This is a genomic window from Bradyrhizobium stylosanthis (genome assembly GCF_001641335.1).
GTDB classification, from domain to species: domain Bacteria; phylum Pseudomonadota; class Alphaproteobacteria; order Rhizobiales; family Xanthobacteraceae; genus Bradyrhizobium; species Bradyrhizobium stylosanthis.
Map to the genome: position 1 here is coordinate 612,285 of NZ_LVEM01000001.1, position 57,671 is coordinate 669,955.

General features: G+C 61.9%; 48 protein-coding genes, 2 tRNA genes and 1 pseudogene (2 of these 51 cut by a window edge). 28 read left to right on the plus strand and 23 right to left on the minus strand.

Annotated elements, in window-relative coordinates; genetic code table 11:
* Positions 1–767, minus strand: partial view of a HAMP domain-containing sensor histidine kinase gene (locus A7X65_RS03095; RefSeq protein WP_063682862.1) — the 5' portion only. It extends 619 nt beyond the left edge of the window; only the first 767 of its 1,386 coding nucleotides appear in the window; its start codon is at positions 765–767; its stop codon lies off the left edge, out of view.
* 189 nt (positions 768–956) lie between these two features.
* On the opposite strand from A7X65_RS03095, the gene A7X65_RS03100 reads away from it, so the two are divergent.
* Positions 957–1,811, plus strand: a complete 855-nt coding sequence (locus A7X65_RS03100) for a DUF3280 domain-containing protein (protein WP_063682863.1) — start codon at positions 957–959, stop codon at positions 1,809–1,811.
* Positions 1,812–1,873: 62 nt separating this feature from the next.
* Here the strand turns inward: A7X65_RS03100 and A7X65_RS03105 are convergent, their stop codons facing one another.
* The 3 genes from A7X65_RS03105 to A7X65_RS03115 are packed head-to-tail and all read right to left on the minus strand — an operon-like array spanning position 1,874 to position 4,912.
* Positions 1,874–2,905 (minus strand): L-idonate 5-dehydrogenase, encoded by a 1,032-nt coding sequence (locus A7X65_RS03105; protein ID WP_063682864.1) that lies wholly within the window; start codon positions 2,903–2,905, stop codon positions 1,874–1,876.
* Positions 2,906–2,932: 27 nt separating this feature from the next.
* On the minus strand, positions 2,933–3,700 hold the full coding sequence (locus tag A7X65_RS03110; protein WP_063682865.1) for a glucose 1-dehydrogenase: 768 nt from the start codon (positions 3,698–3,700) through the stop codon (positions 2,933–2,935).
* Between the two features lie 12 nt (positions 3,701–3,712).
* Entirely contained in the window at positions 3,713–4,912 is a 1,200-nt protein-coding gene (locus tag A7X65_RS03115) for a mandelate racemase/muconate lactonizing enzyme family protein (RefSeq protein WP_063682866.1), read from the minus strand.
* Positions 4,913–5,090: 178 nt separating this feature from the next.
* On the opposite strand from A7X65_RS03115, the gene A7X65_RS03120 reads away from it, so the two are divergent.
* Both A7X65_RS03120 and A7X65_RS03125 read left to right on the plus strand, forming a co-directional pair.
* Complete coding sequence (locus A7X65_RS03120) at positions 5,091–5,858, plus strand: GntR family transcriptional regulator (RefSeq protein WP_063682867.1); 768 nt, start codon at positions 5,091–5,093, stop codon at positions 5,856–5,858.
* Between the two features lie 25 nt (positions 5,859–5,883).
* A complete protein-coding gene (locus A7X65_RS03125; RefSeq protein ID WP_063682868.1) occupies positions 5,884–7,248 on the plus strand; it encodes an MFS transporter in 1,365 nt (454 codons plus the stop codon).
* Positions 7,249–7,357: 109 nt separating this feature from the next.
* On the opposite strand, the gene A7X65_RS03130 is transcribed toward A7X65_RS03125, so the two are convergent.
* From A7X65_RS03130 to A7X65_RS03150, 5 genes are all read right to left on the minus strand, one after another.
* A complete protein-coding gene (locus tag A7X65_RS03130; RefSeq protein WP_063682869.1) occupies positions 7,358–7,594 on the minus strand; it encodes a hypothetical protein in 237 nt (78 codons plus the stop codon).
* 128 nt (positions 7,595–7,722) lie between these two features.
* The gene (locus tag A7X65_RS03135) at positions 7,723–8,973 is read right to left on the minus strand and encodes an arsenic transporter (protein WP_063682870.1); all 1,251 of its coding nucleotides are present in this window, start codon (positions 8,971–8,973) and stop codon (positions 7,723–7,725) included.
* A gap of 25 nt (positions 8,974–8,998) precedes the next feature.
* Entirely contained in the window at positions 8,999–10,273 is a 1,275-nt protein-coding gene (locus tag A7X65_RS03140; protein WP_063682871.1) for an MFS transporter, read from the minus strand.
* Between the two features lie 66 nt (positions 10,274–10,339).
* Entirely contained in the window at positions 10,340–10,780 is a 441-nt protein-coding gene (locus A7X65_RS03145) for an EamA family transporter (RefSeq protein WP_063682872.1), read from the minus strand.
* A gap of 175 nt (positions 10,781–10,955) precedes the next feature.
* On the minus strand, positions 10,956–13,433 hold the full coding sequence (locus A7X65_RS03150) for a hybrid sensor histidine kinase/response regulator (RefSeq protein ID WP_063682873.1): 2,478 nt from the start codon (positions 13,431–13,433) through the stop codon (positions 10,956–10,958).
* A gap of 214 nt (positions 13,434–13,647) precedes the next feature.
* Here A7X65_RS03150 and A7X65_RS03155 point away from each other — a divergent pair, with 214 nt between their 5' ends.
* The 4 genes from A7X65_RS03155 to A7X65_RS03170 all read left to right on the plus strand — a co-directional run bounded on the left by A7X65_RS03155 (position 13,648) and on the right by A7X65_RS03170 (position 18,265).
* The gene (locus A7X65_RS03155) at positions 13,648–14,754 is read left to right on the plus strand and encodes a zinc-binding metallopeptidase family protein (protein ID WP_063682874.1); all 1,107 of its coding nucleotides are present in this window, start codon (positions 13,648–13,650) and stop codon (positions 14,752–14,754) included.
* Between the two features lie 174 nt (positions 14,755–14,928).
* Complete coding sequence (locus tag A7X65_RS03160; RefSeq protein WP_063682875.1) at positions 14,929–16,944, plus strand: acetyl-CoA carboxylase biotin carboxylase subunit; 2,016 nt, start codon at positions 14,929–14,931, stop codon at positions 16,942–16,944.
* A 158-nt stretch (positions 16,945–17,102) separates the two neighbouring features.
* Positions 17,103–17,969: an isocitrate lyase/PEP mutase family protein gene (locus tag A7X65_RS03165; protein ID WP_063682876.1), complete on the plus strand. Its 867-nt coding sequence runs from the start codon at positions 17,103–17,105 to the stop codon at positions 17,967–17,969.
* Positions 17,966–18,265, plus strand: a complete 300-nt coding sequence (locus A7X65_RS03170; RefSeq protein WP_063682877.1) for an acylphosphatase — start codon at positions 17,966–17,968, stop codon at positions 18,263–18,265. Before A7X65_RS03165 ends, A7X65_RS03170 begins: the two co-directional genes overlap by 4 nt.
* A 122-nt stretch (positions 18,266–18,387) precedes the next feature.
* Here A7X65_RS03170 and A7X65_RS03175 read toward each other — a convergent pair whose 3' ends face one another.
* The gene (locus A7X65_RS03175; RefSeq protein WP_063682878.1) at positions 18,388–19,908 is read right to left on the minus strand and encodes a PAS domain-containing sensor histidine kinase; all 1,521 of its coding nucleotides are present in this window, start codon (positions 19,906–19,908) and stop codon (positions 18,388–18,390) included.
* Positions 19,909–20,060: 152 nt separating this feature from the next.
* On the opposite strand from A7X65_RS03175, the gene A7X65_RS03180 reads away from it, so the two are divergent.
* Genes A7X65_RS03180 through A7X65_RS03195 form a run of 4 tightly spaced genes read left to right on the plus strand, consistent with a single transcriptional unit; the run spans position 20,061 to position 23,156 of the window.
* Positions 20,061–20,618: a GbsR/MarR family transcriptional regulator gene (locus A7X65_RS03180; RefSeq protein ID WP_063682879.1), complete on the plus strand. Its 558-nt coding sequence runs from the start codon at positions 20,061–20,063 to the stop codon at positions 20,616–20,618.
* 16 nt (positions 20,619–20,634) lie between these two features.
* Positions 20,635–21,300, plus strand: a complete 666-nt coding sequence (locus A7X65_RS03185; protein WP_063682880.1) for a DUF4166 domain-containing protein — start codon at positions 20,635–20,637, stop codon at positions 21,298–21,300.
* Positions 21,297–22,733 (plus strand): TIGR01777 family oxidoreductase, encoded by a 1,437-nt coding sequence (locus A7X65_RS03190; protein ID WP_063682881.1) that lies wholly within the window; start codon positions 21,297–21,299, stop codon positions 22,731–22,733. The genes A7X65_RS03185 and A7X65_RS03190 overlap by 4 nt, the downstream gene beginning before the upstream one ends.
* A gap of 9 nt (positions 22,734–22,742) precedes the next feature.
* Complete coding sequence (locus A7X65_RS03195) at positions 22,743–23,156, plus strand: hypothetical protein (protein WP_063682882.1); 414 nt, start codon at positions 22,743–22,745, stop codon at positions 23,154–23,156.
* Between the two features lie 17 nt (positions 23,157–23,173).
* Here A7X65_RS03195 and A7X65_RS03200 read toward each other — a convergent pair whose 3' ends face one another.
* A complete protein-coding gene (locus A7X65_RS03200) occupies positions 23,174–24,025 on the minus strand; it encodes a LysR family transcriptional regulator (RefSeq protein WP_063682883.1) in 852 nt (283 codons plus the stop codon).
* Between the two features lie 111 nt (positions 24,026–24,136).
* On the opposite strand from A7X65_RS03200, the gene A7X65_RS03205 reads away from it, so the two are divergent.
* Positions 24,137–24,559, plus strand: a complete 423-nt coding sequence (locus A7X65_RS03205; RefSeq protein WP_063682884.1) for a tautomerase family protein — start codon at positions 24,137–24,139, stop codon at positions 24,557–24,559.
* A gap of 45 nt (positions 24,560–24,604) precedes the next feature.
* Here A7X65_RS03205 and A7X65_RS03210 read toward each other — a convergent pair whose 3' ends face one another.
* The gene (locus A7X65_RS03210; RefSeq protein ID WP_063682885.1) at positions 24,605–25,318 is read right to left on the minus strand and encodes a DNA helicase; all 714 of its coding nucleotides are present in this window, start codon (positions 25,316–25,318) and stop codon (positions 24,605–24,607) included.
* Between the two features lie 196 nt (positions 25,319–25,514).
* Positions 25,515–26,252, minus strand: coding sequence for a lipoyl(octanoyl) transferase LipB (lipB, locus tag A7X65_RS03215; RefSeq protein WP_063682886.1), 738 nt, complete (start codon positions 26,250–26,252; stop codon positions 25,515–25,517).
* A gap of 81 nt (positions 26,253–26,333) precedes the next feature.
* Between lipB and A7X65_RS03220 the strand changes: the two genes are divergently transcribed.
* Positions 26,334–26,576 carry a FliM/FliN family flagellar motor switch protein gene (locus A7X65_RS03220; RefSeq protein WP_008141759.1) on the plus strand — a complete coding sequence of 81 codons (243 nt, stop codon included), beginning with the start codon at positions 26,334–26,336 and terminating at the stop codon, positions 26,574–26,576.
* A gap of 190 nt (positions 26,577–26,766) precedes the next feature.
* Positions 26,767–26,851, plus strand: a tRNA-Leu gene (locus A7X65_RS03225).
* Positions 26,852–26,877: 26 nt separating this feature from the next.
* On the opposite strand, the gene A7X65_RS03230 is transcribed toward A7X65_RS03225, so the two are convergent.
* Both A7X65_RS03230 and A7X65_RS03235 read right to left on the minus strand, forming a co-directional pair.
* On the minus strand, positions 26,878–28,338 hold the full coding sequence (locus A7X65_RS03230) for a site-specific integrase (RefSeq protein WP_063682887.1): 1,461 nt from the start codon (positions 28,336–28,338) through the stop codon (positions 26,878–26,880).
* A 119-nt stretch (positions 28,339–28,457) separates the two neighbouring features.
* The gene (locus A7X65_RS03235; protein WP_156527608.1) at positions 28,458–28,703 is read right to left on the minus strand and encodes a hypothetical protein; all 246 of its coding nucleotides are present in this window, start codon (positions 28,701–28,703) and stop codon (positions 28,458–28,460) included.
* 267 nt (positions 28,704–28,970) lie between these two features.
* Between A7X65_RS03235 and A7X65_RS41435 the strand changes: the two genes are divergently transcribed.
* Positions 28,971–29,039 (plus strand) — tRNA-Glu (locus A7X65_RS41435).
* 513 nt (positions 29,040–29,552) lie between these two features.
* On the opposite strand, the gene A7X65_RS03240 is transcribed toward A7X65_RS41435, so the two are convergent.
* Both A7X65_RS03240 and A7X65_RS03245 read right to left on the minus strand, forming a co-directional pair.
* On the minus strand, positions 29,553–34,112 hold the full coding sequence (locus tag A7X65_RS03240; protein WP_156527609.1) for a hypothetical protein: 4,560 nt from the start codon (positions 34,110–34,112) through the stop codon (positions 29,553–29,555).
* 497 nt (positions 34,113–34,609) lie between these two features.
* The gene (locus A7X65_RS03245) at positions 34,610–34,888 is read right to left on the minus strand and encodes a hypothetical protein (RefSeq protein WP_156527610.1); all 279 of its coding nucleotides are present in this window, start codon (positions 34,886–34,888) and stop codon (positions 34,610–34,612) included.
* 291 nt (positions 34,889–35,179) lie between these two features.
* Between A7X65_RS03245 and A7X65_RS03250 the strand changes: the two genes are divergently transcribed.
* The 5 genes from A7X65_RS03250 to A7X65_RS03270 all read left to right on the plus strand — a co-directional run bounded on the left by A7X65_RS03250 (position 35,180) and on the right by A7X65_RS03270 (position 43,254).
* Entirely contained in the window at positions 35,180–38,749 is a 3,570-nt protein-coding gene (locus A7X65_RS03250) for an AAA domain-containing protein (protein WP_245323408.1), read from the plus strand.
* A complete protein-coding gene (locus tag A7X65_RS03255) occupies positions 38,746–40,215 on the plus strand; it encodes a phospholipase D-like domain-containing protein (RefSeq protein WP_156527611.1) in 1,470 nt (489 codons plus the stop codon). The genes A7X65_RS03250 and A7X65_RS03255 overlap by 4 nt, the downstream gene beginning before the upstream one ends.
* 51 nt (positions 40,216–40,266) lie before the next feature.
* Positions 40,267–41,052: a hypothetical protein gene (locus tag A7X65_RS03260; RefSeq protein WP_156527612.1), complete on the plus strand. Its 786-nt coding sequence runs from the start codon at positions 40,267–40,269 to the stop codon at positions 41,050–41,052.
* Between the two features lie 294 nt (positions 41,053–41,346).
* Entirely contained in the window at positions 41,347–41,526 is a 180-nt protein-coding gene (locus A7X65_RS43000; protein WP_208608597.1) for a hypothetical protein, read from the plus strand.
* Between the two features lie 372 nt (positions 41,527–41,898).
* A complete protein-coding gene (locus A7X65_RS03270; protein ID WP_063682895.1) occupies positions 41,899–43,254 on the plus strand; it encodes a hypothetical protein in 1,356 nt (451 codons plus the stop codon).
* A gap of 198 nt (positions 43,255–43,452) precedes the next feature.
* On the opposite strand, the gene A7X65_RS41440 is transcribed toward A7X65_RS03270, so the two are convergent.
* The 3 genes from A7X65_RS41440 to A7X65_RS03280 form a co-directional block, all read right to left on the minus strand.
* A complete protein-coding gene (locus tag A7X65_RS41440; protein WP_156527613.1) occupies positions 43,453–43,665 on the minus strand; it encodes a hypothetical protein in 213 nt (70 codons plus the stop codon).
* A 303-nt stretch (positions 43,666–43,968) separates the two neighbouring features.
* Positions 43,969–44,478, minus strand: a complete 510-nt coding sequence (locus A7X65_RS03275; RefSeq protein ID WP_063682896.1) for a hypothetical protein — start codon at positions 44,476–44,478, stop codon at positions 43,969–43,971.
* A 12-nt stretch (positions 44,479–44,490) separates the two neighbouring features.
* Entirely contained in the window at positions 44,491–45,813 is a 1,323-nt protein-coding gene (locus tag A7X65_RS03280) for a hypothetical protein (protein ID WP_156527614.1), read from the minus strand.
* Between the two features lie 910 nt (positions 45,814–46,723).
* Between A7X65_RS03280 and A7X65_RS43775 the strand changes: the two are divergent.
* Positions 46,724–48,722, plus strand: a pseudogene (locus tag A7X65_RS43775) (ParB/RepB/Spo0J family partition protein).
* A 72-nt stretch (positions 48,723–48,794) separates the two neighbouring features.
* Here A7X65_RS43775 and A7X65_RS41445 read toward each other — a convergent pair.
* On the minus strand, positions 48,795–49,163 hold the full coding sequence (locus A7X65_RS41445; RefSeq protein ID WP_156527615.1) for a hypothetical protein: 369 nt from the start codon (positions 49,161–49,163) through the stop codon (positions 48,795–48,797).
* A 265-nt stretch (positions 49,164–49,428) separates the two neighbouring features.
* On the opposite strand from A7X65_RS41445, the gene A7X65_RS03290 reads away from it, so the two are divergent.
* Complete coding sequence (locus A7X65_RS03290; protein WP_063682898.1) at positions 49,429–49,740, plus strand: DUF736 domain-containing protein; 312 nt, start codon at positions 49,429–49,431, stop codon at positions 49,738–49,740.
* Between the two features lie 619 nt (positions 49,741–50,359).
* Positions 50,360–50,668: a DUF736 family protein gene (locus A7X65_RS03295; protein ID WP_063682899.1), complete on the plus strand. Its 309-nt coding sequence runs from the start codon at positions 50,360–50,362 to the stop codon at positions 50,666–50,668.
* A gap of 1,757 nt (positions 50,669–52,425) precedes the next feature.
* Here the strand turns inward: A7X65_RS03295 and A7X65_RS03305 are convergent.
* Positions 52,426–52,896 (minus strand): hypothetical protein, encoded by a 471-nt coding sequence (locus tag A7X65_RS03305; protein WP_156527616.1) that lies wholly within the window; start codon positions 52,894–52,896, stop codon positions 52,426–52,428.
* Between the two features lie 251 nt (positions 52,897–53,147).
* Between A7X65_RS03305 and A7X65_RS03310 the strand changes: the two genes are divergently transcribed.
* From A7X65_RS03310 to A7X65_RS03335, 5 genes are all read left to right on the plus strand, one after another.
* Positions 53,148–53,411 carry a helix-turn-helix domain-containing protein gene (locus tag A7X65_RS03310; protein ID WP_063682902.1) on the plus strand — a complete coding sequence of 88 codons (264 nt, stop codon included), beginning with the start codon at positions 53,148–53,150 and terminating at the stop codon, positions 53,409–53,411.
* Between the two features lie 1,171 nt (positions 53,412–54,582).
* Positions 54,583–54,837, plus strand: coding sequence for a hypothetical protein (locus A7X65_RS03315; protein ID WP_063684778.1), 255 nt, complete (start codon positions 54,583–54,585; stop codon positions 54,835–54,837).
* A gap of 265 nt (positions 54,838–55,102) precedes the next feature.
* Positions 55,103–55,501 (plus strand): hypothetical protein, encoded by a 399-nt coding sequence (locus A7X65_RS03325; protein ID WP_063682903.1) that lies wholly within the window; start codon positions 55,103–55,105, stop codon positions 55,499–55,501.
* 2 nt (positions 55,502–55,503) lie between these two features.
* Positions 55,504–56,301, plus strand: coding sequence for a hypothetical protein (locus A7X65_RS03330; protein ID WP_063682904.1), 798 nt, complete (start codon positions 55,504–55,506; stop codon positions 56,299–56,301).
* Between the two features lie 227 nt (positions 56,302–56,528).
* Positions 56,529–56,975: a hypothetical protein gene (locus tag A7X65_RS03335; RefSeq protein WP_063682905.1), complete on the plus strand. Its 447-nt coding sequence runs from the start codon at positions 56,529–56,531 to the stop codon at positions 56,973–56,975.
* A gap of 568 nt (positions 56,976–57,543) precedes the next feature.
* Here the strand turns inward: A7X65_RS03335 and A7X65_RS03345 are convergent.
* Positions 57,544–57,671, minus strand: the 3' end of a protein-coding gene (locus A7X65_RS03345) for a DUF4238 domain-containing protein (RefSeq protein WP_082884813.1). 811 nt of this gene lie beyond the right edge of the window; the window shows 128 of its 939 coding nt (coding positions 812–939); the start codon falls outside the window, past its right edge — the gene reads right to left on this strand; its stop codon occupies positions 57,544–57,546.

Below are 57,671 nucleotides of genomic sequence, written 5' to 3' on the forward strand. Positions count from 1 at the left end.
TGGCGCCGCTCTTCGTCCTGCAGCGCGATCAGCTTCCGCGTCAGCTCGTTGCGCTCGGCCAGCGCGGTGTCGAGGCTTTGGGCGAGGTGGTTGAAGACGTCGCGGATGGCGGAGAGCTCGGCGAGGTCGAACGGCGGCAGCCGCGTGGTCAGGTCGTTGGCGGCGATGCGCTCGAGACCGGTCCGGATCATGCGGGTCGGGCGCAGCGCGCGCGCCAGCGCCGCGTAGACCAGCACGCAGAGCAGCGGCAGGGCGATGGCAAGCGCCAGCATCAGGCGGCCGGCCTCGTGCCAGGCCTCAGCGGTCTGCACGGCCGGATCGACCGAGACCACGCTCTCGCCGAGCCTGGTGCCGCGCACGATCACGGGACGCGCCGCCTCGCGGCCGGGGTCGAACAGGCTGCGGTAGAAGGCGGCGAAGACCTGCGGCGGCGGGTTCGACGGGATCGGCGCGCCGCTGCAGAAACGCTGCAGGATGTCGCCGGCAGGTCCCCGGAAGGCCAGGCACAGGCCGGGCGTCATCACATAGGCCGAGACCGGGTCGAGGTTGGGAAAGTCCGAGCGCGGGTTCGCCACCCACTGCACCTTGCCCTGCTGCAGCTCCAGCGATTTCGCCACTATGGCGGCGATGCTGTCGCTGCGCGCATGCGCGGCGCGGTCGGCCTCGAGCAGGAAATAGGCGGAGATCGCGGCGAAGCATGCGGCCAGGATGGCGGCCACGCGCAACGTCAGACGGACCTTGAGATCGAACCTCGGACGGTTCCACATCGGCAGGCACCTGGTGCGAACGGAATTGTCGCCCCCGCATTAAACGGCAGAACGCAAGCGGCGGAAAGGCTGGGTGTTACCGCAGTGCAATGTCGTGAAATTTTCCCGGTGCTCGCCGGGACGGGCGCTGCTGCGTAGCCCGGCGGGCGCCGTCCAGACTGTCGCGCCGCTCCATCGCACGAGGCCCGCATGCGCCGTATCGCTCTGATCCTCTTCGCCCTTCTATTCGTTCTTCCGGCAAGCCATTCGCCGGCCGGTGCCGAGGCCATCGGCGTCGCCATGGACGATTTCAGCTATACCGACACATCGGCCGAGCCGGCCAACCAGACCGCGGCGCACGAGCGGCGGCTTCAGGCGTTCATGGCGGCGCTCAGGCGGGACGTCAGTGCGGATGGCCGTTACCGGCTCGCATCGGCCCAGGACGGCGCGGCGTTCAAGGTCATCGGCGGCATCCAGAAGACGAGCACGCTGGTGCAATGGGCCAAGGTCGCCGTGATCGACGTCGGCGCCAAGAAGCTGGTGATGGACAAGCTCTACACCTTCCGCGGCGACAATGATGAATCATGGGAGCGGGCCGAGATGTTCGTGTCCCGCGAGGTGATGGCCGCGCTCAGCACGCCCGCACCGGTCGCGCTTGCGGTGTTCGATTTCGAACTCGAGGACACGACTGCGGCGACAGCAGGCGCCTCGGCCGCGTCGGATGCGTCCTATCTCGCCGAGGTCACCGCCGGCGTGCGGGACGAGCTAAGCCGGTCCGGCCGCTACCGCATCGTCGATGTCGGCGGCGAGGCGAAGGCGCGCGCCTTGCGCGACTGCGGCGGCTGCGAGGCCGCGATGGCGCAAAAGTTCGGCGCGGACCAGTCGCTGATCGGCGTGGTGCGGCGGGTCAGCCGCACCGAATACACGCTGGGCTTCCAGGTCCGCGACGCCAGGACCGGCGCGGTGCTGGCGCGTGGCGACAGCGGCCTGCGCCTCGGCGCAGACTATTCGTGGAAACGCGGGGCGGTCCGGCTCGTGAGCGAAAAGCTGGTCACGAGCCAGTAGGTCTCGTAGTTTTTGAGCATGATCTTATCGGAAAACCGCTGCGCACTTTTCCGGATCATGCTCTAGAACGTCAGCTGCACCTTCATCGACTGCGAACGGTCGCTGGCAAGCTCGAAGGCGGCGACCGCGTTCTCGAACGGCATGGTCGCCGTGATCAACGGCTTCACATCGATCAGGCCTTCGCCCATCAGCCGCACCGCAAGCTCGAACTCGGGATCGAAGCGGAAGGTGCCGCGGAGCTGCAATTCCTTGGCGACGATGGCGTTGATCGGCAGCGTCATGTCGCCGCCGAGGCCGAGCTGCACCAGCGTCGCGCCGGGACGGAGCACGTCGAGCGCGGCGCGCAGTGCCGCCTGGTTGCCGGAGGCCTCGAAAAGCGTGTCGAACACGCCCTTGCCGGCGCGCCAGGGATCGAGCGCGGTGGGATTGCTCGCGACGTTGATCGCGTGTGTGGCGCCGAGCTTCTTTGCGACGGCGAGCGGCGCATCGGCGACATCGGTCACCACGATCTCGGACGCACCGCCGAAGCGCGACACCAGAATCATCAGCGCGCCGATCGGGCCGCAGCCGGTGATCAGCACGCGCTTGCCGAGCAGGGGGCCGGCCTGTTTGCCGGCGTGCAGGCACACCGCGAGCGGCTCGGCGACCGCGGCCTCCGCCAGCGAGAGCTTGTCGGAGATCGGCACGGCCTGCGTCGCATCGACCGTGATGAATTCGCGGAAGCCGCCCTGCACATGAGGAAAGCGCATCGCGCTGCCGAGGAAGCGCATGTCGAGGCACTGGTTGCGCATGCCTTCCTGGCAATGCAGGCATTGGCCGCACGGCTTGCTCGGATTGACCGCGACGCGCGTGCCAGCCTTCACGCTGGTGACGCCGTCGCCGACCGCGGCGACGACGCCGGCGATCTCGTGCCCCAGCGCCATCGGCTGCTGGATGCGCACGACGCCGAAACCGCCGTGATGGTAGTAGTGCAGGTCGGAGCCGCAGATGCCGCCATTGGCGATCTTGACGCGGACCTCGCCCGGGCCGGGCGCCGGATCCGGATAGCTGTCGATCCGCAGGTCTTTCGGGGCGTGGATGACGACGGCGCGCATGGCCTGCTCCTTCGTTGTCTTCTCAGATCACATCGCGGCGATCATGCCGCCATCGACATAGATGATCTGGCCGTTGACATAGGTGGATGCGTCCGAGGCGAGGAAGATCGCCGCGCCCACGAGCTCGTCCGGCTTGCCCCAGCGCTTGGAGGGGATGCGGCCCATCAGCCAGTTGTTGAAATCGGGGTTGTTGACCAGCGCCTCGTTCATGTCGGTCAGCATGTAGCCGGGGCCGATCGCATTGGCCTGGATGCCGTGCTGCGCCCATTCCACCGCCATCGAGCGGGTCAGGTTCTTGATGCCGCCCTTGGCCGCCGTGTAGGGCGCGATCGTGGGGCGGGCGAGCTCGCTGCCGAGCGAGCCGATATTGATGATCTTGCCGCGCTTGCGCGGGATCATGCGTTTGCCGGCCTCGCGGCCGATCACGAAGGCGCTGGTGAGATCGGTCTCGATCACCTTGCGCCATTCGTCGGTGGTGAACTCCGCCAGCGGCTTGCGGTGCTGGATGCCGGCATTGTTGACGAGGATGTCGACCGCAAGCCCCTCGCGGTCGAAGCGCTCGAAGGCGGCGACGATGGCGGGCTCGTCGGTGACGTTGAACGCCGCGCCCTCGGCCTGATGCCCGGCGGCGCGAAACTCGGCGACGGCCTGCTCGACGCGCTTGGGATCGACGCCGTTGATGATGATCTTGGCGCCGGCCTTGGCCATGCCCTCGGCAATGGCGCGGCCGAGCCCGCGGGAGGAGCCGGTCACCAGCGCGGTGCGGCCGGAGAGATCGAAGAGGGAGGTGCTCATCCTAGGGAATCCTCAGACGTTGGAGCGGCGCACGGTGAGATCAGTGCGGTCGAAGACGGCGGGCAGGAGGTCGACGCCGAGGCCGGGGCCTTCCATCGGGAAGACATAGCCGTCCTTGATCGTGGGCATCGTCGTGACGAGCTCATTGTACCAGCCCTTGTAGAAAGCGCGCACCGATTCCTGGATCAGCGTGTTGGGCTGGCTGAAGGACATGTGGATGGCGGCGATGAAGCCGATCGGGCCGATGCAGTCATGCGGTGCGAAGGGCCGGTGATAGGTCTCGGCCATGGCCGCGATCTTGCGGCCTTCCGTGAGACCGCCGGTCCAGCACAGGTCCGCCATCACCACGTGCATGGCGTTACGGTCGAGCATGTCCTTGTAGGGGAAGCGCGAGCCCAGCGTCTCGCTGGCGCAGACCCAGACGTCGGTCGCGCGGGCGTATTCGGCCAGCGCCTGCGGCGAGTTCATGCGGATCGGGTCTTCGTACCAGGTCGGCTTGTAGGGCTCGAGCGCGCGCGCGATCTGCTTGGCAGTCGGCAGGTTCCACAGCGAGTGGAGCTCGACCATGATCTCCATCTTGTCGCCGACCGCTTTACGGATCTTCTCGAACGGCTCGATCGCCTGCTTCATCTGCGCGGCGGTGATGTAGAGGCCCTTGTTTTCCTGAGCGGCGGGATCGAACGGCCAGATCTTCATCGCTGAGATGCCGCTTTCCAGCAGGCTTTCGGCCAGTGCATCGGCGCGGTTCATGAAGCCGTCGAGGTCCTCATAGGGACCCTTGTTGGCGCCGAGATTCCAGTTCGCGACCGGGCTGATATTGGTGGAGCGCACATATTGCGTGCCGGCGCAGGTGTTGTAGATGCGCTGCTTGTCACGGCAGAGGCCGCCGAGCATCTGATGCACGGGCTGGCCGCAGACCTTGCCGAACAGATCCCACAGCGCGATGTCGATCGCGGACGCCGCGCGATATTCGACGCCGGTGGAGGACTGCGCCATCGGCAGGTTCAGCATGTCGCGATGGATCGCTTCGATGTGCAGGGGATTGCGGCCGAGCAGGCGGCCGGCAAAGGTGTCGTGGATCTGTGCCTCGACCGCGCCCGCGCCATAGAAGGTCTCGCCGAGACCGATCACGCCCGCGTCGGTGTGGACGCGCACCCAGATGACGTTGGAGAATTCCTCGGTACGCAGCGTCTCGATCGACGTGATCTTCACGGCAATTATCCTCCCATCGCACGGCGCCTTGCGCCGACTTCTCATTTCGCAGTGCAGCATGCTGCATGTCGTGCGGAAGTCTTACGCCTGCTTGTAATATATCACAACATGTTTTAAGGGTGCCACAAACAAGGCGCCGCGGAACAACGAGAGCGCGAACCTGACGGGAGTGAACGACATGGCACGGCGCAAGCGCGCGCTCGAGGTGGTGAGAAACGACGACGACGGCGAGGGCAGGCCCTCCCGGCGCAACCGGCTCAACTTCTTCGAGCTGGCCTACCAGAAGATCGAAGAGCTCCTTGTTCATTGCGAGCTCAAGCCCGGACAATTCATGACGATGCTGGAGTTGCAGCAGATCACCGGCTTCGGGCGCACACCGGTGCATCACGCCGTCAATCGTCTGTCCGCAGATACGCTCATCATCATCCGCCCGCGCCACGGCCTGCACATCGCGCCGATCGACCTTGCGCGCGAGCGCATGCTGCTGGGCCTGCGCCGCGACATGGAGCGTTTCGTCATTCGCCTTGCGGCCGATCGCGCCAGCCTCTCGCATCGCAATCAGGCGCTGCACATCGAGCGGCTGCTGCGCGAGCGCCGCGCCAGCCTGACGCTGGACGAATTCAACAGCATCGACCGCCGCATCGACGCATTGGTGCTCGAAGCGGCCGGCGAGCCGTTCCTGATCCATACGCTGCGGCCGTTGCACACGCTGTACCGGCGCATCGGCTACATCCACCACCGCTTCATGCCCGGGCAGGCCGACCTTTCCGGCACGATCGATCATCATCTCGCCATTCTCGCCGCCGTCGCGGGCCGCCGCGTCGAGGAGGCGGTGAAGGCAAGCGATGCGCTGATCGACTACATGGGCGAGATGTTCACGGGGATGGAAGCGGGGATCGACCCGCGCCTGCTCGATTGCAGCATTGAACCGCTGCTCGGCGCGTAAGAGTTTCGAAGAGAGGACCAAGAGAATGTCAACGATGGCAATGCCACAACCGACCGCGAGCGAAGCCGCGGTCCGCTACCTCATCACGAACTACAGTCCCAAGGGCAACAAGGTCGGCTGGCTGATGATGGCCTCGATCCTGGTCGAGGCGTGGGACCTCTATTCGATCGCCTTCGTGCTGATCTTCATCAAGGAGCAGTACAATCCTTCTGCACTGATGCTCGGCCTTGCCGCAGCAGGCACGCAGGGCGGCGCGCTCATTGGCGCACTGCTCGGCGGCTGGCTGTCGGACAAGATCGGCCGCCGCGTCATGTTCCTGACCACGATGGTGATGTTCATCGTGCTGGCGCTGGCGCAGGCCTTCGTGCCCGATATCACCTGGCTGATCGTGATCCGCTTCCTGCTCGGCATTCCGCTCGGCTCGGACATCTCGACCGGCTACACCTACATCATGGAATCCATGGCCAAGGGTGAGCGCGAGGTCATGGGCAACCGCTGGCAGTTCATGTTCGCGGTCGGCGAGGTGCTGACCATCGGCGTCATCGTGATCTTCCTGCTGATCGACATGCAGCACGAGATGCTGTGGCGCGTGACGCTCGGCCTCGGCGCCGTGCCGGCACTGATCATCCTGATCATGCGCCATGACGTGCCGGAGACGGCGGTGTGGCTGGTGCAGAAGGGGCGCTATCGCGAGGCCAAGCAGGTCGCGCGCGAGATGTTCAACGACAATCTCGACATGCTGCCGGACCACGACGTGGAGATGCCGAAGGTCTCGACCCGCGACTTCCTCACCGACCTCAGGAAGGACCCGATCCGCTGGCGCGCCACGCTGTACGGCTGGATCGCCTGTTTCGTGCAGGCCAGCGAGTTCTCGACCTTCGCGTTCTACCTGCCGGTGCTCTTCGTCATGGTCGGCGTGTCGAGCGTGCTCGGCATCAATCTGGTGACGATGGCGCTGTTCTCCTTCGCCGCCCTGTCGGGTTGGGTCGGACCGCTGCTGACGCCGAAGATCGGCCACCGCGGCATCTCGATCGCGGGCTTCGCGATCGTGCTGGCCGCGCTGCTGGTCGCGGCCTTCGCGCTCTACACCGACAACAAGATCCTGTTGCCGTTCGCGGCGGCTGCGATGCTGTGGGGCCATTATTGGGACGCGTCGAACTGCATGACGATCCCGACCATGGTCGCCAGGCCGAAATATCGCGGCACGGCCAGCGGCTTCGCCTACATGTTCGTGAAGCTGCCGTCGTTCCTGGCGATCTTCCTGTTCCCGACGGTGTTCGCCGCGATCGGGCAGGCCAACGCCACGCTGATGGTCGCGATCTTCCCGCTGATCGGATTGCTCGCCGCAATCTTCATCCTGCCGGAAGTCTACGGCTACGAGAACGACTAGAGCATGATCCGGAAAAGTGCGAAGCGGTTTTCCGACAAGATCATGCTCGAGCAATAGACTCTGAACGTTGCCCGGTCGCGGCCTTGGTGCCGCGATCGGGCTTCTCCCGCTACGGGCTCAGGAAGACCGGGTCGATTCCGGCTCCGTGGCCGAGCAGGCCGATGGCCTGAAGCTGGGCGGTGTGAAGATCGATCTGAACGATGGCGAACAGGGTGAACAGCACCGCTGCGGTGACGATCAGCAGGGGGTGGGACGTTTCGGCCCGGCTCCCGTTCGGCGCAATGAAGCCCTGAATCGCGCGACGCAGGGAAAAGCCCCGCGGCAATGCCTTGGATTGGATCTGCATGATGAACCTTCCTTGCCGCGCCAAATCCGTCTGACCTGCGCGACAATGAGAGTCTAGCCGCGGCTTCGCCGGCGGCATTGATGCACCGCAAATAGCTGCAACTGATTTCCGAGACGGCTCTGCCGCCGCTACCTGATGGCCGCCGCCAGCGCCGCGATCAGGGCCGGTGGCGTCACCAGCATGCCGAGCTTGAGGAACGGCCAGGCGCCGACCTCGATCTTCTCGCGGCGAAGCGCGACCAGCCACAGGATGGTGGCGAGCGAGCCGGTCACCGACAGATTGGGGCCGAGATCGACGCCGATCAGGATGGCGCTGACGACGGGGGCGGGCAGGTGATCGCTGGCGGCGACCGAGCCTGCGACGAGCCCGACGGGAAGGTTGTTGGCGATATTGGTGGCGAGGGCTGTGGCGATGCCGACGCTCCAGGCGGCTTGAGGCACCGATTGCGCGACGGCCTGGTGCAGCAGCGCGCTGAGCTGTCCGATCACGCCGGTCTTGATCAGGGCCTCCACCATCACGAAGAGCCCGCCGACCAGCGGCAGCACGCTCCAGGACACGCCGCGCAGCACGGGCAGCGGCGACTGGCTGCTGATCAGCAGTACGAGCGCGGCCGTCACCACGCCGCAGATGAAGGTCGGCAGGCCCAACTGCTTGTCCATTGCAGAGGCCGTGACCAGCACAACGCCGATCGCGACGATGCCTATGGCGGTCAGCTTGCCGCCGCGGCCGAGCTTCGGATGCGGCACGCTGCGCGCAATCGTCTCTTCCTTGAGCGCCCGGTGCTGGGTCAGGCGCAAGACGATGTAGGTCAGCAGGATCGAGGCCGCCGAGGGCAGGGCGAACAGGCGCAGCCATTCGGTCAGCTGCGGCATGCGCGCGCCGAACACGACGAGGTTGGCGGGATTGGAGATCGGCAGCACGAAGCTCGCGGCATTGGCGATGAAGGCGCAGACGAACAAATAAGGCAGCGGCTTGGCGCCGGCCGCGCGCGTCGCGGCATAGACGGCGGGTGTCAGCACGATCGCGGTGGCGTCGTTCGAGAGCAGCACCGTCACCAGCGTGCCGACGAGATAGATCAGCAGGAACAGCCGCTGCGGCGAGCCGCCTGCATATTCCACCGCGAGCGCGGCGAGATAGTCGAACAGGCCCTCGAGCCGGGCGAGCTCGGCAATCAGCATCATGCCGATCAGGAAGAGATAGACATCGAGGCCCTTCTCGATGCCGACAAGCGCGTCCTGCCAGGGCAGCAAGCCGAGCAGAACGAGAGCGCCGGCGCCGACGACCGCCCAGATCGCCTCGGGCAGGCGAAACGGCCGGATGATGACGCCTGCGGTCGCAAGCGCAATGATGCCCCAGGCCCAGATGGCGTCAGACGGCACGCTTAGTCCTCGATGTGGAAAGGGTTCATTCGGCAGCGATAGCCGATGTCGGCGGCGCTGTCTTCCCCTGCGGCGGCAAGGCGCCATGCCGTGTCTCGGGCAGGGCGAGGAGGCAGATGATTGCGCCGATCGCAGCGACCGCACCGAGCGTGATGAAGGCCGCGCTGTAGCCCGCGCCGACCACGACGAAGCCGGCAAGCGCCGTCGACAGCGCAGCTCCGATGCTCTGGGCGGTGATGACCGCGCCTTGCGCCACGTTGAAGCGGCCGGTGTTGCGCATGAGGTCGGCAACGATGACCGGGAAGATGGCGCCGAAAATGCCGGCGCCGACGCCGTCGAGAAGCTGCACGCCGACCAGCCAGAACGGATTGTCCGAGAGCGTGTAGAGCGCGCCGCGGATCGGCAGGATCAGCAGCGCTGCGAGGAAGAAGCGTTTGTGACCCCACCGGTCGGCCTTGGCGCCGACCAGCATCGCGAACGGCACCATCACGATCTGCGCCGCGACGATGCAGGCCGACATCAGGCTGGTGCCCATGTTCCTGTCCTGCAGCGCGAGCTTCTGTCCGACCAGCGGCAGCATCGCCGCATTGGAGAGATGGAACAGCAGGACGCAGACCGCGAAGACGAGCAGGGGGCGGCAGGTCAGCAGCACGGCGAGGCCTGAGGGCGGCTCATGCGGGCTGCCGCCATCGGCATCGTGCAGCCCGCGGGCAAGGTCGTGATCGATCGCCCGTTCGGGGATCGCGAGGATGCTGGCGAGGCTTGCGACCGCCATGGCACCGAGCAGATAGAAGACCACGGCCGGGCCGAACCAATAGGCGGTGAGCCCGGCAAGCCCGGCCGCGACCGCATTGCCGGCGTGATTGAAGGTCTCATTGCGGCCGATCCGCCCAGTGAAGGCGGCATGGCCGAAGATGCCGAGCGAGACGGCGGCGATCGCCGGCGGAAAGATCACGGCGGCGGCCTGCGCAATGCCTTGCGAGATCGCGACCGGCAGGAAGGTCGGAAACAGGGGAAGCGATAGCGAAGCCGATGTCACCATGATCGCGGCGACAGCCATCACCAGCCGTTTCGCGCGCGTCGCATCGACCAGCGCACCCGCCGGCGTCTGCGCCACGATGCCGGCGATCGTCGCGATCGACATCACGAGGCCAATGCGCGCCTCGTCCCAATGCTGCTCGGTGAGGAGATAGACGGCAAGATAGGGACCGAGCCCGTCGCGGACGTCGGCGAGGAAGAAATTGGCCGCATCCAGCGCGCGGCCGGCGCGCCTCGTCTGATCAGGATGCTGGTTCGACATCAATGTCTCGATCGAGGCGCGGAAGCGTCCGGCCAGAAACGAGCGTCATGGCTTTTTTGTTCCGCCTTAAAGCTTCACGGCCAGCAATACCGCGCCTGCGCCGATCATGGCGATGCCGACCCAGCCCTGCGCCGTCGGCCGCTCGCCGAGAAAGGTGAAGGCGAACAGGGCGACCAGCACGACGCTGAGCTTGTCGATCGGCGCAACCAGCGTCGCAGGCCCGAGCTTGAGCGCGCGAAAATAGCAGAGCCACGAGGCGCCGGTCGCAAGCCCCGACAGCACCAGGAACAGCCAGGTCTTCGAGGAGACCGCCGAGGGGACGACGAATTGCCCGGTGAAGAACAGCAGCAGCGAGAAGGCGAGCAGCACCACGATGGTGCGGATGAAGGTGGCGAGGTCCGGATTGATGTTCTCGACGCCGACCTTGGCGAAAATAGCGGTCAGCGCCGCAAAGCAGGCCGAGAGCAGCGCCCAGGTCTGCCAGGCGGAGAGGAGGGCGGGTTTCATGGGCGCTCTGTTGTAAAGGTAACTGTAGCCTAACACTCAATCGTCGTCCCGGCGAAGGCCGGGACCCATAACCACGAAAAGGTGTTTGGCGAAGATTGCCAATGACCATCTCGCGTCAAACTTCTCCCTGGGGTATGGGTCCCGGCCTTCGCCGGGACGACGATAGGGCCAGCACCTACCGTGCCACCGACAGCTTCTCCGTGATCGCCTTGCGCAGGATGCGTGAGAGCGATTCGACCGAATAGGGCTTCTGGATCAGCTCGAAGCCGCGATGGGCGTTTTCGGCGAGCACGTTGCTGTAGCCCGAGGTGAGCACGACGGGCAGGCCCGGATAGCGCTCGCGGATGATGCCGGCGAGCTCGACGCCGTTCATGCCGGGCATGATGACGTCGGAGAAGACGAGATCGACGGCGAATTCGTTCTCGCCGAGGATGGCGAGCGCCGCATTGGCATTGGCGACGCGGCGGGTGACATAGCCGAGGTCTTCCAGAAGCTCGGTAGAGAACTGGCCGACATCGTCATTGTCCTCGACCACGAGCACGCGATAGCCGCGCCCGGTGGTCGCGGCCTCGCTGGTCAGCGCTGCCGCTTCCTTGTCGGCGGTCGGACTCTGCGCCTGCGGCAGGTAGATCGTGAAGGTCGCGCCTTCGCCCTGCGCGCTCGTCACCGCGATGTCGCCCTCGGACTGCTTGGCGAAGCCGAAGGCTTGGCTGAGGCCGAGGCCGGTGCCCTTGCCGACCTCCTTGGTGGTGAAGAACGGCTCGAAGATGGACTCGAGGTGTTCCGCCGCGATGCCGCTGCCGGTATCCCTGACCGAGATCGCGACATAGTCGCCGCCGCGGGCCGACTGCGCGCGCAGGCCCGGTATGCCCTGGACCTTGCAGACCGCGATGGTGAGGCGGCCTTCGCCGTTCATGGCGTCGCGGGCGTTGATGGCGAGGTTGATCAATGCGGTCTCGAACTGGGCGACGTCGGCGACCGTGAAGCAGTCGGCGTCCTGGATTTCGACGGTGATCTCGATGCGGCCGCCGACCAGCGGCCGGACCAGCTGCGCTACGCCCTCGACCTGGCTGCCGACGTTGAAGATCTGCGGCTTCAGCGGCTGCCGGCGCGCGAAGGCCAGCAGCTGCGCCGTCAGCTTCGAGGCGCGCTCGACGGTGTCGGAGATGGCATCGACATAGCGGCGGCGGCGCTCTTCCGGCAGCTCGCGCCGGCGCAGGAAGTCGGTCGCCGAGCGGATGATGGTGAGGAGGTTGTTGAAGTCGTGCGCGACGCCGCCGGTGAGCTGGCCGATCGCCTCCATCTTCTGCGACTGCCGCAACGCTTCCTCGCCGCGCCTGCGCTCGGTGATGTCGACGGCCTCGGGCACGGCGCCGGTGATGTTGCCGTGACGGTCGAGCACGGGGCGCATGCCGAACTCGAAATCGCGTTCGCCGATCGGCAGGCGCAGCCGCATCTCCAGCCGTACTGCTTCGCCCTTCAGCACGGTGTCGAAAGCTTCGCGCACGGCGTCGCTCATGTGTTCGGTGCCGGTGAACCAGGGCGTCTCCCAGAACGGCTTGCCGATCACGTCGGCAGAGCTCGCCTTGATGCCGTCGAGCGCGGTCTTGTTGGCGTAGAGCAGCTCGCCCTTGAGATTGACGAGGCCCTGATACTGGTTGCTGGTCTCCAGGATCGCGAGCAGCCGGGCCTCGTTGGATTCGAGCTCAGCGGTGCGCTCGGCGATGCGCTCCTCCAGCGTCTCGTTGAGCTGCCGGAGCTCGATCTCGGCCCGCTTGGCCACGGTGATGTCGTGGGCAACGCCGATGAAGCCGATGTGCTTGCCGGTCGGGTCCCAGCGCGGCTGCGACTCCGAGCGCAGCCAGCGCCATTCGCCGTCGGCATTCTTGTAGCGTGCTTCCAGCACGAACGGTTTCAGCGAGGCCTCGCCCTGCACCGATTGCTGGAGCACATGCGGCAGGTCGTCCGGATGCAGCACCTTGCGCCAGTCGAAATCGATGGCCTGGTCGTAGGGCAGGCCGACGAAGTCGACATAGGCCTGGTTGGCGAAGGAGCGCTTGCGGTCGAGCTTGGTGACCCAGATCGGCACCGGTGCGCTGTCGGCGATCAGCCGGAAGCGCTCCTCGCTCTCGCGCAGCGTCTCGCGCGCCAGCGCCTGGTCGGTGATGTCGATATGGGCGCCGACCAGGCGGGTGGCGCGGCCATCGCCGTCGCGCTCGAGCTTGGCGACGACGCGGATCCAGCGGGTCTCCCCGTCGCTGGGGCGAATGATGCGGTATTCGGCGGTGTAGTCCTCGCTGGTCCCGGCGAGCGCATCGAAGAAATGGTTGACCGCGGCATCGCGGTCGTCGGGATGGATGCGGTTGACCCAGTCTTCGTGCGATTCATCGGTGGCCTCGGGAGGCAGGCCGTGGATCATCAGATATTCCGGCGAGCGGCGGTTCTTGAAGCCTTCGCGGAAGTCGACCTCGAGGCCGCCGACCTTGCCGATGCGCTGGATGCGCGCGAGCTCGGCTTCGCGTTCCTGGAGCGCGCGATAGGCGTTGTCGCGCTCGCGCGCGACGTCTTCGAGGTGCTGGCGCAGCCGTTCGGCGGCGATGGTCTCGGGCAAGGGATCGTTCAAGGCGTCGGCCGTTGTGATGCGTGAGCGCACGTGCCGGCCCGATATTCACACAGACAAAGCGCGATAGCCATTGCTCAAAAGGGAATAACAGGGAAATGCGCCGCCGGACTGCGTTTGGCGGGTATGAGCGAACGCCCGGTCTGGCTATTTGTTCCAAACATTGGAACGATGAGCCGCCGGCGCGCGTATCTGCGAGGCGCCGCAACTCTCATGCGTAAGACTCCCTTTCCGAAGAGGCTAAATCTTGAAGCTCTTTGTCTGCCAGGCCTGCGGCAACGTCCTCTATTTCGAGAACCGCGCCTGCGAACGCTGCGGTCACCGCGTCGCCTTCCTGCCGGAGAAGGAGACGATGTCGGCGATCGAGCCCGAGGGGGAGGGTGAAGCGACGTCCTGGACGACACTGGCCGACAAGGGCACGGGGCGCATGTTGTGCCGCAACGCCGAGTACGACGCCTGCAACTGGCTGACCGATGCCGGCGACACCACGGGCTATTGCCGCGCCTGTCGCCACAACGGCATCGTGCCCGACCTCTCCGACCCCGCGCAGCTCGCCGGCTGGCGCGAGCTGGAGGTGGCGAAGCACCGGCTGTTCTATTCCCTGATCCGCTGGAAGCTGCCGCTCAAGACCCGTCAGGACGATCCAGAGCACGGCCTGACCTTCAACTTCCTCGCCGACGATCCCAACAGCGGACAAAGGGTCATGACAGGCCATGACAACGGCCTGATCACGATCGCGCTGACCGAGGCCGACGACATCGAGCGCGAGCGGCGCCGGCTGGAGATGGGCGAGCCCTACCGCACGCTGCTCGGGCATTTCCGCCACGAGGTCGGGCATTATTTCTGGGACGTGCTGGTCCGCGAGGGCGGCAAGCTGGAGGCCTTCCGCGCGGTGTTCGGCGACGACACGGCGGATTACGGCCAGGCCTTGCAGCGCCATTACGCGGAAGGCGCGCCGCCGGACTGGCAGCAGAACTTCGTCTCGGCCTATGCGACGATGCATCCCTGGGAAGACTTCGCCGAAACCTGGGCACACTATCTCCACATCGTCGACACCCTGGAGATGGCCTCCGAGTTCGGCATGGAGGTGCGGCCCAAGGTGGACCGCGACGGGGAGTTGACGGCGCGCATCCGTTTCAACCCCTACGAGGCAAGGGACGTCCAGGCGCTCGTCGATGCATGGCTGCCCTTCACCTTCGCCATGAACAGCGTCAACCGGGCCATGGGCCTGCGCGATCTCTATCCGTTCATCCTGTCGCAGGCGGTGGTCGGCAAGCTGGGCTTCGTCCACGGCCTTGTGCGGGACGTGGCAAAGGCGAGGACCAAGGACAGTGCCAAGGCCGGGAAGGCCTGAGCCCGCCGGGGCTTGCCGCGCCGTCGCGGTCTTGCGCTGGTACGCCAGAGCGGGCCGGATTTAGACCGTTGCCTCCGGCCCATTTTGATGTACCACGGGAGCCACACGGCCCGTCCCGATAGGCCCCAACGGCTAAGGGAAGGGTCCCGCCCAAGGTCGAGACTCAAGAAAAGCATGTTCAAACGCATTCTGATCGCCAATCGCGGCGAAATCGCCTGCCGGGTCATCAAGACCGCTCGCCGCATGGGAATTCAGACGGTTGCGGTCTATTCCGAGGCCGACCGCGACGCCCTCCATGTCGAGATGGCCGACGAGGCCGTGCTGATCGGCCCGCCCGCCGCGGCCGAGAGCTATCTGGTGATCGAGAAGATCGTCGAGGCCTGCCGCAAGACCGGCGCCGAGGCCGTGCATCCCGGCTACGGCTTCCTGTCCGAGCGCGAGGCGTTTCCGCGCGCGCTGGAGGCGGCCGGCATCGTCTTCATCGGCCCGAACCCCGGCGCGATCGCCGCGATGGGCGACAAGATCGAATCCAAGAAGGCGGCCGCCAAGGCCAAGGTCTCGACCGTGCCGGGCTATCTCGGCGTGATCGAGGACGACAAGCACGCGGTCCGCATCGCCGACGAGATCGGCTATCCCGTGATGATCAAGGCTTCCGCCGGCGGCGGCGGCAAGGGCATGCGCATCGCCCATTCGAAGGCTGAGGTCGCCGAAGGTTTCAACCTCGCCAAGGCCGAGGCCAAGGCCTCGTTCGGCGACGACCGCGTCTTCGTCGAGAAGTTCATCGTGGATCCCCGCCACATCGAGATCCAGGTGCTCGGCGACAAGCACGGCAACGTGATCTATCTCGGCGAACGCGAATGCTCGATCCAGCGCCGCAACCAGAAGGTCATCGAGGAAGCGCCGTCGCCGCTGCTGGATGAAGCCACCCGCCGCAAGATGGGCGAGCAGGCCGTCGCGCTGGCGAAAGCCGTGAACTACGATTCCGCCGGCACCGTCGAGTTCGTCGCAGGGCAGGACAAGAGCTTCTACTTCCTTGAGATGAACACGCGTCTCCAGGTCGAGCATCCCGTCACCGAGCTCGTCACCGGCGTCGATCTCGTCGAGCAGATGCTGCGCGTTGCCGCCGGCGAGAAGCTCGCGATCGCGCAGAAGGACGTCACGCTCACCGGCTGGGCGGTGGAATCCCGCCTTTACGCCGAGGACCCGTTCCGCAACTTCCTGCCCTCGATCGGGCGCCTGGTGAAGTATCGTCCGCCGGCCGAGGTGAGCAAGGACGGCATCACCGTGCGCAACGACACCGGCGTGCAGGAAGGCGGCGAGATCTCGATCCATTACGATCCGATGATCGCGAAGCTCGTCACGCACGCGCCGTCGCGCGCCGCTGCCATCGAGGCGCAGGCCACCGCACTCGACTCGTTCTACGTCGACGGCATCCGCCACAACATCCCGTTCCTGTCGGCGCTGATGCATCATCCGCGCTGGCGCGAAGGCAATCTGTCGACGGGCTTCATCGCCGAAGAATTCCCCAAGGGCTTTTCGGTGCGCGTGCCCGAGGGCGAGGTCGCGCGGCGGATCGCCGCGGTCGGCGCCGCCATCGATCACGTACTCGGCGAGCGCAAGCGCCAGATCTCCGGCCAGATGGGCGGCCGCGTCGTGCAGCGCGAGCGCCGCCGCGCGGTGTGGCTCGACCGGCAGGAGATCCAGCTCGAGGTCGCACGCGAGGGCGAGGCGATCGCGATCCGCTTCATCGATGCCGAGGGCAAGGCGGGCAAAGCCCATCTGCTGCAGTCGCCGTGGAAGCCGGGCGATCCGGTCTGGCAGGGCACCATCGACGGCCATTTCGTCGCGGTGCAGGCGCGGCCGGTTCCGAACGGCATTCGCCTCGCGCATCAGGGCGTCGAGGTGCCGGTCTATGTCTGGACCGAAGCCGAGGCTGCCTCGGCCCGCCTGATGCCGGTGACGACGGCGTCCGACACCGGCAAGAAGCTGCTCTGCCCGATGCCCGGCCTGATCGTCTCGATCGCGGTGACCGAGGGGCAGGAGGTCAAGGCCGGCGAGACGCTCGCGGTGGTCGAGGCCATGAAGATGCAGAACGTGCTGCGCGCCGAGCAGGACGGCACCGTGAAGAAGGTCCACGCCAGCGCCGGCGCGACGCTCGCGGTTGACGCGCTGATCCTGGAGTTTGCGTAGGCGTGGGTGGCCCGGTGGGGCCACAAACGCCGTCATTGCGAGGAGCGTAGCGACGACGCAATCCAGAATGCCTCCGCGGATGCATTTCTGGATTGCTTCGCTTCGCTCGCAATGACGGAGTATGGTGCGGCCTCCGTGACCTAACCGAGATATCACCCATGGCCTTTCGTTCCCGCCGCGAGAAACTGCGCTCCATCCTGTCGGGCGGGACCTGCGTCCATCCCGGCTCCGTCTACGACGCGATCTCGATCCGCATCGCCGAGGATCTCGGTTTTCCGCTCGGCATGTTCGGCGGCTCGGTGGCTTCGCTCGCCGTGCTGGGCGACCCCGACATCACCCTGATCACGCTCACCGAGCTCTGCGAGCAGATGCGGCGGATGTCGCGTGCCTCCGCGCTGCCCGTGCTGGTCGATGCCGATCACGGCTACGGCAATGCGCTCAACGTGCGCCGCACGGTGCAGGAGCTGGAGACCGCGGGCGCGGCCGGCCTCACCATCGAGGACACGCTGCTGCCTGCCGCCTATGGTGAAGCGAAGACGCAGCTGATCTCGCTGGAGGAGGGCGTCGGCAAGATGAAGGCGGCGCTGAGCGGGCGCAGCGATCCCTCGCTCGTCATCATGGGGCGCACCGGCGCTGCCTCGATCAGCTCGATCGAGGATGCGATCCGCCGTGCCAGGGCCTACGAGGCCGCGGGCGTCGATGCGCTGTTCTTCACCGGCATCAAGTCGCGCGCCGAGCTCGAGGCGATCGCAGCGGCGACGCGCCTGCCGATCGTGCTCGGCGGCGCACCGGACGAATTGAATGCGATCGACTATCTCCAGAGCCAGCGCGTGCGCATCGCGCTGCAGGGCCATGCGCCGATCGCGGCGGCGACGCAGGCCGTCTACGAGACACAAAAGGCGCTCCGCGAAGGCACGCCGCCGAAGGCGCTCAAAGGCCTGGCCTCCGCCGAGCTGATGGGCCGGGTCATGCGCGAGGCCGAGACCAAGGCGCGCAGCGCCGATGGTCTCGGGCTGAAGACGTGAGCCGGGCGATCCTCCAGGTCATGGTCCGCGGCCGCGTGCAGGGCGTCGGCTATCGCGCCTGGGTCGAGTACCAGGCGACCGCGAGCGGCCTCGAAGGGTGGGTCCGCAACCGCCGCGACGGCAGCGTCGAGGCGCTGCTTGCAGGCCCGCCGCAGCACGTCGCCGAGATGGTTGCCCTGTGCCGCCACGGTCCGCCGTCCTCGCGCGTCGACAGCGTCACCAGCGAGACGGCGAGCGCAGATGAGCTGAATTTGCGCAGGGCAGGGGAAGCGTTCTCGGTGCTGCCGACGGTTTAGGTGCGCTGTCGCGGAAGGTCGTCATGCCCGGGCTTGTCCCGGGCATCCACGTTCTTCGTATTGCGCGGCAAGGCGTGGATGGCCGGGTCAAGCCCGGCCATGACGATGTGAGCCGGAGATCGTCACCGCGGCAGCTTGGCGATCGCCTCGCTCAGCTCGTGGATCTCGTACGGCTTGCGCAGGATCGGGAAGTCGCCACGGACGTGGGCGGCGACGTCGCTGTAGCCGGTGGCGAGCAGGATCGGCAGGCCGGGACGGATCTGGCGCAGATGATGGGCGAGGCTGAGCCCGTCCATCTTGCCGGGCATCACGATGTCCGAGAACACGAAATCGACGCCGTTGGTCTCGATCTCGCGCAAGGCGGCTTCCGCGTCCGCCACGCGGCGCACCTGGTAGCCGAGCTGCTCCAGCAGGCCGATGCTAACGAGCGCAACATCGGGATTGTCCTCGACCAGCAGCACCGTGCCGCTGCCGTGGAACGCCGGTCCTCCGGTCGGCTCGCGCGCGGGCGTGCCCTCGGCGCGCGGCAGCAGGATGGTGAACGTCGTACCCTTGCCGAGCTCGCTTGCGACCTTCACCGTGCCGCCGGCCTGATGGGCGAAACCGTGCACCTGGGACAGGCCGAGCCCGGTGCCCTTGCCGATCGGCTTGGTGGTGAAGAACGGCTCGAAAATCTTGTCGACGACGTCGGCGGGAATGCCGAGCCCGGTGTCGGCGATGTCGATCGCCACGAACTCGCCGGCGAGGTGAGCCTCGTCCAGCGCGACGTTGCGGGCGCGGATCGTCACCGTGCCGCCGTCAGGCATCGCGTCGCGCGCGTTGATGACGAGGTTGAGCAGCGCGGTCTCGAGCTCCGAGACGTCGGTCTTGAGCGGCCAGACCTTGCGGTCGACGTCGAAGGCGAGGCGCACGGAGCTACCGACGCCGGCGTCGAGCACCGCCCGGATCGCCGCGATGCGCTCGGCAAAATCGATCAGCTGCGGGTTGACGCTCTGCCGCCGCGCGAAGGTGAGGAGTTGGTTGGTCAGCGCGGCACCGCGCTTGGTCGCGGTCTCGATCGCCGAGATCGCGCGCTGGAGCCTGGTATCGTCGTCGACGCTCTTCTTCACGATGTGAAGGCTGCCGCTGATGATCATCAGGAGGTTGTTGAAATCGTGGGCGACGCCGCCGGTGAGCTGGCCGAGCGCATCGAACTTCTGGGATTCGGCGAGCTGTTTCTGCATCGCCTCGAGCTTGACCTGCGTGTTGCGCCGCTCGGTGATGTCGCGCGTGATCTTCGCAAAGCCGATCAACTCGCCGTCCTCGTAGATCGGGTCGATCACGACGCTCGCCCAGAAGAAGGTGCCGTCCTTGCGGACGCGCCAGCCTTCCTCCTCGTAACGCCCCTTGTCCCGGGCGATGCCGAGGGCGCGGGCGGGCTTGCCGTTGGAACGGTCGGTCTCGGTGTAGAAGCGGGAGAAGTGCTGGCCGAGAATCTCTTCGGGCGTATAGCCCTTGATGCGCTCCCCGCCGATGTTCCAGCTCGTGATGATCCCCTTGGGATCGAGCATGTACAGGGCGTAGTCGGCGACTCCTTCCACCAACAGCCGGAAACTGCGTTCGCTTTCGAACAAGTCTCTCTGCTGACTGGACTTTTTAACCATTCCGGACCCCGCCTCGACCCGGGCAAACGCTCGGGAGGGCGTTTGGTTCCGACCGTCTGGGAACTTTTTAGGCAAATGCCGCGGACGGTATGCAGGAGCGCATCCGGGCAAACGCCCTTGACAGTCAATCGCACCTATCAGATATTTCTGTTATGACAGAAATAACCGGAAAGAAGAAACTCCCTGCCGCCGTCGAGCGCTTCATCCTGCATTGGGGCGACATGGGGGATCAGTGGGGCGTCAACCGCTCGGTCAGCCAGATCCACGGGCTGCTCTACCTCGCCGAGGCGCCGATGACGGCAGAGGACATCGCCGACACGCTCGGCATGGCGCGCTCCAACGTCTCCAATTCGCTCAAGGAGCTGCTCGCCTGGAATTTGATCCGGCGCGTGCCGATCCTCGGCGACCGCCGCGACCATTACGAGGCCGAGACCGACATCTGGGAGGTCGCAGCGCGCATCGCGGCGCGGCGCAAGGAGCGGGAGCTCGATCCGGCGATCGCGGCGCTCAGGGCCTGCGTGTCCGATGCCACCGACGATCCCACCATCAATCCGGTCGCGAGCAAGCGGCTGAAGGAGATGCTCGCCTTCACCGAGCTCGCCGACCACTGGTTCATGCAGATGCTGAAAGTGCCGCGGCCGCGGCTGGTCGCCTTGATGCGGCTTGGCGAGAAGATCGCCAACCTGCTGCCGCTGGGCAAGGTCAAATAGTGTTGAGGAGGTTGCGATGACGTCGGCGAGATTATCAGGCTCCAACGTTCCAACCTCCGCTCACATCAAACTGCTCGACGACCGCCGCTTCCGCGCGCTGCTGTCGGCCGAGGATTGGGGCCGCTTGCCGCTGGCAACCTGGCGGCGCTTCTCGAAGCGCGTCGCCGACGGCGACAGCGTCGTCTATGTCGGCGTGGTCGACGAGGTCTCTTTCAGCGACATCGGCTGGTGGTTCGCGCAGGCCGCACGCCTGATCGGCGGCCCGCTGCCGACGGGGCGCGACACCGGCGTGCCCATGATCGTCACGGTCACCGAGGACGGCGGGACCGGCGGCCAGACCTGGACGCGCATCTGCGCGCGCAAGCGCGGCTTTCCGCAGGTGATCCATTCGGCAAAGCGCTTCGCCGGTCCGACCGGGCTCGAGGAATATGTCGGCTTCGGCGTCTCCATGGCGCTGCGCATCGCGGTCGAGGGCCAGGCGCTGACCTTCCGCAGTGCCGGTTACGGCCTGCAATTCGGACGTCTGTGGATCCCGCTGCCGCAATGGCTCACGCCGGGCGATCTCACGGTGACGCACAGCGATCTCGGCGAGGGCGCCTTCCGCTTCACCCTCGATGTCATTCATCCGCGTTACGGCGCGCTGATCCACCAGTCCGCCGTCTTCAGGGAGGCCGTATCATGACGCCGCTGCTGTGGACCCTCATCGCCATTCAGATCGTGATGGGTGTGTTCGACACTTTCTATCACCACGAATTCACCGAGCGCCTGGCCTGGCGCCCATCGCAGCGCTTTGAGCTGAAGCTGCACGGCATTCGCAACATGCTTTATGCGCTGCTGTTCCTGCTGCTGGGCTGGCTCGAGGTCTATGGTGTGCTGGCGCTGCTGGTCGTCGCGGTGCTGGTCGCCGAGATCGTGATCACGCTGATGGATTTCGTCGAGGAGGATCTGAGCCGGAAACTGCCGCCGAGCGAGCGGATCAATCACACGCTGCTCGCGATCAACTATGGCGCGATCCTGGTGCTGCTGCTGCCGGTGCTGATCGCCTGGGCGATGCAGCCGTTCGGCGTGAGCGTCGTGTATCAGGGCCTGCTCAGCATCGCCGCGACCGCCTGCGCGGTTGGCGCAGCGCTCTGCGGCATCAGGGACTTTGCCGCGATGCGCCGGCTCGGCCGCATGCGCAGCGTTCCCGCAGCCGGGCTCGTCGAGAAGCTTCCCGGCCGCAAGACCGTGCTCATCACCGGCGCCACCGGCTTCATCGGCAGCCGGCTCGCCGCGAGCCTCAGCGGGGCAGGGCATCACGTCATCGCGCTGATCCGCAATCCCGCCAAGGCCGAGATGCTGCCGCCGCCGGTGACGCTGATCACGGGCCTCGAGCAGCTTGCCTCGGACACGCCAATCGACGTCATCGTCAATCTCGCCGGCGAGCCGATCGGCAATGGGCTGTGGACCGACGCGAAACGCGCAAAGATCATCGGTTCGCGCATCGACATGACCGGCGAGGTTGTGAAGCTGATTGCGCGGCTCGACCGCAAGCCCGAGGTTCTGGTCAGCGGCTCCGCGATCGGCTGGTACGGCTTGTGGGCCGACCAGGTGCTGACGGAATCGGCGAAGTCGCACGCCTGCTTCAGCCACGAACTCTGCGCGGCCTGGGAAAAGGCGGCGCGGCCGGCGGAAGAGCTCGGCGTTCGCGTGGTGTATTTGCGCATCGGCCTCGTGCTTGGCACGGAAGGCGGCTTCATCACGCGCATGCTGACGCCGTTCGAGTTCGGCCTCGGCGGCCCACTCGGCACTGGCCGGCAGTGGATGTCCTGGATCGAGCGCGACGATCTGATCCGGCTGATCGCCTATGTGGTCGCAACGCCGGATCTCGCAGGACCCGTCAACGCCACCGCGCCGATCCCGGTGACCAACGCAAAGTTCACCGAAGAACTCGGTCGCCGCCTGCACCGGCCCGCGGTGTTCCGCATTCCCGGCGGCCTGTTGCGCCGGATCGGCGGTGGCTTTGCCGACGAACTCCTGCTCGGCGGTCAGCGCGTGCTGCCGAACAAGGCGCTGAGCCGCGGTTTTGTGTTCCGCCACGAGACGCTGCGCAGCGCGTTCGAGGCGATCTTGTGAGGTGATGTGATGGCTTGCGAGGCGCGTCTTCGGGCGTTCGACGGCTGGTTTCGTGGATGCCTGACTGCGACAGCCGTGCTGGATACGATTATCTTTGTAGTTCTGGCTCTGATTACGCCTGAGCGTAGCCCGAAGCGGATATTGGACGGCACGTTCGCGATAGCGGTTTTCATCGTGCCGCTGACATTCTTCGTGACCTGTGCCCTCACGAGCGTTCCAGCGGCCATTTTGATCTGGCTTGGCAAACGTCTGCGCACTCGCGCCACGTCGTTCTACGTAGGCTCCGGCCTCCTGATCGGCGCATTGTTCTGCGCGTTGCTCTTCAAGGACATGGGTTTGCTCGGCGTTGCGTTTGTCCTCGCCGGGGGCCCGGCCGGGCTCGTTTACTGGCGCGTGGCGGGCAGATACACGGGAGAAGACTAGGGACAACGAGCTGAGCGCTAAGCCGCCACGCTCCGGAACGTCGCCGCCACCGCACGCAGCGCCGCCAGCTTGGCGGGATCGCTGACTTTCGAATGCAGCATCACCTTCGAGCTGCCGAGCTTCGGCAGCTTGTGCGCAGGGCCGATGTCGATCAGCCCGGGAGGCGCGATCCGTCGCGCCAGCGGCGCGATGGCAAGCCCGGCAAGCGCGGCGGCGACCACCGCCGTGACGCCGCCGCCGACGAAGCGCTCGCGCCAGGCAATGCCGGCCTTGTCGAGCGCGCGCACGGCGACGGCACGAACGCCGCAGGGCGGGGCGAGGGTGGCGAGCGGCAGTGGCTCGCCCTTCGGCAAGGCGAAGCGTCGCGACGCAAACCAGGCGAACTCGTCCTCCGTCAGCTTCTCGCCGCCGCGACGGCTGCCTTCCTGGCGGACGATCACGGCATCGAGCTCGCCGGCGTCATAGGCATCCTGCATCTCGCGCGAGAAGCCGATGGTGACGGCGAGGGTGAGGTTCGACGACATCGCGTGCAGGCGTTCGAGCAGCGGCACGAGTTCAGGACCTGCCGCATGATCGGAGATGCCCAGCGAGAGCGACTGCGCGACGGGAGCCTCGGCCGAGAGCGCGCGGTCATGCGCCGCCATCAGCGCGCGGGCGCGATCGAGGAAGCCGGCGCCATCCGCCGTGAGCCGGACCGCGCGCGGCGAGCGCTCGACCAGGCGTTTGCCCAGCAAGCTTTCCAGCCGTTGCAGCTTGAGGCTGACCGCCGCCTGCGTCGTGCCGAGCGCTTCGGCCGCACGCGTAAAACTCTGGAGGTCGGCGACCAGCAGGAAGGCCTGGACCGTGGCGATGTCGAGTGTTGCTGTCATTATGATATGTTATCACTGGTATCAATAGAGATAAGATATCAAAATGACGAGGGGAGGTCTAGCTTCTCACCAACGCCGCGCAAACAGCGCGACATCCTGAGGAGAACGACAATGCCCCTGATCACCGTAGCCTATACTTCGTCCCGCCAGTCGCCCTCGCTGAAGGCCGACATCGCGAGCGCCGTGTCCGACCTCACCGCAAAGATCCTGCACAAGGACCCCAAGGTCACCGCCATCATCGTGAAGCCGGTCGATGCGAACGACTGGTTTGCCGGCGGCAAGTCGCTCGCCGAGCAGAAGCTCGCCAGCTACTGGATCGACATCCACGTCAGCGAGGGCACCAACACCAAGGACGAGAAGGCGGCCTATCTCGCCGCGATGTTCAAGCGCATGGCCGAGATCCTGGGCCCGCTGCATCCCGAGACCTATCTGCATGTCGACGAGGTCAGGGGCGATGCCTACGGCTTCGGCGGCCTGACGCAGGAGCGGCGCTACATCGCCGGCAAGCTCGAGGTTGCGCTGCAGGCGGCATGATCTCGCAGGCCGCGGGTGAGCCATCTCGCCCGCGGCCCGAAGTCTTCAGCTTGCGGCCCGGAACTGAACTTCCGCATTGTTGATGAAGCACGTCTTGTCGAACAGCATCAGGTCCAGCGGGTTCGGCAAGCGGACGTCGTCGAGGTCGGGGCAGGGCTTGGACGCGGGATCGTAGGACCGGTCGATCTGCGAGATGAAGGCGACGATTAAACCCCTGTCGCGCGCGAACGACTTCAGCGTGCGCACCTGCACGGTGAGATCGGGGTTTTCGCGCCTCTGGTCGAGCAGTTGCAGATAGTCGATCACGACGAACGTGCCGCGCTTCGCCGAAGCCATTTGTTTCACGACGTAGTCGGCGCTGATGGCATCGGAGCAATCGACCTCGAACAGCTTGTCGAACTGCGCCGGCTCCACGCCGATCGCGCGCAGGCGGTCAAGCACATCCCGCTCGGTGTATTCGAGCGAGAAGAACGCCGCGCGATGGCCGGATCTCATGGCCTCGATGGCCAGTTCGAGGCTCATCAGCGTCTTGCCCTGACCGGGCCGTGCGCCGACCAGCACGAGGTCGCCGGGCCGGAATTGCGGAAACATGCGATGGGCCGGCGTCATGGCCGCGGCCTTCGCCGCGAGCATGCTCCAGGCGGAAAACCCCTCCGTTGCGGCGACGCGGTCGAGCGCGTCGTGCAACGGAATGCCGGCCTCGCGGGACAGGCGCTTTGCTTTTCGCTTGAGATGATAGATCGGCGCAGAAAGCTTCATCGTCAGAACCTCCCATTGCGAGCAGAAACGCAATCCCTCCTTATGCCGGCGCTCGAACAGTCGGTCCGATGAGCAACTCGCCCGGCATGAGGTCTGCTTTCCCGGCGGAGGGGGGAGGCGTGGGCGGCGCCTGAAACGAGCATAGCCGATTCCGCAGCGAACGGAGGACGCGCGGTGGGCTCGAACAGAAAAAGTGCTAGACCACCGCTTCCGGCACCAACGCTTTGGTCGGTCCGAACAGCTCTTCAAAGGCCTGCCGAAGCGCGACGTCGACATCGGCCAAGGTCACGAGCTGGCCGAGATCGACCAGCGAGGTGACGCCGTAGCGGGGATCGGCAACGCCGCAGGGCACGATGCCGGCGAAATGCGACAGCTCCGGCTCGACATTGATGGCGATGCCGTGGAACGAGACCCAGCGCTTCAGCCGCACCCCGATCGCCGCGATCTTGTCCTCGTGTTCAGGCCCCTTGTCGGGCCGCTTCACCCAGACGCCGACCCGGTCCTCGCGCCGCTCGCCGCGGACGTTGAAGGCGGCGAGTGTCTTGAGGATCAGCTCCTCGAGGCTCGCGACATAGGCCCGCACATCCGGCCGGCGGCGCTTGAGGTCGAGCATGATGTAGGCCACCCGCTGGCCGGGCCCGTGATAGGTCAGCTGCCCGCCGCGCCCGGTGGCAAAGGTCGGGAATCGGGCATCGAGCAGGTCGCTGTCCTTGCCCGAGGTGCCCGATGTGTAGAGCGGGGGGTGCTCGAGCAGCCAGACCAGCTCCGGCGCCTCGCCCGCCGCGATCGCGGCAACCCGCGCCTCCATCGCGGCCACGGCCTCCGGATAGGGCACCGGGCCATCCGAGATTCGCCATTCGACGGGTTCGCCGCCAGCGGCGGAAAACGACGTCAAATCGAGCTCTTGGCGGGGGTTTTGAGGCGAATTAACCATTGGCTAACCATAACGTGGTGATCATCTCGGGAGCAAATGCCAAGTCCTTGGCGTAAGTCTCCAGTTGCGGCGGTCCCGACAGTGCCCACTCTCGATAAAGTCACCGTGGATCTCATGGTCGTCCTCGGGACGACCACGATGCCGATCCATCAAGTATTACGTCTTTCCCGCGGCGCCATCATCGAGCTGGACGCAACCGAGGCCGACGAGGTCAAGGTGCTCGCCAACAACCTGCCCGTCGCCTCCGGCGTCGTGCTGGTCGACCGCAACCGAATCGCGGTCGAGGTCAAGCAGATGCTGCCGCGCACGCAGGGGACGCGGTAGGGCCGGGTACGCGGTAGCGGTCCGGACAGCCGATAGGACCGATCCGGGCAGGGATCGTGATTTTCTTGCCAAGTTTCCTGCCAAGCTTGTGGAATTCAGGGCCTTTGCAGGCTTGTATCCCCCTGATGGATTTGTTAGATCGGCGGCCGCTGATCCGGCCAGCCTAACGACCTCAGGCCGGTATCTCCTAGCGCTCGTGGCGGAACTGGTAGACGCGCTGCCTTGAGGTGGCAGTGGGTAACACCGTGGGGGTTCGAGTCCCTCCGAGCGCACCATAAACCCACATTTCACATTGAAATGATTAGGCTTTTTTCTGGGTTTTACCCGGGAAAGTTACCACTCCGTTCCGGCTTGGCGTTCGCCTGCTGTTCGCCGGTGGTGCCCCGAGCCAGTCGTCGAGCGATTGGCTCTGATCAAAAGTCACGATCTTCTCCATCCCGCTGATTCCAAGTCTTTCCCGGTTCGCTTGTGCGATGTAGTGGGCGGGCATTTTGGGGTCCGTCCAGCCGAACATGGCCATCATCTGGCTCTCGGTGCAGTCGGCATAGGCCGCCACTTCCGCCCGGGCCTTGCGAACGCCATGGCAGCTCTTCTTTGGCTCGTTGACGCCTGCCAGGACCGCGTACTTCTTGAGCTTGGCCGCCCAGGCTTTCTTGTTCATCGGCAGGACCCTGCCGCGCACAAGCTTGCCGGTGAAGACCTCAGAGCCGATGATGTTTGCCGCTCGAGCCGCCTTCAGGCTTTCAGCGAATTCCGGATGGACAGGCACCGTGACGGTCGTGTTGCCCCGGCTTTTCTCGGTGGCGATCTGCACAGCCATTTTCCGAACGATCTGCCGCAGGTGAGGTGGCCCGAAACGGTGGGCATCTCCAAGCCGCAGGAATGTGTAGTGCAGGATGTCGAACATCAGCCGCGCTTCGGTGCCCAGCGGCCACTTCGCACGATAGAGGGCCATATCGTTCTCGGTCCAAGGAAGAAAGCCGCCGCTCTCGCGGCTCGCTTTCGCCTTGCCGGACTTCAGACCGATGGTCGGATCGTCGTCCTCGTCGAGATGCGCCTCGTCGATCATCCAGCGCATCATGCCCCGAACCGCCGATAGTAAGTTGCCCGCCTGCGACGGGGTACGCGCCTTCATCTCCGCTCTGATGACTTTACGCGTCAGCACCGCAAACGGCTTCTCGCCATTCTCGGGCAGCAGCGACTCGATCAGTCCAGTACGCTGGAGCCGGGTCGATTCCGCAAGGCCCTCGTGACCGACGCTGAGGTCGCCCAGCCAGTGATCACTTTGCTTATAGCCGTTCCAGTACCAGCGCAGCGTACCAGGGCGTGCCGGGGTCTTCGGTAGAGCAGGGCGCTCCTCGTTGCGCTGCTTCTGCGCGTTGATGTAATCGCTCTGGTCGCCGTACAGCGCGATTTGGGCGGCAACCGCGGCATCAACCTCCGTGATGAATTCAGTTGTTCCGTACTCGGCCTTGATCCGGATCTTCGGCAGCTTGTTGCGCAGTTGCACGTAGTACCTGACTTGACCTCGTTGGCTTACGTCGACGTGCAGATAGCGGCGCTCCGGTTGATCCGGCTTCGCGATGCCCTTGACGCGACGCATGCGCAGAACTCCCCCCAGCGTCGCAACGCCGGCCTCATAGGCGGCGTCGAACGCTGACGTTCCGTATTCCTCGGCGATCCCGATCCTTCGGCCTTTGCTGCTGACCTTGACGTACCAGCGCAGCGAGCCGGACTCGGAATAATTGAAGTAGAGATACATCCGGCGATCCCCGGGCGCGCGGGGGTCGCGTCTTTCCGTCCCAAGCATTGGCGTCTCCGTGGACCAATACTTGGAGTCTAGCGATGCGGTGACTCCGCATCAATTGCATAAGGTGCGTTTCACCCGCTTTCGGTGCTTTTCAGGTAACGCTGCAGCGCCTCCGATGGGATCCATATTTCGTCAAGACCGGTTGTGGGATTGGTCGGCGCGGCACCGGTCAGTATAATCCGAATAACGCCATCTGGACCGACGCTGACCGCGCTCGCGCCAGCCTCCTTGGCAGCTCGGATCGCGCGGGCGAGGTCGGCTTGCGTAACCTTTGCCGGGCGCCGCGGCATGACCTTTCTCCTATGCTTGATATTCATCGCTATTCCAGCTGCGCGCTTTCCCGTCACGACACCGGTCATTCCGAGTGCGACCACGGCGCGTTTGGCATTTGCCTCTGCGTCGGTGATCGCGAAATCGAAGGAGGAATGGACAAGAGAGAACGCCGCGTTGAGTCATTCAATCACAGTGCCCGGTAGTCACTCTACTGAAGCGAGGTAAAGCTTGGAGTATTGTGAGATAGTCGAAAGAGCCAGAAATCATCGTGAGCTAGCGAAAGCGAAGAAGAAGAGACCGATCATCTTCTCTTGATCGACTTAGATAAGAGGGGCTCTCTCAAGGCTGAAACAGGGGTTCGATTCCCCTAGGGAGCGCCAGTCGGGGCCGTCTCGCGTTGTGATCGCTCAGCTTTTTGCCGATTTCCCCAAATGTTCATTCTGGGTTTGGGGAGTTTGTCTGCGGCGTCGCGTCGAGCCGAGGCAATGGCTCGTCTGACAAAGAAGGGGAGTTAGGATCATCAGTGATGCCGGGTCTTGTGGCGTCGGCTAAATATAGGAATGAAATCCGTGCAGGCGCTTGCACGGCCTCCTATGAGGTAAGTTCGGCGACATTTGATCATCGCCCTTGGCTTTGGCGACGAAACAGCACGTTTTTTTGGTGTTTCCGGCCGGGGTAGGGGTAGGTAGCCGGGCGGAGCTAAAATGCACCAAAAATGCTCGGCTAGGCCGCTAGAAGGGGTCTGGCGGACTAAACGAAGGAAGACTTGGAAGCGCTGCATACTAATAGATGAATGAGAGCATTAGGCCCGACTAGCCGACCGACTGGGGACGACGAAGCAGTCGTCATTGCGACGGAGATTGAAATCACGAAGTGTCTGCCGGGCTCTACTATTAGGATAGGAAGACTTTGGCGGGAGCATCATCGCCAAAGAGCTTCTTTTTGCGTTGTTCGCGCCATTTCTTAATGCGCTGCTCGACACCTTTTTCGACGCTCGGCCAGAACAGGCTGTGTGGGCTACCCGGGGCAGGATTGTCTTTTCTCCAGAGATCGATCCGGCCATCGGCAACCTTCGCAAGCAAGACCGCGGAGGACCAGAAATCCTCGGGCCGCTGCGCTTCGCGCATGCTTTCGAACCAGTGATGGGACCAAGTATTTCGCTCGTATGCGTATTCTGCCGCGGCCGCCGCTTTCCCGATAAATCCGGGGGTGCCTTTGAAACGTTTGAGCACGCCTTCATTGAAGTCGCTGCGCTCACAAAAACCCGCCACCATCAATGCCCGTGCGATATCCGCCGGCCGCCCTGTCTGCAAACGCGCTTCGATGTAGCCTTGAAGGGACCTCTGCTTCCCGTTCCAAAGCGCCGCCAGGACCTCCGTCGCGAGATCGTCGTCATTGCCGGCCTTGTCTAGGCGGTCGAACCGGAGAGCCTCTATCGCGATGTGATCCTTTGCTGACCACAGACTGATTGCATCGAGCGGCAGAGACGCGCGTCCAAAAGTAATGCGCACCAAAGACTCGCCATCTCTCAATGTGGAGAACAAGCAAGCCGCCTTTTCCGGGTTCCAGTTGGCGAGCGCATGCGCCAGCAGCAATCCGATGTTGTGAACGGCGCGCCGACGGGCTTTCGGCAGACCGGCGAGGAAATCGAACCAACTCTCAGCAAATTCGCGATCCGACTCTGCTATAGCGTCAAATTCTTTCATCCTGAGGCCGTCGAGGATGATCTGTGCTTTTGTGCGGGTGAGTTCTGCTTTGAACGCTTCGAAGGCTTCCGAAAGTCGTTTCTGCCGCTCCTCAAAGGCTTCGTTCGTTTCCGACATCAACCGCAGCGCTTCTACAGGATCGTGCGACGGAGAACACTTTTCGGAGGCAAGATAGCGGGCAGGTTCGATGCCGTCCCCATCCCGATGCCGCAGTTCGATATCGGGTACGGCAATATCGAGCGATAGGCCGGCGGCGGCTTTGATCGACGCGTCAATCCGCTGCGCTATGCCGCGTAGCGCCTCATTGTCCAATCTTTTCGCCGCAGCTCCGTAGAGCGCTGGCGTCATTCGATTCAGCGCCTCATCAAACGAGATCATCTTCCGCTTGGCAGCTTCGATAACCAATAGCGAGCCATACCAGGCCTCGTATCCATCGTCCTGGCTTGTCTGCGTTACGGTCCATCCCGACTTGAGTACGGCATCGATCGACTGTTCGTCGCTCACGGCGACAATCAGGCCGAGCGCCTGCGCGCGCACCCGTTCTACCGGACTTTGCGTGAGCCTAGCCAGGTGCGCGCGGGCATTCGAAGATAGTGGCGTGCCCGTGCTCCTGGCGAACGCGAGCGTCACAAATTGTGCACGCTCGTCGTTGTCGCGAACGGCGCGGTCTAGCCGTGCCTCAAATGCCGCTTCTTCAAGGGGCTTAGCTATTTCCATCAAGTCTAGCAGGATGTTGTCACTCACGTCTCCATACAGCAGTGCGTCTATCTGCTGGTTTGCGCTCAAGAGCGGAAAAGAGACAAGCAGATGGTATTGCGAAATGAACCATGCATCATTTTCGCCGAGACCGCCGCCGGCCGTTCCCTCCCTCACCCGCTCGACAAGCCGTTCCGCGTGTCCGCTCGTAACAAGAGCGTTGTGGCGGTGCATCTCCAGAATTCCTTGGCGCAAGGGCAAGCCGTTGCGCTCGAGCACATCGGCGATGAACGCGCGGTGTTTGTCGATGGCGATCTGGGCCTCAAATCGTGCCATGCCTGCGCGCGCCATTTCGAAGAAATGGTCAACGTCGGTATTTCCAATATAAAGGCGGACGGCTTTTTCATCGATTGCCGCATAGTTGGCGGCAGTCGCCGCAATATTCTCGGGCTTTGCACTGCCGGGATTGCAAGGATCGGTTGCGCAGTAGTGTTCTACGCGACGCCAGCCTTGGAACCGCGGGCGGTCTGCTGTGAGTTCGCCAATGAGAGCATCGACCCTCGCCGCATCAGCAGGATCGCCCGTTGCGCTCAATATGTTTACGAGGGCCCACTTGCCGGTGCGCGAAACGTCGACCGCTTCCAGTACCTTGCTCGCATCCAACATGGATTCTCGCGCCTGCTGCCAATCCGCGCCGTTCAGGCGGACTAGATCAGTGAATTCTTTGTATGGCGCCCAGGGGGAAGTGTTGAGCGCGTTCGTAAAACTCCAGTGCATGAGCGAAGCCGTTAGCTGCGCAAGCGGCTTTCCGGCCATTAGCGTGAACGCGAAGCGCGATAGCGCATTCAGGTCGCCGTCATCCTTACGTACCAGCCTGTCCAACAACTGCCGTTCGGTCCCGGACAGCGTGCCCATCGCGGCATCGATCTTATCCTGTATTTTTGTCCGCTCCTCCTGCACTTTCTCTGCGGGGTCGTGGCCGGGATGCGACAACATGCGCACAGCGGGGGACAAAGAATAGAGGCCAAGCCAAGACTGGAGCCAGGGGATCATCACGGCCCACGCGCCGTCATTTTCTTTCGCGTTGTGCAGCGCTACCCGTACCCAGTCGAAATTAGACTGGTGCTCCGCCGCGAGGCAGAGCCGCTGCGCCGCCTGCATGAAGGCTTCCGGGCGCTTTCCGGCGAGGGCTGCGAAGGCGGGAAAATGATCCGTGTTGGGATTTTGAAGTTCAGCAAACGCGCCGACAATGGCAGCGCCGATCTCCGTAGGACAGTTCTCATCAAGACAGGCGACGGTTAACGCGGCCAAGACTACATCGGCTGTGCGATCAAGCGCGCTGACTGGCTCCAGCATAATGCCAAGCGCATCCGCAAGGTCGCGGTTGTTGCGCAGGGCCGCGCGCAGTTCGTCGAGCACAGCAAAGCCGAGAGCCAACGTCAATCCATTCTCATCAAGGCGGTACCGGGTCGGGTCACCCTCAAGCGCAACAAAAAAGCGCCCGTCAGAAACAGCCTCCAGGCCGCCGTCGAACACCTCCAGATCGTCGCGCTTCTGTGTAGCCGCACGGGAAAGAACTTCCCGTGCATGGTCCTGGAGCTTGCGGGCGAATTCGTTCGCAGGGCGCGGAGACGGAGCGTCGCGTTCATGCGCGCGCATGTGCTCGAACAGTAGACGGCTGACGCTCAGCTCTTCCATCTCCCCGATCTGTGCTTTTTGTAGCAGCTCAAGGGCGATCGCCAGCAGGCGAGGGTTACGAAGCGATATCGCGACCGCGGGGTGCAGACCAGCCACATGAATGTCATGGGCAGCCAAAATTGCGTCGCGTTCGGCGTCCGTCCATTCCGGCACATTCACCTGGACGGTTGACGAATAAAGCCGGCCTCTAACCTGGCTTGCATAGAAGGCCGTTCGCGCGGTGACGATGAGCCGTCCGCCGATTCGGTCCAGTTCTGAAGCCATCGCCTCGATCAGCCGCGCCCAATCGACTCTCGGTCGCTGGTTCAAGCCATCGATGATGACGACAAGACGCGGTGAGTCCGGAGTTCCGGCCTTGCTCCACTGTTCAATGCGCCGACGCCACCTGTTGCGGGCCGCCTCCGATACAGGTCCGTCGGTCTGGGCAATGATCTTGTCGATCAACGGTCCAGTGAGGTCGGCAGGAACCAAGGACTCATTGAAATCGTCCGCCGTGAATACAACCGTGATAGGCTTATCAGCGATAGAGAGCCAGCTCTGGGCGACCACCCATGACTTCCCATTCCCTTCATCACCAAGAACGGCTGCGATCTTGCCGTTTGGCTTGCCTGTCAGCAGTGGCACAATCTGCTTGACGAGCGCATCCCTAGGTACGGGTTGTCCCGCGCCTTTGTCGCCGGGAGACAAGGGCTGACGAAGGAAATGTCGTGCCCGCTGTCTGCTGCAGAAAACGTCAGTAAGCCACCGGATGTTGGCCCGCTTTGCGAGACCTGCCCCCGTGGTTGATTCTTCGAGCTGCGTACGAACTCTTGTCGCATGCGCCGTATAGCCGTTGTCCTCGCGAATCGCTTTCAGCGCGGCTGTTGCCCTGGCAACGTGATCGCCTTCGTTGACATACTGTCCGAAAAAGTTTTCAGTCGCGGCACTCGCCATTGTGAGCGCAACCGCTAACGGGGGCAGGCCTGTGCTGCTCCAATCGAGTATCAGCGTGGCGATCCCGCTCTTTTGTGCCAGTTCGCGGACGTCATCGACAAGTTGGCTTCTGACTCCTTTCGTCGCGCCAAGCACCCAGAGGTCCACATCGCCCCTGTCGCCGATAGTCAGTTCAGCAATTTTTGAAAGAACTTCTGTCCTCGGGATATCGCCGTCGTAACGCTTGCCCTCAAAGCAAACGCCGTCGCTTTGATACGCAGCTTTTCCATCGAGCCCGAATTGCGATCCACTCCCGGCAAGCCGGAACGGTACGCCGGAAATTTCCTCAAGAACTACAGCCAGCAGGCCTTCAAATCCGTCGGCGCCTGTCGCGGGCAATTTAAGCAAGGCGTTCCGCAGGTCATTCAGTGAATGAAGCAATGGGGACGTCATTGGGGGCTATAATGTTGTGCGTTCAATGGTTTGCAAGCTTGTAGATCTATTTTGAGAGGTGCGCTAGCTACCGTTTGCGAACGCCACTCACTCATCCCTCCAACTGCTTCGGCGCATCACCCAATAACGCCTGAATCTGCTTCGCTGGGCGAATCGCGCTTTGGCAGTGTTTGGGGACCGGGCGTAAAATCCATTGAAATGCAATGGTAGGCGCTTTCCCCAAAAATCCAGCTAAGCAATTGGTGCTAATAGCTTTCCGCAGTTCCCTAGGGAGCGCCAGAAATTTCAATGACTTAGATCCGTTTTGGAGAAGTCGTCAAATATCCGTTGAATAAGCGTCGGCGAACGTTGGCGAACTCCGCCGCGCTAATCAGCAAGCCCAACTACAGCATGTTCTCGCTTCCATCGCCGGCTAGCGTTCGCTGTGTTCGCTGTACGTTGAGATCGTCACGAGCACCGGCTGTGGGATCATCACACCGCGCTGGTCACGGTGAATCAGGCGTGAAACTCTGCTTGATGAAAGCGCCAGTTTCATCGACCAAAACGCTGAAGCGTCCACCTTCGATCTCCTGCAGTGTCTTCCCTGCGACTCGTACCTGCTTCACGCTTTCGCCGAACGAGTCGCGCAGCAGGCGTCCTCGCAGTGCAAGGTTGAGTTCACCCAACTCGAAGGGATCTGGCATCGCGGCCTTCTCGGTGATCGTCTCGTTCCTCATGTCGCACTCGGTATAAAACCGTGGGCGCTCTTTCAGAGTCAGATTCATAATGCGCCTCATCGATCGCGAGATGTCTCTGCTTCAACACCGAGCGGATGACGATCGGACAGGAGCCCGGAAATGGCTCAGTGTGTGAAGTTCACCCATAGGGTCAATACCGATCCAGACGACCTCCATTCCTGCGCCTCTGGTACGACTTGGCTGTGCTCGGCGCATGGCGCCCTGTGTCAACGCCCGCACGCTGTCGCCAATATACTGGCATCCACGGCGGTATTCAGATTTGCGAGTCGGGGTAGCTCGGATTGCGAGCGTCTGGATGCACGAACCGCTCAGCGTTGGATGGGCGGCTTTAGTAGTCTTGATTTTTTCGATTGTCCGACGTGTACTGTACAGCCCTGGGTTTCTCCCCCCAAAAATCTGGCGTGCAGAGAAGATCAATTGACCTCGAGCTTTCCCGCTGTGGACGGTTACGCAATACTTAGGCAGCCGCCCGCAACGGGACGGACAGCTCGGGTGTACCGAGCCGTTTCGCTGGAAAGTGGAGCTCCTGCAGCCATCAAGATGCTGACGGCGTCCGTAGAGCCATCGACGTTTCTCGACGAAGCGTTCAAACGAGAAACGACAGCGCTCGGGGAGCTGAAGCATCCTCATATCGTCAAGATGTTCTCATCTGGCACGGCCGGCACCGGCGAGAAATTCATCGTGCTCGAATGGATGGAATCCGATCTACTCAAATGGAAGGAGCGAAATTCAGGATTCGAGTGGGGTAGCTTCTGGGAGACAATCGGACGTCCGCTAACGGCGGCTACCGCCTATGCCCATTCCCGAAACATCGTTCATCGAGACCTGGCGCCCCGCAATATCCTCTTCAGCGACGATGGTACCCCAAAAGTTGCCGACTTCGGCGTTTCCAAGCTTCGTCGTTTCCTTCGTAGTGAACGGACGCTCCGGGAGTTCGTAAGTCCACCGTTCACCCCGAAGGAGTCGGACGACGGTTCTGGAAGCTTCACGCGCGACGTCTTTGCGCTCGCAACTCTGTTTGTTTGGGCCGCTTCGCCTCGCCCGCTTGCCACCTATGAAGACGTCGGGCGATTCGCTTCCGCGACCGATGCGTTCGAGGGTAGCTTGCGCGAGTGCCTGCTGTCGGCCTTAAGCGACGATCCGGACGAGCGGCCGGCCACCGCGGAACAGCTGTTGCACCAGATCGAGCGCCTCCGTAGTAGCGTAAGCAGCAGGAAGCGCCCGGCGTTGAGTTGTCAACTGAACCTACACGAGCAAAAAGCGGATGCTATCGCGCGATCATTCGGCCTGAGTGACCGACGTGACGTCGAAGACGCAATACTGGACGATTTAAACGCAGTTTGCGGTTTGAAGCCAATGCCGCCATTGCCGACTGAAGCTTCGGACGATCGAGTCGATTTGCTCAATAATCTGCAACTGCTCGGCCTGACGTTCAGCTATCACGCTCGGGTGGATGTGCGTGGGCAGGATCGGCTGGTCATTTTGGGTGCGCGAGAAACGCCCAGTGGTCTGCTCGATCGGCAGCGCGAAAGCGCCCTGGTGGTACCAATAGATTTCCGATTTGCTCCACGTGGCCGCCAGGCCGATCGGCAGGCGATTGCCGAGCTTCAGCACCTGCTGTCGGATCATCTGGCAAGTCTGGACCAAGCTTCGGAAGACGATATCGAGACACGTCTCTTCGACATGTGGTCGCGAATCCTCCAGGCCAAGCAAGATGTGGAGGCGTCACGCGAGCGCCCGATTCACTACGTGCGCTTCAGTTTGGATGGGCAAAGAGTAACCTTCAAGACCTACGGTCCGATACCTGCCGAAGTGATGCATGAGCCTCGTCAAGTCCGTCTAAACGACGGCTCATTTCTGACGGGGCATGTCGAGGCCGTGCAAGGAGACGAGGTCACGTTCTACGTAAGTGCGGGCGACGTCGGTCAACTGCGGCCGACGGGGGATATCGTGTTCAGCGTGTACGCGTCGAGTGAAGCTCTTCGTCGTCAACAACGGGCGCTGGACGCCTTTCGTCAAAAAAACGTCGCTCTCCCGCGACTTGCTAATGTTCTTACCGAGCCCGAGATCGCCCAGCAACCCGGGGACGTTTCGATCGCAAAGTTCTTCCAGGAAGACCTCGACGCGGACAAGCAGAAGGCGATCCAAACGGTAATTGGAGCTCCGGAAGTGGTCCTGCTCAAGGGGCCGCCGGGAACTGGTAAGACCACATTCATTGCCGAGCTTATCTTGCAGACATTGGAGCGATCGTCCGATGCTCGGATACTGCTTTGCTCGCAGACCAACGTCGCAATCGACAACGCCATCGAGCGCCTCACCGAGCTAGGCCCTTTGGCGTCACGATCTATTGAGGTCGTCAGGCTGGGAACCAACGACGAAAAAATCGCCGTATCGGTGGAGCCGTTTCGGTTGACGAGCCGGCTCCAGGCTTGGACGAAGGAGGTTACGGCGCGTGTCGACAATTACATCCAGAATGAAGCGTCGCGGCTCAATCTCGATCATCGAAACGTAGCAATCGGTATCCTGCTGGAGAAGTTGCTCGCAACTTACCAGGAGCTTTCGCAGCTCAACGAGCGCCTGCGAGAGGAAGAGCGTTCGCTGGAACGCATGAGGGAGCGGGGCGCTACCGAGATCGAGGATCAACGGATTGACCTCGACGTGGCTGGCAGCGTGAATGCGCGACGGTTGGAGATAGCTCGGATCCGCGACTTGATCCGCCAGACGAACGAGGTTCACAATTTGACTAAGCAGGAATTGACGGCCCTGGGCGGCGAAGCAGAGGAGCTTGCTACTGCGCCTCCCGCTCACCTTAAGGATTTCATCGATCTCTATTTTGATGGCCCTGGTGACGTCGAACACCTGAAGTCGCTGATGAACCTAGGTGCGGATTGGACCGCCCGCTTCGGCAGGCAGGATCATTTCGAAGCGCCATTCCTGTCTATGGCTGATGTCGTTGCCGGTACCTGCGTAGGCATAGTTGGACCGAGGTCTGCCGCGGATCTCGCATTCGATCTCTGCATAGTGGACGAAGCCTCGAAGGCCACGGCGACCGAAGTTCTCGTCCCCCTTTCGAGGGCGAAAAAGTGGCTGCTAGTCGGAGACAGCAAGCAACTGCCTCCCTTTCAAGATGAGGCGCTTCGAGACAAGGAAATACTTGAGCGATACGACCTTCGTCGCGAAGAGGTTGCTGAATCGCTGTTCGGGTATCTGGAACGTCGTCTTCCGAAAAACTGCATAACGGCTCTCACGGTTCAGCATCGCATGATCGCTCCCATCAGCGACATGATTGCGCATTGCTTCTATCCGGATCAGACGCTCGAATGCGGCCGGGAAGACAATGGTCGGAGCTTCAGTCCGGTTCTTCCAGCGCCAGTCACTTGGCTAGATACGTCGAAGCTCCCATCCCGGGGGGAGACGGAAAGCGACACGGGCGTATCGAACCGGTTGGAATGCGAACTCATTAGGACCAGACTTCAGGCACTCAACCGCCGTTTGGCGCGTCTAGACCGAAAGAAGGAAGCAAAGAAGGTCAGTGTCGCTGTTCTCACAGGCTATGCGGAGCAGCGGAATCTATTGGAACGGACGCTGAACCCTCTGTCGCACAAGTGGACCCACATCAACATTCTGCTCAACACGGTGGACGCATTCCAAGGTAGACAGGCCGACATGGCCATCTATTCGGTGACACGATCGAACGACTCCGGTTACCTAGGGTTCCTGAATCAATCTCCGCGGTTGAACGTCGCCCTTTCTCGCGGACGGGACGCGCTTTTGATCGTCGGAGATAAGAAGTTCTGCTCCGGGATAAACGGAGAGAATCCGTTTCGCGAGGTGATCGACTGGATCGATTGGAATACCCAGTGCATGGTCGAGGTCGCAGCCAAATGACGCCGGAAGAGACAGCACGGTACCATTCGGATCGACCTGGTTTCGAACTCATAGATTTTGCAGAAGTCGGATTGCCCGTATTCAAGATCTACATCATCGCATCGTTGTTGCTGCATACACCCTTGCCGCCGATATTCGAATTTGTCCTACGATGCGTGAAGTTGGGGGTGGACACTTGCGACGAGATTTCCGCTTGTCTCGGCATTCCGTCCCGAATGGTCGATCAGGCTCTCAAAGCACTTTATCGTGCTGAGGAATTGGCTTTCGTTCCAAACGATCTCTCCGACGCCGACCGCTTTATTCTGACGCGCAAGGGCGAGCGGACAGTGACGTCGCTCGAGCAGATTCTTCCCGAGCAGCAGACACTGCCTATCTACTTTGACGGGCTTGTGAGAAAGCCAATTGCGCCGCCGGCGATTCAGCTATTGAAGGGCAAAGAAGCCGTTGATTTCGGATTAAAGGAGATTCCTGCACTGCCAGCGACGCGGGTCGAGGCGGAAGACATCGACATTTCCCAGGCAGCGCGCCTTTTCAATCAGGAACGAGTAGGCGAGGCGCGTAGAGACCTTCTTGCGATCAAAGCCATCGACCGCCGCATGCGGCTGCATCTGCCTGCGACCGTCCTTGTGTTCAGGTCTATCGACGGCGATGAGATCGAACTTTCATTCGCGATAGAATCCAAGCTGCTTGACGATCACAGCAGGGCTTTCGCACTCGCGGAAGGTCCAAAGAAGGCACGGCTTCTTACGGATCTGGCGAAGCCCCATCTCATCGGGACGGATTCCTTCTCACGACGAATTTCGGCGATCGACCGCCAGATCGACGAGGTGCCAGCAGCCGGCAAGAAACCTCGACTGACACTCTCGCCAAGAACACCACAACTCCCGCGAAATTCGCTTCGCCGTCTGAGCGTGCTCGAGCATCCACCGATTTTGTGGGATGCGATCACGACCGCCAAGGATCGGTTGCTGATCATTTGTCCTTGGATCACGTCCCAGGTCGTGGATTCCAAGATGCTGAAGCAGATCGAAGCCATGTTGGAGCGCAAAGTGCGCTTCTACCTAGGCTTTGGTCTCGACGAGCAAGGTGGCAAGAAGGCGAAGCCGATACCGGAGCAGCTTGAAAGGCTTTCTCGAAGGTATGACAACTTCGTTCTTCTCCGGCTTGGGAACACTCACGAAAAGATACTGATCAAGGATCGCGAGTACGCAGTCCTTACGAGCTTCAACTGGCTATCGTTCAGGGGTGACCCGACTAGAGCGCTTCGGTTGGAGCGCGGGGTATGCATCACGGAGCCAGAATATGTGGAGGGTGAGTTCGTATCACTGGCTCCACGCTTCGAAACTCCCGCTGGAAGGCGGAAGGGCGGGCGAGACCAGAATGAGCCGAAAGAGGAAAAGCACCTGCCGGCGTCCGCATCTAAGCAGCACGGCTCCAGCGAGGAGCCTCGTCGGCAGGGCAAGTGATAATCCGCCGTTAGGGCCTCCAAAGTCAACCCGGGAAAGTAAAGACGCGCTATGTCGAGCCGCCAATCTCTTCTGAACATATTTAATACGAGGTTGGGTCGGGTTCCGATGCGGGCGGAAAGCGAGCTTTTCGCGGCTGATCTCGCGAGAACGAGTCATGAACTTCTGGAGCCTGCGCTGAGAGAGTTGGCGGCGAAAGCCGCGACGTCTCCACTAGGGCGCGACCTCCGGGATCAGACGCTGGCTGTTTTTCACCGAAAACTGGCCGAACAGTCTCGTCTCTTTCCCCTTTTCTTCATCTTCGAGACTGCCTTTCGCGCCTTCGTGGCCGCGCGCATGGAGACGATCTACAGGAGGGATGATTGGTGGAGGCCGATCGAAGCGGAGATCGCGGCCAATCGAAATCCCACTGCGCTGTCCACTTTGTATGGTGTGAGGGTGCCACGGGATATGGTTCGAACGGTCGAGCATATCTTGAGGGAAGCGGCTTCTACCAGGCGTCACACTTTTTCGACGGGCTATCAGGTCATTGCGGCAGGCACCATGGCTCATGTCGGTAAGCTGATCGAACAGCATTGGGCGGAGATGGTATCGGTCTTCAATTCGGCCCATAGAGTCAGGCCTCAGGGACGCATGACCTCGTCAGAGTTTCGACAGCACTTCACGCTGGTCCGCCATGCCCGAAATGATCTCTATCATCATCGAGCCGTACCTCGACAAACGCGCGTCGTCGAAGTGATCGATGAGTTGATTAGTATGCTCGATCTGGATCTCGGTAAGATTTATGCGGAGCTGACTTCAGTTTCGCTAAATCCGCTTCCGTTTAGTGGGAACTAAAAGCAGGCGCCGCACTGGTCAGCCCCATCGCCCTTCCCCAAGTCGATGCCAACGGCGCTGACGTTGCCTCCGGGCAAGGCGCCCGCCTAAAGTCGCGTCACGCCCGGCACCAACTTCATGCCGGAGACGTACCGCGTCGCCGATTATGCAGCTTACTACCGGCGTGTCCGGCGCAGCCTGGAGGAAGCCGTGTCGAGGACGCACTTGGGCTCAGCCTATCCCGAGCCCATCGATCACTGCGAGATATGCCGATGGCGGAGGCACTGCGACGAGCGAAGGAGGGCCGACGATCACATGTCGCTCGTGGCCGGCATCAGCAAATCGCAGATGGGCGAACTGGAGAGGAATGGGGTTGAGACAATGGCCGCGCTCGCAGCCGTGCCGTTGCAGTGGAGACCCGAAAGAGGAAACGTCAAAAGCTTCGAGAAAGTCCGCGAGCAGGCCCGTATACAGGTCGAAGGGCGCGAGAGATGAAGAGTAAGGCTGGCCAAGTGTTCTAAGGTGCTTCTCGCCGGGGGCGCTGGCTGAAGCGGCCCGGCGGCAAGCCGCCGTCGCTATCACTGCCGCGTCAGACGGGTACCGCTGAGAAGCCGGTCTCGTCGCTGAACTCGGACCCGCGTGCCCCTTCGGGTCGCTATGCTCACGCTCTCCGGGTGCCACATTTAGCCAGCCGACGTGCTCTGCGCAAGTTGGTGGGCGCTGCAATCAGCCCTTTGGCGAGACCGAGATCTTGCAGGATGAAGTGCGGCGGTAGCTATGCGCCCCTCTAAGGCGGCTCGCTTTCTGGTTGCGGCCGGCAGCCAGCTTCCTTATGATCAAGCCATTGTTTAGGGGATTTTTGGGGCAATGAGCCAGATTGCTTCGTGGTGGCATGCGATCGTCGCCTTTGTTTACGGTATCTATCAGACGACGCACGACTTCGTTCAGACCGTATCCGATATCTTCGATTTCTACTTCGCCCGGGATCACTACCGAAAAGTCTTTTTTGAAAGGTTCGGATTTAGTCTGGACTTAGCTGACTTTCTGGCAACATGCTTCGCATATACCAGCCGGGCCACGGCAATTGCCTTCGGAGCGTTTCTCTTCGCTCTTCACAAGGGGACGCTCGGCGGTAAGCAGGCCGCAATCGGTCTGCTCGCCTTCGGAGGCCTTTTTGCTATCCCGCCCTTAGTGCAAGTGGCTTACAGTACTCTCCCAAAGAATTCGTGCTTTAGTCAGGCGGATGGCAGGCCGATCAAATGGTATGTCGTCCGATCTTCGCAGTATGTCTTGTTCGACGACCAGGGGTTCGATCCGGCGGATGGAACGCCAAAACAGCCGGTCACTCCGGACATATGCCGGGCTTACGATCTGCAGCGCGCAGGTGTCGCATCACCCCCGCTCGGCAATGCCGAAGCCCTAGATTCATTGCCAACGGGCCTGTGGTTCTACCGCCGCGACAACCGCTTGTACGTGTTTGCCGCGCAGATCCCTGTTCCAGGTACACGCGAGCTAACCAAGCCTGTGACTCCTGAAATCGTTTTGGAAATACGGGCCAATCTGACCGAAGAAAAGCGAGTGGCCGAGGCTGCGGAAGCGAAACGGTTCGCCGACCAACGAGCGGCGGACGAACTCGCAAGGCGCACTCAGCTTGCGCCGTTAAGTAGTGAGCTTGCTTTGGTGCCTGCGCGTTACAAGTGCATCCTGCAAAACGACGGTCTTCGGCTAGATGCAAGTTTCAAAGATGTCGTCGCCTTCGACAAATTGACCGTGACAGTTGAAAATCTTCAACTCGAAGATGGCGCTGGCGGCCAAGGCCAAGTATTCCGCAGCGTGCAAGTCCTCGGTCCCGAATTCTCCACGAACGGGAAGCACCAATGTCTGGCCGTCGTCATACCGACTGGTGACGCGTCCGACGTGACGGGAACAGCCCGCATTCGGACCGTTCTACAAACCTTCCAGAGCCTCAACGCCAAGCTATTGGTGCAACCAGAGTCCGTATCTGCGGATCCGCCGACACCCCCAATGTCTTACGCTCCCGCCAGTGCTAACTCGTATCGCCCAAATCCACTGAACGACTTCTTGAACAAGATCCTCACTCCGGATCCCGGATATGTTGGTGGTCCGATGATCGGGGTGCCTTACGGCCAACAGCGAACGACGCCCCATCGCTGGAGCAATGGACCTTCACACGTTGTCCAAGGAACTCCCGGTAAGAGGTAACGACCTGACTGGGCGCATTCCGGGGTCGAATTGTCTACCCACGGCAGGGAGAGCGGTCGTGACGGGAAATCAAAGCGCCGCGACGACAGCCGGCGCGGCGGGCGGCTTTGAACATGAGGTCAAAGAATTCTCGAGCCACTGTGCCTATAGATGTCCGAGATATACGCCGTTGAACTTGCCTAGAATGATCTGGCTGGTTCATAGCGCAGCCTCAGTATCTGCGTCGGCGACATCCAATAATTGACACGTTCTCGATCCTGATCGAGGCGCGCGGCTAGCACGGCGCGGCAGTGCAGTGCTGTAGAGCTGCTGGCTGAGCGCATCGAGCGCTGGAATGGCCGGATACCGACGCAATTGTGCCTGACCCAGCTTGATCGCCCACTTCTCTCGCTCGCTTTTGAAAAAGTCCATCGACGTTGCTCCTGTTATGGGAGCTTCTCGATAACCCGACGCGAGCGCTTGATGTTTTGGAACGTTTGGGAATGTCCTGGATGGATTGGGGCGCTATTCGGCGGCGTTGCCCAGCGACTTAGGTTGGCAAAATGCTGATAGGCCGCGAGCCAGCCGATCTGGCTGTCAAGCAGTCGACCAAATTCGGGCTTGTGATCAACATGAAAGACGCGAAAGCAATCGGTCCTGACATATTGTCTTCCTGTTTGTCTGGGCAGCCGCTTCCATGCCCAGCTCAGCGCACGAACCGTGAATGGGAGCTTCTCAGGGAGGCGTGTTTTCTATCTGGAACGAGATCGTCTTATTGAAGGCCTTCGTGCCCTCCGAGCTGAACCGAAGCTCAATAGCGCTGACATCCGCAATTCCATTCACACAAAGGGTAGGAACTGCCGACGAGAAAATATTAGAAGTGGGGATGTATTCTCCCGAAAACGGCTCTGGCTTCGCGCTCCCTTTAACAAGCGTCTTGCGGATGCGAACGCGGTACGTGCGAGAGATAATCGGAGTGGCTGTTGAAACATAATGGTTGAGGGCGAAGCAGTAGCCGTCCGGTTGAGCAGGTAGCGTGACCTGACCCTCGCTCTGAATGAGTACGAACCGCGGTTGTGACGGGATGTCCCAATCATGAAACACGCCCTCGATGAAGAAGAGCGAGCCGAAGGGAGTACTATGCATTGCCTCGAACGATCCGAAGCGGCCTCCCAGGTCAGCGGCACAGACCGCCGAGCCCGATAGCAAAAACGTAGCCGTCCGAATGGCCGTGCGCATAATCATCGAATGCTGTGCCTAGCTGTTTGCAGCGATAACTGGAGGTATATCAGTGAAGAGATCCCGCACGGTCCTCCGAAGGAAGGTGGCGATCGTCTTTTGTTGCGCTGCATCCGCTTTGATTTCGCCCTTGATGATGGAAGCCGCGGCATCAGATGGGACCGCGAGATAGGAAGCAAGTTGGTCGACGGTAAGTGACTGTTCAGCCAGGCTTGGCTCCAAGCTGACGCGAGCCCAGCGGTCTGTCTCAGCTCCTCCTGTCGCAAAGAGCCGTTGTCCCTGATTCTGGACCGTAATGATTGCCTGTTCGGATAGCAGACCTGAGATGATTGCAAGGAACGATATGAAATAGGGATTGATGGGTGCATCTCCGGAAAGGCGGGACGCATCAGCTATGACCGGAACGCCGGCCTTCGCTACGATAAAGATCACGAGCGCGGTGATTGCGCCGACGCTGAGTTGGAGAGTGTAATTGCCAGGACCTCGAATCCTGCGGGACCTGAAGAGCGAGTGCAGGATCTGAAGAGAGCTTCCGAGCAGGCCCATAAGCACCACCAGATACAGCGCGAGCACATCTGGCTGCAGGATAACAAACCAATTGATGATCCGCTTGAACCATCCAGAAGATGGGTCCAGCTCGTAGAGCGCGTTCTCAATCTTCGCATGCGTCGGCGCATCGACGTTCTTCGTTATTCGCGTGAAGACAACATCGATACTCTTGCCGATCTCCGCGACACTCTCATTCAGGTATTTCAGCTTCTGCGCTAGGTTGGAGGATTGGGACTCCAGGTCGCTCACTTTCGCCAGTGCGTCAATATATTGCTGCCGCGCTTTGTCGAAATTGTCCAGGATAGGCCCCAAGCTTTGTGGGTTCGTCCGTAGGGCCGGTTCGGCCGCGGCGAGCGCGGCCGCGCGCGTTACCAAATCGGCGTCTCCGACGAGAACGTCATGCAGTTTGCTATCGATACCGTCGATGCGGGCCGCGATTTCCACCAACAAGTCAAAGAGTTGCGCTTTCGTCTGATTCAGGCGCTGGCTTGCGGCCAACACCTGGTCATCCAAGGCGAGCTTATCCGTTGTTGTTGTCCGGATTGCCCCTGTTTGCTTGAGGCTTTGGCTGCGCAACTCATTCCAATCCCTGCCCACGGAATCCAACTTCCAGATGCTCGCCTGAACACCGTCGAAGTTCAGGCTGAGAATACGTGATTGGGTTAGCGTCGAGGCGAGAGCGATGATGCACGCAATGCCGACGAGGAGCGTGAAAGCAATCAAGACGCCGCTTACGAGCATACTGAAGGCGCTGGATTTTGCCGGCTCTGCGGGGGGGGCGGTCTCTGTCATGATGACTAGTGCCCCCACCGTAGGGCATAGTGAGCCGGGACGGTCAGTGGGGCCGTGTGCGCCTGCCCATGCGCAATGCCTGAGATGTAGACGACCGAAGCGTCGTTCCTGTCTTGGTCGTGCGTATTGGTTTTGTAGCCGTCCAAATAGACTGGCATCAGCCTTGTCCCCAACCCCGAAGCCAGATTAAACTCTAGATTGTGGTCGGGTAGATTTCAATAGAATCCTGACCGTAAGCGCGGCGCCTTGAAACCGCGCGGGCAACGCCCGTGCCGGCGTGATGAGATCCTGTGTCGAACGCATGTGCCGTGTGACGTTGGGTCGCACGACGCTTTCATAGGCGAACCGGGCTCTTCGGCTTCGATCCCTCGCGCAAGATATAATGTGTCGCTCGCCGGAGGCACTCGCACGAAGGGCTGCCGCTTCGCGGCACCGCTATCACTGCCCGTCGCGCGGGTGCCTTCTTGAACCGGTCTCGCGACTGCACTCGGTCCCGGGTCTCGCCGCTTGCGCGTCGGCGCTATGCTGACCCTCCTGCGGGTGCCTCTTTTGATTTGCTCACTCTGCTCTTGTTTTCGATGTCTTTTTTTGGCTCGCGCTGACTTGCTCGACATTCTCATGCTTGGAGTCTCAGGGGCGCCGCCCCTCGCGCGCACCAGGGTGAAGCGCCGGCTGGCGCCGGCGCCGCCCCGAGCGGTCTCCCCGGTCTTCCGCGCTTTTTTCAATCTTCCGACTTCGGACTGCATGGCTAGCGCTTGTGCAGACCCGCTCTTGCGAGCGGCCCTCATCGGGCGGGCGATACCCCTCCGCTCGGGTCGCCCTGGCGCTTGCTACCCCCGATCTCGCCGATGGGCAGGGGTGCAGGCGCGTGGTGCACCTTGCACCCACGGAAGCAAAAGGAAGAATGATCATGTCGGCCAAGTCAGTTGAAATCATCCCCGCAAGCGGGACGGAGACGTTCATTCCGCTCAACAAGCTAAAGAAGTCTCCCAACAATGCGCGCAAGACGCCGCATAGTGAGGCGGCGATTGAGGCTTATGCCGCGAGTATCGCGGCGAAGGGCATCTTGCAGAATCTCGTGGTCGAGCCCGAATTGGACGGACAGGGAGCCGCTACCGGCTTCTATCTCGTGACGATCGGCGAGGGCAGGCGGCTTGCCCAACTGCTGCGGGAAAAGCGGAAGAGATCAAGAAGACCGAGCCGATCCGTTGCGTCGTCGACACCACCAACAACGCGCACGAGATCAGCCTGGACGAGAATGTCACCCGGGAAAACATGCATCCCGCCGACCAGTTCGAGGCGTTCAGGAGGCTCGCGGACGAGCGTGGTTTTGGTGCGGAGGAGATCGCGGCCCGGTTCGGCGTGACGCCGCAGGTGGTGCGGCAACGGCTGCGATTGGGGTCAGTCTCGCCGCGATTGGTTCAGCTTTATCGCGATGGCAATCTGGCTCTTGATCAGTTGATGGCCTTTGCCATCATTGGCGATCAGGCCTGGCAGGAAAGCATCTATGAGCGTTTGTCTTATGACCGTGAGGCCGGCACGATACGCCGTCTGCTCACCGAAACCCACATCGTCGCGACCGATCGCCGGGCGCGGTTTGTCGGGCTTGAGGCCTACATCGAGGCCGGTGGCACGATCCTGCGCGACCTCTTCACCGAGGATCGCGGCGGCTATCTGGAGGACGTAGCGCTGCTCGATCTCTTGGTGACGGCGCGGCTCGGCCGGGAGGCGGATGCCTTGCGGACGGCCGAGGGATGGAAGTGGACAGAGCCCCATCTTGACTTCCCGCATGCTCACGGCATGCGGCGCGCCTTCCCGCATCCGGTCGAGCTTTCGGCGGAAGATCAGGCCGCGCTCCAAGCCGTTCAGTCCGAGTTCGACCGGCTGACCGAACAGCATCAAACCTCCGACGAGCTGCCTGATGAGGTGGATGCTAGGTTCGGTGAACTGGAAAGCCAAATCGAGCAACTGGAGGCGAAACGGCAGGCTTACGACGTGCACGATGTAGCGCGTGGGGGTGCGTTCGTCATCCTCAATCATGACGGCACCGTCAGGATCGAGCGCGGTTTCATGAGAAATCCAAGTCCTCAACCGGTCAGGACGGCGACGCTCCGAACCCGGATGAGGAGGGGGGAGGAGACGATCAAGCAACGCGCGATGGTGAAGGAGAGGAGACGGAAAACGAGGAGGAAGACGGGGAGCAACGGTTGTCCGACACGCTCATTCGTGACCTCACCGCGCATCGCACCTTGGGGCTACGTATCAATCTGAGCGAGCAGCCGGACGTCGCCATCGTGGCGGTTACGCATGCGTTCGCAGCACAAATCTTCTACATCGGGGCCAATGCCCACGTGGTCGGCATCCAACCCGTGAAGACGGATTTGGGCACGCATGCGGTCGGGATCGAAGATACCCCGGCCGGGAAAGTGTGGTCGGATCGTCATGCCAATTGGGCGAGGCAAATGCCCCGGGACGTTGCCAAGCTGTGGGAATTCGTAGCCGAACTCGATCACGACAGCAGGATGGCGCTGTTCGCCCATTGCACGGCATTGACGGTAGATGCGGTCAAATTGCCATTTGACCTCAGGCCACGTGCGTTGGCGGCGGCCAGCCGTTTGGCCGAGGCTGTCGACCTCGACATGACCGGATACTGGCGCCCGACGGTGCAAGCTTATCTCGGCCGGGTGACCAAGGCAGTCATTCTAGAGGCTGTCCGCGAAGGCGACGGCGAGGAGGCGGCCGAACGTTTGTCGGGGATGAAAAAGGCCGAGATGGCGGCTGCTGCCGAGCAACTCTTGGCAGCGACCGACTGGCTGCCCTCCGTGCTGCGCACGGCCAAAGCGGAGGATCAGGCTCGTGCGCCGGACCCGACGCAGGGGCATGAGTTCTGCTCGCAAGCAGCCGAGTAGGAGGTGAGGCGGGACCGCAAGGAAGGCCCCGGCGCTCGTCAAATTCCGGCCGCGCACCTCACGGTGCGCGGCCTATTCAATTGAAGCGAAGCGGCGATCGCTCACGTTAGCTCGTCTCCAAAGGCGGGCCAGGATCGGTCTGATCTGCGCCACTTGTAGCGGCCAGCGAGGCTGTGCTGCGCCTCCTTTTGCACAGCGAGCGATCGGGCTGAGCGCGTTGATCGCGTCCCAACCACGCGTGCCGAGATTGCTGTCGCGAAGGCGCTCCTCCATGCAGTGCCGTCGATTTCCCCGCAAAAAATGTCGTCGGATCGCTTTGATTTGCTCCGTGAGTCGTCCTTGGATTGATGCACCGACGTCTCTTTTTTCGGACCGATGCCGCCGTTCTCCGATGCTGTGGAGAGTGTTGGCAGCCATGATAATCGCCGTCAGTCCGGTCATGGGCTCGCGTCCAACGCACCCTCGATTGGCTGATCAGGCCCGAGGGACGGCAAGAGCCTCGATCGCCTTCCCGCAACAGCTCACGCCTGCTTTTTTCCCCTGCCGCCTGGCGGCGGCATTCCTCGCGCAAGACAAAAAAGCAGGCTTTCGCCGTCCTCCGCTGCGCTGCGGGCCCAAGGGCTGCGGGCCGATCGCTCCCCGGGCCCAAGATCGCCATCGAGGCCGCGATGGGCGCGGCCCGAACAACAGACAGACGGAGATTATCATGGCGACCATCGGCACTTTCACCGCTTCGGACAACGGCTACACCGGTTCGATCAAGACGCTCACGCTCAACATCAAGGCCAAGTTCACGGTGTCCGAGAAGGACAACGACAAGGCTCCCGACTTCAGGATTTTCGCCGGAGCGACCGAGTTCGGCGCCGCCTGGAAGAAGACCGTTCGCGATAGCGACCGCGAATATCTCTCGGTCAAACTGGACGATCCGAGCTTTCCGGCTCCGATCTACGCCTCGCTGGTCAAGATCGAAGGCGAGGACGGTTTCAGCCTGATCTGGTCGCGACGCAGCGGCGACTGATCACTTCGGATCAACAGCCCCGCCTCTTCGGAGGCGGGGCTTTTTGCGTGCTCTGCGCCGCTTTAAAGGGGGAGGAAGGGCATTTTGTCCCTCAAAAGAAAGGTACAAAGCCGCGGATCCGCGGCGTGCCTTGAAGGCGCTCAACCCAGAATTAATCGGTCTTTTGGAGGCGTTCTTGCTGAATGGTTCGCGAGTTCAATCGTCATTAGCGCGGCGACTAGCGGCCCGATCGCCGGCGCCAGAGCGATGCTTCCAATGCGAAACCGGGCCTCTAGCCAGGCGAGCCAGTCGGGTATGGATCGCGCCTCGAACCATTGCCTGCGCGCCGTTTGCACGTGCGAATGGGCGCTCCGCGGCAAGGCCTGACACCTTCGTCTGTAGGGCACGATTCCCTGCTTCTGGCGCCACGACCTATGGCAGCCGTCCCCCATCCGAAACCCTCGTACGCTTCTTTTTTCCCCGCCGGCGAGCCGGTTCCTCGCGGTCGCTTCGCTGCAAAAAAGGAACGGACTAGGGTGCGCCGCTGCGCTTCGCCCCGAGGGTTCGGATGGGTGCCGGCCGCCATGACGGTCTCGCCATCGCAGGGCATCGGCCCCTGCGGCAACGAAGGAGACAGACCATGACCGCGATCGGATTCGTCACCCGCACAATTCACGGCGGCTTCAGCGGCGAGCTCAAACTTCTGCCCATCTGCACCCATATCGACATCGTACCGAACCGCGATAAATCCGGCGATATGCCATCAGACTTCCGCATCTTCACCGAAGGTTTAGAGGTCGGATCCGGTCGGATCCTGTGCGGTGACGGTCGTGCAACTGACTACGTCAGCCTGTCACTTGCAGCACCTGGTCTGGGGGGCCGCAAGCTCTACGCCAACCTTGGCCGAGGGGGTGGCCTGCGCGGCGAACGCGGCTTCTTCCTGGTCTGAAACCCTGCCGACTAGGTCAAGATTCTGGGCTCCCGCGTTTTGCGCGGGAGCCTTTCTTGCCGCCAGGACGCCAGATTTCTCGATCAACGTCGACGGCTCCGGCGTCAAGAACTTACTCGGCCGACCAAAGAATCCTCATCGGTTCGTGGAGTTTCCGAGGCCAAATAGGCGATCTTTCGAGCTCGGATTTCTTGTGTTTCAGCCAAATATTGTCTCTCCAAACTGCTCGTCGTGCTTCCAAATTCTGCGGTTGGCGACGTTGTCTGGCATCGATGCCAGGACCTTGTCATAGCAGGGACAGGAAGCGAAAATGGCTGAGGTCAAGCGCATCACAAGCAAGCGTCCGACGGCTGCACATGGCATTTGGGCGATGCCTTCGGCCCGCGCTCTATTCGTCGCTTCGCTCCTCACCGAGCCACCCTATGGGTGTCTCGGCCCTTCGGGTAACGATCGCTATCGCAAGCGCGGCAAACAGTGGCACGCGCGCGGTTGAGCAGCTGGCGAAACGTTCGTTTCGACCGGAGAAATGCACTTGCGCGGAGTGGAATTTTCCCCGGAATTGAAGGTCGCTCGATGGCTTTTCTCGCTATTCCGATGCGGAAGATCGTTGCATTTCCACTAGAGTTTGCGGCCACTCTATAGGCCGTCGGGAGGCTCATATTGATGGCCTGGACACGTGCCGAGTGGTCAGCTTTTTTGCGTGTCGCTTGGATCGGCAAACGCGGGTGCGGCAAGATGAGGAAGAGTCAGCGAGCAACAAAGAGGAAGGGGAGCAATTGCAAGATAAAAGCAATGGTGCCTGATCGCTTCTAAGTCGTTGTCTGCACATCCAAGAGTTAGGGATACCGCAGGCCGCGATGTCGCCAACCGGGGATCTAGATGTCGCCAATGGGGACCTAAGGCAATGCACTGGTTCGCCGATTGCGTCAGCGACTGGGCAATAGTTCATTGGCTTTACATTTCCGCGGTCTTCTCAGCCGGGAAGCCCACGGCCATGCATGGCGCCGCCGCCGACGAGTTCGAAGCGAAGGTCGGTTGCATCGGCAGCCGCAGAGTCTGGAAGGCGACTGGATATCTTCGGCGCATTCGGCACGCCGTAGTGAAGGCCGCCGCAACGGCTCATCGCGCGACGTCTGAGGCGACTGGATTGACCGCGGATACACATAAGCTGCGGTGCTTGCCACTCGGGGACTACCAGAGGTTAGCGCCGAGTTGTGAACAAGGCGCGCATCGTGCGCATCAAGGCGGCTGGCACCAGTGCCCATCCGCGTGCGTCTGCGCTACGTGCAGAGCGACGGTGTCACGCGAGAGGGCGAGTCGGACGAACTCTGTGAGGGCGCGACCGCGCCGAAGGCAAGCTCTTCACCGAATGCAGCGAAAGGCGACTGCCATCAGTTCTGGTTCATGGTGGCGCCTGAGGATGGCACGGAGCTCTCTGGCCTGGGGCCCTTCATGCGCGACCGGATGGGGCAAGTGGAACACCTCGCCAACAGGCTCGGCTGGCCAGTAGCGGATCACTCCAACACCGGTCATCCGCACAGCCAGGCTATGCTCCGCCGCAGGAATGATGCGGGGCATGACCGCGTGCTTGCTCGGGACTACATCGCTGGCGGTACGCAGGCACGGGTTTAGCGCAGACCGTCGATCTCGGGGTCCGGACCTAGCAGCGGAATCTGGGCCGCGGGCATATCGCCACTCCGCAGCTACCGGGTACCGGGAACTTCTGAGCCGGGATCGTCTTCTCCCGATCCCGAGGTCTACGTCGTGAGCCCTTGAACGTGCATAGCGGCGAGGACGGCCTTTACCCGCTGCATGGAAGTCTCGAGTTCTTGGAGCAAGCTGTTCAGTTCGCGCGGGCTAGCCTCCTCCATGCGGAGATTGTCACCGTGCAAGGTGTTTTCAATCAGTTGGACCAGGGAAACTCCTTCGGAGCTGTGGCCAGGCGCGCCATGATCGTTTGGCAGTTCAGCTTCGGCGACAACTTTTCCGTCGATCGTCATTCGAACGGAAGCCTGCAACGGAATGAACTGGGCGACCGTCGAGGCCGGGATTTCAATGATTGCGAAGGGAACGCCTGTTTGCTTGGATCGGTATCCAAGGCGGAACGTGTCGTTCACGCGCACAAGGCTTTGGTGTCCAGGGAATTCAACGAAAGGTTCAAGATCTTCCATCATGAGTGGCGATGGTTTGTCGATTAGAGGAAAAGAGATGGGGGTCTGTTTCGACACCTGACACCGTCACTACTCGCTGCAGTCTTTCCTGCCTGGCGTGGAGGAGCTGGGTAGGTTTCTTCGAGCTTCCTCGTCTGAGCGCGTTCGCTCCCCGTACGGTCGTGCAGACGCTTTGCCATACCAAGTGCTGCTCAGATCTAATTGTATCACCTGTTGATCCTTCCGCTCGGAAGAGCAGTTCAAAAGCCTGCATAATAGTAGCACTATTGTCCGTGGTTTAATAGGCCCATGAATGGTCGCTTGCGCGCATGAAAGCGCAAGCCTTGGTGGCCAGAAATATCCGGCGACTGCGCGTTGGCCAGGGACTTTCGCAGGAGGCCCTTGCGGTCGACGCGGGAATCGACAGAACCTATGTCAGCCGTCTCGAGCGCGGGCTTGAAAACCCATCGGTGGCAGTGCTTGAGAAGTTGGCGGTTGCGCTGAAGGCATCCATCCCTGATCTATTTGCTGTCCCTGTGAAGGGAGACCTGCCGCCGCGTCCGCTTAGGGCAGGGCGACGGCCAAGGAACTAATCTCGGCTTCAAAGTGTGGGCGACGCGCTGATCGACCGGCAGGAGTGTTGCCTAGCGGGGTCGGTCAATTGTCTCGCACACCAGTGTTCAAGCCGCTGATTGATTGCGGATTCCTTGAATGTGTAGCGGACGCTAGCACGCCGCCAGCAGACGCTAGCCCTCACGCGCGCTCGCGAGAGGCAGAGACAGATAAAGAGACAGAAAACCCCTTACCCCTTAAACCAACGAAAGCCTCCCGTCGTGTATCAACGTCTGCAATCCGCCTTGAAGAATTTCTCGGCAACTCTCAGTACCCGCTCCCTGAGTGGACCAACTGGGCCTTCCAACAATTCGGATGGGACGTTCAACGCTGCGGCCTCGAATGGGAAGACTTCCGCGACTACTGGACCAGTGGCAACGCCGTCCACGGCGGTCGCAAGGCCGACTGACCCGCAACCTGGCGCTCTCACTGTCGTCGCTCCGCGAACTGCCGAGGAAGCCGTACATCTGGAGCGCGGCAATGAGCTAGAAAAGGTCATCGCCCCGATGTTCGCCGTGATGGACGTCTACACCGGGGCCAGGCCAAGCTGACGCTGCAGGTCGCTGAATGGTGCCGCTACCTCGAAGACTTCCCGCTTTATGCCATCCGCAAGGTCGCGAAGTGGACCGTGGTCGGCCGGACCAAGCTGCCCAGCGTCGCCGAGTTCATCGCCGATATCCGGCTGGCCATCGGCTCGGGGGTGCTGGAGCGGCAACGGCTCCTGAACGGCTTGGCCCGATCCTAAAAGTGGAAAGGGGACCCGTAGGTCCCCTCCCAGATTATCGACCTCGGAGAATTCTCCTTACAGCCCTGAAGCCTTCCTCGTGGAGGATTTCCCTGGCTTTCCTGACTGTTACCCCCATACCTTTTCCGCAGTTGGGGCAGGTGATCTTGGTGTCATTCGGACACTGCCACTCCCAGGAAATGGTCTGGGGTCCACAATCGTTACAACGGAAGATGAGGTTGGAAGGTATTTTAGTAGTGTTCATTTGTTACTCCTATATTTGTTTAAGTTATTGAATTCAATTAAGAATCCTTCTTATTTATCATCGCGGGCGGGTTCCCTCTCGTTTCCGTCTATCACGGTTCCGTGAAAATCCTGGACTTATGTTCTCTCTTTGTTCTTCTCTGATAGACAGCGAGGTGATGGGCATGGGAATCGACCCAGTCAGGAGCGAGATCGAGCACATGCGCCGGCAGGTGGGCCGCCAGCGGAAAGAGATCCTGGCGCTTCAGCGGGCCGGAATATCGACCGCTTCCGCGGAAGCGCTGCTGAGCCGGATGCTGGCCAAGATCGATGGGCTGTGTGACCAGCGCGACCTGCTACTGGGTGAGGAGCGGCTGAAGGGTCCAGCTTACGCTTCCGGCAACCCCCTCAAAAGCACTCCTGCGAACCGCAGGGCCTGATGGACAATCTGCGGCGCTTCCCGGCTCCCTGGACCATGGAGGAGCGCAAGGACAGCTTCGAGGTGAAGGACGCCAGCGGCTTCTCTGCGGCGTCCCCCATCGCGAAGATCTCCATCGCAACGGCTACCAGTACGCCCACCAGTTTTTATCACGCGAGGAAGCGCGGCGGATTGCGAAGGCGATCTCCCGGCTGCCCGAGTTGCTGAAGCGGCCGCAGTATTGAGCTGCCGCAACCTCCGGGCGATAATGGGCCGGGGGGAGCATCATGGAGTCGTTTCTGATCGTGCTGGTGATCGCTGGAGCATGGTACCTGTGGCAGCGGTCAAGGAATGTGGAGCGGGCGAAAGTCGCCAATGAGCGACTAGCAAAAGACAACCGCCTCTACGATCACATCAAGGCGGGGATGCGCGAATACCATTGGCGGGAGCGCGACCAGCCGCTGTGGCGGGCCAAGCACGGCGAAATGGTGTTCGAGACCGCTCATCTCCAAGCTTTTCACCTCGACCATTTCGTCGAGAGCCGTGTTGGCTTCTATTTCAAAGATCTCGACGAATACGGGATGTACAGCTTCTTCGCCGGCAACGGTGACGATTTCATCGAGAGCTATTACCGGACCGACAGCACCTTCCAGAAGGAAGGTATGCTTCTGCACGATGAGGACTGACGATGGATTGGGGATACATCCTGATTTTCGCTATGGGGACACTTGCTGGCTACGGGGTTCGTCCCAAGGCAAAGCCTGCATCGCAGGACACCTCCGTGTCATCGCGGGCATCGGCCGTCGACCGCAGCAATCTCATCCATGCATATGCGCGCGAGCTGTCCAACTACCTCATCGAGATAAACCCAGATCGTTATTGCACCATCTATAACCGGGCGCTCGCAGAGCAGGAAAAGCTGTTTGCCGCGGATGCAAAGGTGTGGGAGGCTCAACTCCTCATCCTCACCGAGCGATACCCGGTGTATGAGAACTTCGACTTCATCGGGACGCGCCCCTATATTCTCTACCGGGAGACCCTTGAACGCTATAGCGAAGACGACCTTGAGGAGCACTTCTTGAATCTGGTGAGATTCCACTCGCTGCAGCGTGCGGCGTCAGAGGAATGGCGCATGCAGATGCCGATGCTCAGCAAGAAAGAGGAAGACCATCTCTACGGTTACGTGCGGAAAGTGAAGGACTCGAAATTCAAGGAGCGGCTGAAGCAAGCGGTGAGGGAGTTCAACGCCGCGCGTCGGAGTGCACTGTCCAATTTTCAACTGTCTGACGGCAGCCAGCTCTATGAGTCGGCCGAGATGGCCGTTTACAAGCTCTATGACATCGCTGAAGTGGTGGAAGGGTTCTGGCTCAAGGACACTAACGAGTACGGCGTCCATTCCGTGTTTTACGGCGATGATAAATCCTACGAGAGCTTCTACCGGAGCGATCGGACATTCGAGAAGCGGGAAGTCCTGCACACACTTTGATGATGAGAATCGTTTGACGGGATTCTCTCCTCGGCTCGCGATTCTGCCATGCAGACATTCCAGCCCCGGAAGCGACCTGGCCCTAAGCCGGGCAGGGGGCCGTATGGCGAACCTACCGTCCCCCTTCGCGTGCCAGCCAAACTCGTGGACGAGATTAACGCGCTGATCCGCAAAGCCCGGCGCAAGCTTCCTCTCTACGTTGTGGGTAAACCAACAAAGCCCAGTGCTTGAGCCGCAAGTACGTGCTCGGATTGGACCTCGGAACAACCCTCGGCATATGCAGGGTGTATCTAGATGGAGCACTCGATGCCCAGGCACTTCGGTTTGAAGGCAACATCGGCAGCAGGACGGTCGGCGTTCACGGGGTCGTCCAGCGCTTCGGCGGACTGGATTGCATCGGCGCCTGCATCGAGGAGCCATTCTCCGGCCAGTTCTCAAGCGTCAAAGCTCTCTTCCCAATGCTCGGAGCTGCCGCACTCGCCTGCGAGCTGGCGGGGCTGCCATGGTCGACGATCCACCTCAGCAAGCTGAAGATCCACGCCACCGGCAACGCGAAGAAACCTGAGATGCAGGCGGCTGCGAAGGATCGTTGGGGCAAAAATCTAAATGAAGATGAGGCCGACGCGGCATGGGCTGCGGCGTTCGCATTGGATACCTCGCTCTTCGGCGCGTAATCAAACTCTGCTCAGCAAAGTTGTTGCGACCTTAGCAACTGCGCCACCATGCGCGTAGAGCGCCCAGGCGACGCCGCTCGCAATGATCACGGCAGCGACACCCTGCAGGACGATTCTAATTGCGACAGCCCACTGCAGAACGCTCGGCCTGTTCGTTGAGAACTTACCGTTCTTGTCCTGATAGCTGAACCTATATTCGGGAGATTCGTCAGTCACGGCACACCTCTTCATTTAAATTATGAGGTGAAACCGGAAGGACTAGAATCTGTGTACACCAAGCGGGTTACTGATCAATAGGGTACCCCTTCTTTTGTATCGCGATGAAATATCTTGTTACTGGCGGAGCAGCCTACGCGGCTTTTTCCGCCGCGTAACGGGTGCTGCGGAAGCCTTTAGTATCTAAGCAAAAACAAGACTCTGCGACGTGCCAGAAGCAGCCGTGAACATTGAATCTTTCAAGAATTCGCGAGCCTCACGGATGGCCGGCATGCGATGGCTGCATAATAGAGTCCGACTCACTCAACTAGGTCTGCGCCACGAGCTTTAAGCATTTCGACTTTGGCTTGCGCTACACGCTAAGCTTCTTGGCCAGAGGCGTAAGTTCTTTCCCCAAGATCGGCCCATCCTGAGACGAGAAAATGCTTGGATCGCTCGCAGCATCGGCGGACATCTGGCCGAGGATCAAAGCCTCCTGGG

Coding starts and splice junctions, on each gene's coding strand:
- lipB (WP_063682886.1), bottom strand. CDS start 26,252: ATGGTTAATTCGCCTCAAAACCCCCGCCAAGAGCTCGATTTGACGTCG.
- A7X65_RS03250 (WP_245323408.1), top strand. CDS start 35,180: ATGGGCGGCTTTAGTAGTCTTGATTTTTTCGATTGTCCGACGTGTACT.
- A7X65_RS03295 (WP_063682899.1), top strand. CDS start 50,360: ATGACCGCGATCGGATTCGTCACCCGCACAATTCACGGCGGCTTCAGC.
- A7X65_RS03270 (WP_063682895.1), top strand. CDS start 41,899: ATGAGCCAGATTGCTTCGTGGTGGCATGCGATCGTCGCCTTTGTTTAC.
- A7X65_RS03110 (WP_063682865.1), bottom strand. CDS start 3,700: ATGAGCACCTCCCTCTTCGATCTCTCCGGCCGCACCGCGCTGGTGACC.
- A7X65_RS03330 (WP_063682904.1), top strand. CDS start 55,504: ATGGATTGGGGATACATCCTGATTTTCGCTATGGGGACACTTGCTGGC.
- A7X65_RS03280 (WP_156527614.1), bottom strand. CDS start 45,813: ATGACAGAGACCGCCCCCCCCGCAGAGCCGGCAAAATCCAGCGCCTTC.
- A7X65_RS03325 (WP_063682903.1), top strand. CDS start 55,103: ATGGAGTCGTTTCTGATCGTGCTGGTGATCGCTGGAGCATGGTACCTG.
- A7X65_RS03125 (WP_063682868.1), top strand. CDS start 5,884: ATGTCAACGATGGCAATGCCACAACCGACCGCGAGCGAAGCCGCGGTC.
- A7X65_RS03130 (WP_063682869.1), bottom strand. CDS start 7,594: ATGCAGATCCAATCCAAGGCATTGCCGCGGGGCTTTTCCCTGCGTCGC.
- A7X65_RS03310 (WP_063682902.1), top strand. CDS start 53,148: ATGAAAGCGCAAGCCTTGGTGGCCAGAAATATCCGGCGACTGCGCGTT.
- A7X65_RS03245 (WP_156527610.1), bottom strand. CDS start 34,888: ATGAATCTGACTCTGAAAGAGCGCCCACGGTTTTATACCGAGTGCGAC.
- A7X65_RS03140 (WP_063682871.1), bottom strand. CDS start 10,273: ATGTCGAACCAGCATCCTGATCAGACGAGGCGCGCCGGCCGCGCGCTG.
- A7X65_RS03200 (WP_063682883.1), bottom strand. CDS start 24,025: ATGACAGCAACACTCGACATCGCCACGGTCCAGGCCTTCCTGCTGGTC.
- A7X65_RS03180 (WP_063682879.1), top strand. CDS start 20,061: ATGACAGAAATAACCGGAAAGAAGAAACTCCCTGCCGCCGTCGAGCGC.
- A7X65_RS03100 (WP_063682863.1), top strand. CDS start 957: ATGCGCCGTATCGCTCTGATCCTCTTCGCCCTTCTATTCGTTCTTCCG.
- A7X65_RS03165 (WP_063682876.1), top strand. CDS start 17,103: ATGGCCTTTCGTTCCCGCCGCGAGAAACTGCGCTCCATCCTGTCGGGC.
- A7X65_RS41445 (WP_156527615.1), bottom strand. CDS start 49,163: ATGACCGGACTGACGGCGATTATCATGGCTGCCAACACTCTCCACAGC.
- A7X65_RS43000 (WP_208608597.1), top strand. CDS start 41,347: ATGTCGCTCGTGGCCGGCATCAGCAAATCGCAGATGGGCGAACTGGAG.
- A7X65_RS03175 (WP_063682878.1), bottom strand. CDS start 19,908: ATGGTTAAAAAGTCCAGTCAGCAGAGAGACTTGTTCGAAAGCGAACGC.
- A7X65_RS03260 (WP_156527612.1), top strand. CDS start 40,267: ATGTCGAGCCGCCAATCTCTTCTGAACATATTTAATACGAGGTTGGGT.
- A7X65_RS03145 (WP_063682872.1), bottom strand. CDS start 10,780: ATGAAACCCGCCCTCCTCTCCGCCTGGCAGACCTGGGCGCTGCTCTCG.
- A7X65_RS03185 (WP_063682880.1), top strand. CDS start 20,635: ATGACGTCGGCGAGATTATCAGGCTCCAACGTTCCAACCTCCGCTCAC.
- A7X65_RS41440 (WP_156527613.1), bottom strand. CDS start 43,665: ATGGACTTTTTCAAAAGCGAGCGAGAGAAGTGGGCGATCAAGCTGGGT.
- A7X65_RS03160 (WP_063682875.1), top strand. CDS start 14,929: ATGTTCAAACGCATTCTGATCGCCAATCGCGGCGAAATCGCCTGCCGG.
- A7X65_RS03195 (WP_063682882.1), top strand. CDS start 22,743: ATGGCTTGCGAGGCGCGTCTTCGGGCGTTCGACGGCTGGTTTCGTGGA.
- A7X65_RS03315 (WP_063684778.1), top strand. CDS start 54,583: ATGGGAATCGACCCAGTCAGGAGCGAGATCGAGCACATGCGCCGGCAG.
- A7X65_RS03105 (WP_063682864.1), bottom strand. CDS start 2,905: ATGCGCGCCGTCGTCATCCACGCCCCGAAAGACCTGCGGATCGACAGC.
- A7X65_RS03230 (WP_063682887.1), bottom strand. CDS start 28,338: ATGTATCTCTACTTCAATTATTCCGAGTCCGGCTCGCTGCGCTGGTAC.
- A7X65_RS03275 (WP_063682896.1), bottom strand. CDS start 44,478: ATGATTATGCGCACGGCCATTCGGACGGCTACGTTTTTGCTATCGGGC.
- A7X65_RS03290 (WP_063682898.1), top strand. CDS start 49,429: ATGGCGACCATCGGCACTTTCACCGCTTCGGACAACGGCTACACCGGT.
- A7X65_RS03205 (WP_063682884.1), top strand. CDS start 24,137: ATGCCCCTGATCACCGTAGCCTATACTTCGTCCCGCCAGTCGCCCTCG.
- A7X65_RS03210 (WP_063682885.1), bottom strand. CDS start 25,318: ATGAAGCTTTCTGCGCCGATCTATCATCTCAAGCGAAAAGCAAAGCGC.
- A7X65_RS03235 (WP_156527608.1), bottom strand. CDS start 28,703: ATGAATATCAAGCATAGGAGAAAGGTCATGCCGCGGCGCCCGGCAAAG.
- A7X65_RS03255 (WP_156527611.1), top strand. CDS start 38,746: ATGACGCCGGAAGAGACAGCACGGTACCATTCGGATCGACCTGGTTTC.
- A7X65_RS03120 (WP_063682867.1), top strand. CDS start 5,091: ATGGCACGGCGCAAGCGCGCGCTCGAGGTGGTGAGAAACGACGACGAC.
- A7X65_RS03190 (WP_063682881.1), top strand. CDS start 21,297: ATGACGCCGCTGCTGTGGACCCTCATCGCCATTCAGATCGTGATGGGT.